We start from the raw sequence: 57,671 nt of genomic DNA, 5'->3' as shown, positions 1-57,671 counted from the left end.
CAGTTATTAATAATGTTATGACTAAATTACTATTTTCTAACATTACACAAGGAGATGCCTTAATTCAGTTACGCATACAGGTACTCGGTTTGAACCAAGAAAAATATGCAAAGTTAGTGAACGTTTCTCGTAAAAAGCTTTCTGATATAGAAAATAATAGAAGCAACCCAAGCGTTGTGGTTTTGAATAAAGTGTTTAAGCCTTTTGGTTTAAACGTAGGTTTGATCCCAATCTCACCCACGGTATTGCAAAATGTTCTAGATGATGGTGACTTTGTTAGGTATTTACCCGAGTAAGGTAAATTTTTGCTCCTAAAATAGGTTGATGATTTTTATTAAGCTTGTTAGATCTCCCAACTGGCTATTTTATGCACTTCGTTTGGGGTTTCATTCTAAATCAGTGAGGCAGAGTAAACTTTCTGCCCCACGATATTGTCTATGCCATTTCCACGACGAAATTCTGCTATTACTTCCGCGTAATTTTATCCAGATATCCCATTGCGAAGGCCGATAATACAAAGGTGATGTGGATGAGCAAATACCACATGATTTTGTCATTCGCGATATTTTCGGCATTCATAAAGACTTTAAGTAGGTGAATAGACGAAATCGCCACAATAGACGCTGCTACTTTGTTTTTAAGCGAACCAGCATCCATCTTGCCAAGCCAGTTGAGTTTCTCGCTGTTTTCGCCCACATCAAGCTGTGATACGAAGTTTTCGTAACCTGAAAACATCACCATGATGAGTAGGCCACCGACTAAAGTGATGTCGATTAACGATAGGGTGATTAGCACTAAATCGACTTCTTTTATCGAGAAAATATTGGGGATAATATGAAAGATCTCTTGAAAGAACTTTATGCCTAAGGCGAATAAGATTAGGCTTAATCCCAAATAAATCGGCGCCATGATCCAGCGTGATGCATACATCAATCTTTCAAACACTTTTTCCATTAAAAATTAATCCTTCAGATAAAATAGGTAAAAATAACTCAAGTCACTCATTCTAAAACAATAACAAAATGAACGTTAACTGCGCCGACATGCACTGGCACACGTGATGATGTGTTGCCTGTACACTTTGCATAATGCACAGTGTATTGCATTATGTTCTTAGTGGTTGATATTTAGTGAAGGCAGAGTAAACGTTATTGCCGTCTAAATCACCTATTGTCTATTCATCCCAGACGTTTTTAATCTAAGCCTCAGGTTTATTGATTATACTGTTTTGCTTGGGTATGTATTTCAACACTTAAAAGAGAGATCTATCATTATGGATAAACCTGCCAACGCGCCTCGTAAAATGCCTTGGGTTGCGATAAGTGTCATAGCATCCATAGTATTGCTGTTTGGGCTGTTGTTAATGCTGATGCCCAAGGGGTTTACGTCTAATCTTGAACAAATTGGTACGGGCAAACCTGCGGTAGTATTTGTCTATGATCCTAACCTTGTTTCAAGTATCACCCAAACAGAGCAGATGAATGAAGCTCGGTCTCATCTTGGGGATAACGTGTACTTTCTGCTTGCTAGAACAGCAACGCCTGAGGGCGATGCGTTTATCGCCAAGCATAACGCACGAGTAACTGAACTATTCCTCTTTGACTCAGCAGGAAGCCTAATTAAAAGACAGCGTGCGGTGATAGATGCGAATGAGCTGATGCGATGGGTACGTTAGTCATTTTAGCGTGATCGCCATCTGTGATTAGCGAGAGATTAAGTGAGGGAGTCAGTGGAGAGAGTCAGTGGAGAGAGTCAGTGGGTCTGCTTAAACGTTTCATCTGACTTAAAGCCGCAATAACTGCGTTGCTTCAACACTATTTTATAAAGCCTCGATATTTAATTGTATTGAGGCTTTTTAATAGCTGAACTAATCAATAGTGTATGAAGCTACACTTTATGGCTAGTTGACGGCTTTGCGCCCTGGAAAGTGTATGTAAGTACACTTTTTTGGGGCATGCGAGATCCCAATAAACTATTTTCTAAACTGTTCAGTACAAGATTTTTATTCATTGATGATTACCCTAAATGCCCTGTTATTAAACGGCGTAGCGGCTTCTTTAAGTATTTTAGTGAGTGAAGGCTTGCTAGATTATAGCTGTTAGCGAATTTTCATTTCTGATTGCTTATTTCTCACTCTTTATTTCTCACTCTTTATTTCTCACTCCTTATTTCTCAATTGTGCGATTTGATATATGATGCGCCACCCTAAATTTGCCTATGTCGCCGATCCCTTTTTATGTCTACCAATGCCCTTTATACCGATTTGTCCGCTTATTACGATTTAATGTGTTGTGACATTAATTACCAGCAGCAAAGCAATAGCATAGTGCGCTTGCATCAGATTTTGGGTAACAGTGGTAAACAGCATTTAGATTTAGCCTGTGGAACGGGGCCTCATGTAAGGCATTTTATCGACTTAGGGTTTCAAAGTAGTGGCCTCGATATCAATCAGCCTATGCTCGATATTGCTATGCGTCGTTGCCCTGAAGCGCAGTTTAGTTTGCAAAATATGACTGAGTTTTATGTTGAAGAAAAACTCGATTTGATTACCTGCTTTTTGTACTCCATTCACTATTCTCCAGGTATCGAGGCACTTAAAGCCTGTATTGCCAGTGTGCATAAGGCATTAAATACCGGCGGCTTGTTTTGTTTTAACACCGTTGATAAACATAAAATCAATAACAAGGCGTTAGTGAGACACAGTGCCGAATTTGAAGATAGTCAGTTTGTGTTTGAATCGGGTTGGCATTACAGCGGCGAAGGTGAGATGCAATCGCTCAATCTAAGCATTGGCAAAACCCAGTTTGATGCGACGCAGTTATGGCAAGATTCGCATGCGATGGTCGCCACTAGCTTTACTGAACTTGAAGCATTGTTAAGCCCGTATTTCGATATTCAAATATTTGAACACGATTACGACAAAATCATCCCTTGGGATTTAGCGTCTGGCAATGCCTTGTTTGTGTGTACGAAACGTGAGATTTAGTGGTTAAGTTTTTAGCTGCTATTTTCGGTAATGCTTATAAGCCTATATCCAGTTTTTTTAAGCCCTGATATTGCGTTTGATGGGTGAGAATCTTATGGTGTTTCGCCCCGTCATTTTTAGCATAACGTTGTTGTTAAAATGATGTGTTAGTGACAGATATACTGATAAATGTATTTATCATCAACCTGATTTTCGGACACAGAAAAGGCGCAATCGCTGTTGGCAAGTGTCCGGATATACGCTTCAAACTTATCTTTTTCACCCATATCAGCAAAATGAAAAACACCTGTCGCAGACTTGATTGTCATGGGTATTGAGTTGTTAAAACCATCTCGTCCACCTTGAATGAAAAACGAACTAGAGACAATATCAAGCGATACATTCAAGAAGTTATTTTGTGGTTGATTAAATTCCTCGGTTGAATTGAAATCAATCGTTAAGAACACACCCAAATCATTCATGCTAGGGATTTTTATTGCCTTTATTGCCTTTAATGCCATGGGATTTGCCGCTTTTAACGCTGGGATGTGCTCTTTGAAATAAACATCATGCAGATCATTTCGTAAATAGCTTGCTTGTAGGAAGTCATAAATACTGCCATTACCGTCAATATGACCGGCATAAACAAGGTGCTTGTCTGTATAAGCTATAGGCGTTTTAGCGATTGATGTAGGCAGAGTCCTAGCCGGTTGTAATTGATTTTTCTGTTCAGCTTTTTTGATGGTACTGACTAATTCATCTGTATATGAATAAAGTAAATTCACTTCGCGCTGTTCAATAGTCGACATGTCGATGGGATGCAAGATTGGTTTTGTATGATTATTTTGTTCAACTCGATATTTTTGAACTACCTTATTTTTAATATCAACCACGATGATGCAAGGCAGCGTAAACTCTACAGCCTCTTTTAGGGCAGTTTGACTCATAGATAATTCTGAACAATCGTTACAAACCAATGTCTTAACGCTTGCAAAAACATTTGTAGATAATCCACACGCGAGCAGCGCGATACAAAGCTTAAATAACATCCGTTTCATCTACAAAATCCTTATTTATCTAAAGTATAACTATAATAAAGCAAACAATGAGAGCTGTCGGTCAGAGTCAGTGGACAGATTAAGCTTTTTAATAATGATTTGGAATGAATAAAGAAGGGGGAATAAATTTTTACAACTCGTTCAAGATAAGAGAATTGCTATTTAGTTAACAATATTTGTGCTACTTAAAATGCTTCTTGAAGTGAATTTAGGATTAAATGCTGTAGTGTTTTATGGCAGCAAGCCTGTTCGCTAGCAAACTTCACCAGCTTTCAAATACCGATTTTTATAGGCTAGAATGTATAAAAATAAGTATTTGAATGTGGTCAGCCATCATCATTAACAATGGCTGTTGATGGAGTTTTACTGCGCGGTATCAGTAAATTCAGCTTGAACCTTGTCTAATTCTTGCTGATTTTTAAGCTCAACTTGTTGCTGTTTTTTAATGCTGACTTCTTCTACAAGTGCCGCTTGTCTTTCTTTAAGGCTGTGTTTCTCATCTTTGGTCAGAAACTTAAACGCTTTTTCATTGGCAAGTGCATACGCAACAACATCTTCGCCTTTTACTCTGCGTTCATCCACTCGTTTTGAAAAACGATCGTTATCTCGAGCTTTACGCTCTTCGGCATTTAACTTACTCATTGATGTATCCTCATTAGTTAATCACGGTAGGGGTCACTACGCTCAGTCAAACAAATGAGAATTGCACATTCATAAAGCTGATCGGCGCATTTTAGCATAAGTTGGCTTGTTAGCCTGTAATACATGGCGTCTGAGTAAACTTTATCATCTGTTGGTGGTTTCTAGAGTCGGTTTTGCTGTCAGTTACCTATAACGATCAATCATTAAAGCTATTTAATGCCATTGCGATGTTATGAGTGGCTTGTTTGGCGCGCGGGCTGAGTTTTGTGATTGAAATAAAGCCATGCATGCAATCATCATAATGTTGGTGTTGTGTATTGATGCCTGCCGCTTTTAGGCGCTGGGCATACGCAATGCCATCGTCCCTTAATGGATCGAACCCAAGGGTTAATATGTAGCTTTTTGGCGATTCGCTAATGTCTGCTGCTTGTAGTGGACTCACTAATGGCAGAGTGACTTCGTCGAGAGAGTGTAAATATTTTAACCTGAAATAATCCATTAAATCGCGGGTGAGTATTAATTGTTTATTGAAACGGCGATAAGACTCGGTTAAGCCTTGTAAATCTACCATTGGGTAGATCAAAAACTGAAATGCGGGTGTTACTTTTGCCTGTACTGGTAGTGATGTTTGCAGTGAATGTAAACCGATGATACACGCTAGATATCCGCCTGCGCTGTCACCACCCACGCCTATGTGTTGTGGATTAATATTAAGTTGTTGATGGTTGGCATTGATATAGTTCCACGCTTCGATAGCATCACAAATCGGGATGGGGAATTTATGTTCTGGAGCCAGTCGATACCCTACTGAGATAATGTTCATGTTGCCATGTTTAGCCAGATAGCGGCAAAAGTGATCGTGAGTGTTAATACTGCCAATAACGCCGCCGCCACCGTGAAAGTACACTAAGGTTTTTTGAGGTTTGGTGGCGCTAGGATGGTAGATGCGAAGCTTTATTGTGCTATTGCTTTTATTGCTGTCATTACCGTTATTGCTGTTATTACTAGTACTAGTAACGCTGGCGCTATGTTCGTTCAAAGGAATAGTGCCCATAAAAGGAGTGCCAGTACTCACCGGGACCGTTAAATTAATCACCTTATCCATTTCAATTTTAGTCAGCCCCAGTACTCGGTCCATCGCTAGAAATACATATCTGAATAATGTGACTGGCAACTTGTATAGCGGCGCTAATGATAACCACTTGGCGACCATTAATTGCTTCGCTTCAAGCTTGGGCGCTTGTAGACGTCTGCCTTGTAGCGGCTCGCCTTGCAGTGGTTCGTTTAGTGATGGCTTGTCAGTTGATGATTTGTCTTGTGACAATGGTGTTGGCTTATTAACGTTATCCATTTTTATGGCCTTTTATTATTGTTAACTGATTAGAACCGCATGTTTTATCGACTTAGCCACTTCATCGCTAGGCGATTGATAAATGCCGGTGATACGTTACTTAATCTATGTAATAGGCCATAAAAAACACTGACCGTTCTATGGGTTTTAGGGTGTTTCACTTGTTTATCTATCACTGCGACCACGTGTTCAGCGGTGATGTTCACGCCGAGTCGTTGCATGACTTTGGCGCTGTTTTTCTGTGCCTTCAGCATATTGGTTGCCACAAAGGGCGGCATAACATCGCATACGCTGATGCCATACTTTTTCCACTCAAGTTCCAGCGCCTCGGTCAGTGCTTTTACGGCAAACTTACTGGCCGAATAGCTGGCTAATTCTGGTACACCATAATCGCTGCTGGCTGATGACATATTGATAATAGTACTTGTGCCGGAATTTTTTAAATAGGGCCATGCAGCATGGCATAGGTTCATTACTCCAATGACATTGACACTTAATGTGCGCTGATGTTGTTCGATAGGGATTTCTTCAAAGGAGCCTATGTTCAATATGCCGGCATTATTAACTAATATGGCCAGGCAGTTATTATGTTCAGCACAAAATTTAGCCATAGCGTGTTGTACTTGTGAAAAATCACTGACATCCAGTTGAAACAACCTTATTCGAGTTCTATCCCATATATCGGTGGCTTGTGTTAATTGCGCCAAATTGATGTCGGCCATACCGACCCAGTAGCCCTTTTTGTGAAAGTGTTTTGCCGTCGCTAAGCCAATGCCGGAAGCTGCGCCGGTAATAAATATAGTATTTTTATTCATCATAAACCTGGTTGTTTCTAGTATGAGTCAATCAGCACGAGTGAATCAATACGGGTGGATATGTAAGGGTGAAAAGGTGGCTAAGCCAACTAAAATGATCGGGTATTAAGGTGTTCCATCTGCGGCTGTTTCATTTCATCAACCCATCGCTGCCAAGTGTAGGGCCATAAAATTGGGTCGCCATCGGCATCTAAATACCAACTTTGGCATCCTCCAACCCAGCTAGTGTCTTTTAACCCTTCCTTTACGTAGGCATTAAAGTCGTCAATGGCTTGTTGCTTGGCTTCAAACTCATCAAATTCATGCTCACGCCATTTATCGATCAGTTTAATAACGTAGTCAGTTTGAACCTCGCTCATGGCGATAACGGAGAAGTTACCAATAGGTGTGTTAGGGCCGAGCATTAAAAAAAAGTTAGGGTAATCGCTAAGTAACATTGATCGATATGCTTTGATTTTATGAGCCCAGGCTTTATCAATGTGCAAATTGTTACGCCCAATGAGATTCATGGGGCGCATAAAATTAAATGCATTAAAACCGGTCGATAATACCAATACATCGAGGTCGTGATGTTTACCGTCTTTAGTGATAATGCCTGTTTCAGTTATGCGCTCAATGCCTTCTGTTATTAACTCAGCATTGGGTTTTTGAATGCCTTTATAAAAGGTGGTGTTGATAATGACCCGTTTGCAGCCTACTTGATAATGAGGTCGCAGTTTTTCGCGTAAGGTTTGGTCTTTAATGCTTAATTGTAAGTTGGCTTTACACAAAAAATTTAACGCATGCTTTTGGATAAAGTGTCCCGTGACTGCTTTGGTAAAAAAATGTTCTAGAAAAAACTTGCCCATATTGCGATGAATTTTGGTGATGATGGGAAAGCGAGCCATTAACTTTCGGCTGGTTTTTGAAAAGGTAAAATCGGGCAGATGCATTAGCCATTGTGGTGTGCGCTGAAAAACTGAAACCTTAGCACCGGTTTTAATCAGTTCGGGTATGGCTTGTGCGGCCGTTGACCCAGTACCGATAACTCCAACCCGGGTTGAGGCGGATATGTCGACGTCATGATTCCATCGAGCAGTATGGAATGTTGTGCCTTTAAAATCTTTTAATCCAGGAATGTCTGGAAATTGTGGATGGTGCAAAATGCCCGTGGCGCACACAATAAAATCAGCGATGTAGGTTTGCTGTTGGCTGGTTTTTACCGTCCATTTACCATTGGCATATTGTGCATCGGTAACGGCTTCGTTAAAGCGTATGTCTCGTTTAACATCATATTTATCTGCCACGCGCTCAAAATATTGTTTAATCTCTGGTCCATGGGCAAAAAAACGGCTCCAATTTGGATTAGGTTCAAATGAATAGGTATACATGTGAGCGGGTACATCGCAGGCCGCTCCAGGGTAGGTATTTTCTCGCCACGTTCCGCCCACGCAGTCTTTTTTCTCCAGTACTACAATATCGGTGATGCCAGCTTGGCGCAGTTTAATGTCCATTAAGATGCCCGTCATACCTGCACCAATGATCACCACAGTAGGATTTCGTTTAACTTGGGTCATGATGCCCTCTATTCTTGTTATGGTTATTTATTAACGTGCTTGGTTGTTGTTAGCTTTTGTTATTCGTCATCGCTATTTTTACTTGTTACGTTGAGCATTCTTTCTGGATAACGGATCATTCAAACGTTGTTAATAAATTGTATTATCTATCCAGCATAGGAAACTATTGTTCATTGATCTACGCGCTAAAGGGACGTATATTTGTGATTTTAAGACATGGCAGCCTTAAGTTATGACATTTCGCAGCATTACCAGTGTGCAAATTATTGTGTCCTATGGCATTGAGCAGGGCATTGAGCAAGATAAACTGCTGCAAGGGTCTGGTTTGGTGGAGGCCCAATTAACCGATCACGAGCAACTGGTTGAAGGAAAACAAGAATTACAGGTGTTAAATAACCTCATGCTCAATACTTCATGCCCATTTAAGGTCGGAATGGAGCTGGGTTGCCGTTATCACCTGACCAGTTATGGCATCATGGGTTATGCTCTATTGGCGAGCAGTACTGCGAGAAAGGCGATTGAATTAGGCTTACGTTATCTAGATTTAACCTATGTTTTTTCACAGATAACATTAACTGAGCTTAAAGATGATTTATCTCTAAGGTTCTCATGCGACATTCCTGGTGAGTTAGGTGAACTGGTGTTAGTTAGAGACATGTTGGGCGCTGCGATGATCCAACGAGAAGTATTTGAAAGTAACGACTTACCGATAAAATTGCAGTTTACGTCGCCTCAGCCCGCAGGCTTGTCACTCGAAGGTATAAAGCAAAAACTGGGTGCTGAGATCCAATTCAATGCTAGTTATAACGGTTTTACTGGATTAGCACCGCTATTAGATCTGCCATTATTAAAAGCCAATGAAGCCACCGCCAGATTATGTGAGGCGCAATGCAACCAGCTACTGCAACAAAAGCAAAACTGGAAACCTGTTGCTAAATTGGTCAAAGACACCTTAGTACACTTAGGCTTAGCAGCATCAATGGAAGATATCGCCCAGCATTTGGCTCGAACGACTCGCACTTTACATCGTCAACTAACACTAGAACAAACCAGTTGGCGCCAGGTGCGTGACGATGTGCGTTTTGGCATAGCCGAAGCGTTATTATTAACGCCGATGCAACTTGATGAAATAGCCGAACGCCTTGGTTTTAGTGATGGGGCTAATTTTAGTCACAGCTTTAAACGCTGCAAAAATATGACCCCAAGCCAGTATCGAAAGCAGGCGAAAAAATAACGATAGTCACCTGTGACACATAGATAAAGACTAGCCAGAACCTTATATCTCAAGCCTAGAATCTAAAGACCCATACCTAGGGTCTAGGATTTAGCACTCTCGTGCCCAAGCAAGCGGCTGTTAGCCAGAACCTGCTTTCTATGACTTATTCCTTAATGTTTAATTACAGAACTGCCTTTCACATGGGACTCCGTCCCCATCACCATCCATTTCAGTTCCTGGACAGTTGCGGGTGTAAAAGGTTGCTTCTGCACATGAGCGCATTTGGCTGCAGTGTGTTTTACCGGCTTCGCATCTGAACTGTGGTTGTAGATTGATTGAGCTTGGTTTTGATACGGTTGGTGTCCACTCCATCTGTTCAACATTCTCATTGGTCAGCACTGGCGTAGCGGTCATTTTTTGATATTGTTTATAACCGAAAATACCAACCCCAAGCAGGATAATAAGCATGATTACGCGGCCAAGCACGGGGCTTGAACGGTAGTTTTCGTCTTGATGAGATGGGTTGTTTCGATGATGTTGACCAGTGTGAGAAGCTGGACGGGTTGTGTTAGACATAACAGCCACGCCTTCAATACTGGCTTTTACGGCTTTGACTTTGCCATCGGGTTGGTTCTCGCGATGAAATAGTATCTCATCGCCAACAATAGGCTTTCTGGCCATGTGCTTTAGGGTTGAGATGTGAATAAAGACATCTTGATTATCACCGGTATCTGGCTTGATAAAACCAAAGCCTTTTTCGGTGTTCCAACGAACTAACGTGCCTCTTTCCATGGCGATACCATATCCTTGATAGTCATTAAGTTAATAAAAATCATGATGTAGAATCATGCTTTTAAATCAGTAACATAATACCTATAACTACAGTGTTTTAGCCAGTAATTTGATTGAGTTTATAGATAGAGTCATAAAATATATCCGCTACGCTTACCTGCTAAGGTAAAAACTGAATTGATATCGACTTAGGCAAATTATCAACTGGCTACAACAAAAGCGTGGTGTTATTTAAGATTAAGTTTAACGTGTATATAGGCAGGATTATTTTTAATGAATTGACCAAAAGTGAAAATAGAGGGGCCACCGATGAATGATGAACAATACCAAAAAGGGCTTGAGGTACGTCGCCAGGTGATGGGGGACGCTTATGTCGATAAAGCGCTTAGTAATGTCAGTGATTTTACTCAACCATTGCAAGCGTTAGTCACTGCAAATTGTTGGGGTGAAGTCTGGGTGCGTGATGTTATTTCTAAGCAAACGCGCAGCCTAATCACTATTGCAACATTGGCAGCATTAAAGGCGCCAACTGAATTAAAGGGCCATGTTCGAGGGGCATTACGTAATGGATGTTCTATTGAAGAAATTCAGGAAGTATTGCTGCATTCAACCGTTTATTGCGGCATGCCGTCTGGTATTGAGGCTTTTCGGGCTGCTAAAGAAGCCATCGAGGAATGGCAGCTAGAGAATAGCTAGCTAATGAGATGCTTATGGTATTTTGCTTTGGGTAAAATGAGGGTACAGTAATCACATTAGCTTTTTAATGCTGTGAATTATTATTTGAATTTGGCAACAAGCAATCCTTTTGCCATTTGGCTGCGTATAAAAGAATCGGATATTTATAAACAAGGATTACAGATGCGTTTTTTAATGATTATTGCCGCTTTACTGCTGAGTGCTTGTAGCACCAGTTATCCCAATCAGTCTATTACAGGGCAAGATTTTCCATCGGTAACAGGTCAAACACTTGAAAACGAGTCGATGGCTTTACCTGAGGATTTACAAGGTAAATTGTCGCTGTTGTTGATTGGTTACAAGCAAGATTCACAGTTTGATATTGATCGCTGGTTGATTGGCTTAGACATGACTCAAACTCAAGTGTCGGTATATGAAGTTCCGACTATTCAGGGATTGTTTCCTAGAATGTTCAGCCCTCTGATTAATAATGGCATGCGTGCAGGCATACCCAAGCCATTATGGAAAGGCGTGGTCACCATCTATAAAGATGGCGACCAAGTACAAGCCTTTACCGGTAATGAAAATCCAAATAATACTCGAGTCGTGTTGCTCAATGCGCAAGGTAAAGTCATTTACTTTTATGACCAAGGCTTCTCTGTCGATGCGCTCAATCAGTTAAGAGCTCTGCTTTAGTTATTAGCTCAATGACTCGCCCATAGGCTCAGTTAATCGCTCGCGGTAGTACTGAGCTTTTTTGGGCGCAGTAGCTGAATTAATGTTGGCGCGATAGAGGCTAAAATCATCCCGCTCATTAATAAATATTGGTGTGGAGTGTATGATTCGCCTATTAATACTAGGCCACAGACGATGCCCGCTATCGGATTGGCAATGCCGCCAAATGTGAAGTCGACCACAGACATACGTTGCAGTAACCACACATACATACTGTAACCCAGTACGGTATTGAGCAAGATTATCCAGCTTATACCAAAGCCATTAGTCAGGCTAAACTGGCTGACCACATCGATATATTGCTGTGGCGTAAAGAGTGCCTGAATACCCGCAACAACCAATAGTAATGTGCCGCCGATAATCAATTGCCAGGTGAGTATCGTCCACCAATGAATGCGCGACCCTAACGCTTTGGTCATTGTGCTGCCGATAATAATGCAGCTGATTGCGGCAAACATTGCGACTAATCCTATGGGATTTAAGCTAATGGAGCTTGGGTCAAACAGCATCCAAGCTAAGCCAATTAACACCGCGCCAGACAGTGCTTGTAGTAAATTAGGACGTTTTTTACTGACTACCCAATGAAATAACATCGCAAATACCGGCACTGAAATCATCCCGATACCAGAAATAGCCGATGGCAGCGTCAGTGCCATGATAAAAATCAAACTGAAAAACACCGCAATGTTAATGGCACCGAGTTTAATTAAAATAGACCAGTCGGTTTTTTGCGGTAGGCTTGGTTTAATCGCCAGTAGAATCAGACCTGCAGGCAGCGCACGGAGGGCGCCGAGTAATAATGGTGGCCAGTCTGGCAAAGTAAGTTGGGTCATCGCATAGGTGGTACCCCAAAAAAATGCAGGGATCATGGCCAGTAAAATATTCATAAACTACCTTTATATTAAATATCTTCATGTAAAGATAAGTGCTAATTCTGGACTGATAAGTTATTTTTGTAAAGTACCTTTTTATGAAGTATCTTTACGTTAAGTTTTTAAGTTATGTTTTGAGTCCAAAATGATAAGGGTGAGGTATGGAGGATATTGATAGAGTCGTAGCGCAATGGGGCGAACAAAAGCCGCATTTAGATACCGAGCCAATGGCGATTCTTGGGCGTTTTTTGCGTTTGCAAAAACATATTGAGGCTGAAATATCAACTTGTCATAAGCAGTTTGACCTGACCATGGGTGAGTTTGATGTGCTGGCGACATTAAGACGTAATGGTAAACCTTACACCTTAACCCCTTCGAAATTATTATCGTCGATGATGTTAACGTCTGGCGCGATGACAAATCGTTTAGACAAGCTTGAATCTAAAGACTTAATTGCCCGTGTACACAGCACTGAAGACAGGCGCAGTGTATCGGTAGCTTTGACTAACAAAGGTCTTGCCACAATAGATGAAGCGATTGAGGAGCATGTAAAGGTTCAACACCAACTGGTGGCAAATCTTTCTGACATTGAACAGCCCGAGCTTAACCAATTATTCAAAACCTGGTTAGCAGGCTTTGAAGGTAATCAATAGCAGTCGTGATCGGATAAATCAAAAACGGCCAGCATCTTAAGATACTGGCCGTTGTTGTTTGTGCATTTTTAATGGCTTAGTACTTATGGTTGTAGCTGCGCTTTTGCTGCTTCAACTTTAGAAAAATCTAGTCCTAACTCTTCAACTGCTTCTTTGATTAAGGCTGGGTTTTGCATCACCATGCCCATCAACTGTTGTAGCTTTTCTGCAGGAATACCTAATTGACCAATAGTTGCCATTGCTGCGAATGGGTTTTCAGTTAACGTCTGGAACAACTCATTAATTTGTACGTCACTGATATTGTGTTCTTTGAAGATGGCAAGAATCGGGTTCATTGCTATACCTTGTAATGTTAATGGACTAAGTTGTGATTTTATCACGTTTTCACAACACTGGTGCAAGCCTCATTATCTATTCATGATAACTGTCGATATGATTGATGTAATGTTTAAGGCCTCTGAGCAGCCGCCACGATTAACGTCAGTCTAGTGATTCAGTCTCGTCTCTATGCTTCATGACTCTATCTTAATTGCTCTGTCTTATTACTCTACAAAATATCAACTACTTGAAATAACTACATGAATAAAGATCTGTAATAATTCATAGGCTTATTCATGCCTGCTTGGTGTTGAGTTGAGGGATTATAGTGATAGTTCATCATGCCTATATTAACGGCGATGAATTATTGATTGAGTTTACAATATTGGCGTTTATACTAAGCCCGGTATGGCATGGTGCTGTATGTTTTGTTTAACTACACGGATGTTTTATATGGATATTGTTACCCTTTGTATTGCCGTTGTTATTTCTCAACCGTTAATTGTGTATTTGGCATTTTATAAAGATACCGGTCTGACAACGAAAAAAAACGAGTTTTATCAATCTTTTTTAGTTATTCCCCCCAGCTTTGCTTTCTTCTATCTAGACCAATATTGGTATGCGTTAAGTTTACTGGCTGCAGTCACGTTATTCGGTCTGCTATTGGCCAAAATGGTTAACCATAAGGCAAGCCATCCTATTGTTCGTGATGATCTCATCTCATTCGGTATTGCGTGGTTGATAATATTCGGCATAGGTCATTTTATTGCAGGTTTGTTTACAGACTCAAGTCCAGACATCGCTGTAACACCAGACGTTACTGCGGTAACAATACAACAAGGAATGTACTCCGCATTATCAATTTCACTGCTTTATTTAGTGATTATGTTGGTGGTGTTTTTTGTCCGAGTCTTAGAGAAAAAATATATAACCAAAGAAAAATTTAGCGACTTTTTGCTACTCATTTGTAGTGTTATCGGTGGCGCGCTTCCCGTCATGGGCGACTATTTTATGTTGAGTATGATGCTAAACTTTTTTATCTTGCTTTATATCAGTGGAATGATTATTCGCTTAGATGGGACCGGTCCTTCTAGTGGCGCCGTTGGTTTTATTTTTGGCTATTTATTTATGATGGGTGCAGGACTTTGTCTGTTGGTTAAAGGTGGAGCTTGGTTGTTTGGTTAATACGATTTCCTTGGATTAATACCGAGCCATCAACGAGGTAGGATCCCTTAAGCTTTTAGCTAAATACTCACCGAAAATGTCAGCACAAGTTGACTTAATGACGAGTTTTACTGTCCTTTACAATCAGCCGCCAGTACTATGAAATCATCAAAAACATCAGTGAAGGAAGAGCATGCGAGCTTTATCAATCAATGGATCACCACCACTCAGTCTGCAACGTGGAGCCTCTGGAGCCAAACTGTTACTGATTATTGCAGCAACGATGCTTGTTACAGCAGGGCTGACATTTTTTATTATCCGCACTTATATCTTTCCGTCACCGCTTACCCCAGTCAGCTTAAACGCTAAAGAAGAGCAACAATTGGATCAAAAACTGACTCGGTTAGGTTGGCAAGTTGAACCTCGCTCAACGGTTACAGCATCAAGTGGTGATTCCCGTGCAGCTGATAGTGCTAGTGAAAATAGTGATGAGTTAACCCCTGAAGCGTATCGTGAGTTTGACGCTGATCGGCAAGTGACATTTAGTGAGAAAGAAGTGAATTCGATGATTGGCCGTAATCCTGATTTTGCTCGGCGTGTAGCGATTGATTTTTCTGATAACTTAGCCAGTGCCAAAATGCTGATCCCGATCCCAGACGACTTTCCGATTATGGCTGGGGAGATTTTACGCGTGAATACTGGGCTTGATATTCATCTTGATGCTAATCGTCGCCCAGTTGTGGCGCTAGTTGGCGTGAGCTTAATGGGCGTGCCTATTCCGAATGCGTGGCTAGGAAATATGAAAAACGTCAATTTGGTCGGTGAGTTTGGCGATCGTGGCTTTTGGAATGCTTTTGCTGATGGTGTAGATGATATTCAAATTCGTGATGGCGAGTTGTCGATCAAACTGCGCAAGTAAATATTGTAAGTCGTGGGTGTTTTGAAAAGTGGGCGTTGATATCAAGCCCACTTTCGCCTTGAAATATCACGGATGAAAACCGTTCACCTCTTATCTTATCGCTAGACTGCTCTGGACTCATTCATCTTATGTGTGATTGATTCTAAGCGCGACTATTGTCGACGCGCTATTCCTCAGACCGACTATTGCTAGGTGCGATAAAGTACCTTCACCACATGCCAGCCAAATTTAGTTTTGACGAGGTGCGGCGTAATGAGCTCGCCGTTGAAACAGACTTTATCGAATGGTGGCACCATTTGACCCTTTTTAAACTCGCCCAAATTACCGCCGCTTTTGGCCGAAGGACAGCTAGAGTGCTTTTTGGCTAATACATCAAATTTAGCACCATTATTAAGCTGCTTGATGATGTCTTCAGCCTGAGTCTGATGTTTAACTAATATATGTAATGCTGCTGCGGTTTTGGCCATGTTGGTGCCTGTATTTATTTGTTTGAATGGGTAGAACAATGTTTAGCGCGACATTATACCTGCTTAGTCGACCAAATTGGCATGATAATCTAGCAATAATTTGCTCTGTTATGGGGCTTGCCTGTTACAGTTTGCTCTCCTTATCGATTGAACATCTACATGGATCCTATAAAGTAGATGCATGCTAGTAAAATGCCGCAAGCAAATAACAAAAAGGAAATTTTTAATGCTTAAGCGAATCATACCCCTATGTATAGCGAGTGCGATGACAATGGCAACACCAGTTAATGCAGAAGAAGACAAATATATTTGGTTAGAAGATGTTGAAGGCGCCAAACCTATGGAGTGGGTTAAGCAGCAAAATGCCGTATCTGCAACTCACATTAAGGCTTACTCAGGCTTTGATAACTTGGTGTCAAACAGTCTAGAGATTTTAAACGATAAAGCGCGTATTCCTTATGCCACTCGTATTGGCGATTATTTGTATAATTTTTGGAAAGACGAAACCCACGAGCGTGGGATTTATCGTCGTACCACACTGGCGGAATATACTAAGGCTGAACCCAACTGGGAAACCGTGCTTGATATCGATGCCCTTGGCAAAGCCGAGGGGGTTAATTGGGTATTTAAGGGCATTGAATGCCAATATCCACAGAACGAGCGCTGCTTTGTGTCGTTGTCACGTGGGGGGGCAGATGCCGCTGAGGTGCGTGAATTTAATTTAACCGCAAAAGCGTTTGTTGACAGCACCCAAAAGCCATTCGTATTGGCTGAAGCTAAGTCAATGCTAAGCTGGATTGATAAAGATACCGTGTTTGTCGGAACTGATTTTGGTGATGCACAAAGCATGACGGATTCAGGCTATCCAAGCGTGGTTAAATTGTGGAAACGTGGCACACCGTTGTCTGCAGCCAAATTAGTGTTTAGAGGCGATAAAGCCTCCGTTGCCGTGTCGGGTTATGTGATGTTTGATGATAAAACACCGCTGAATATCGTCACCGAAAGTTTAACCTTCTACACCGCTAAACATTATGTTTATCAAGATAGTAAGTTAGTGTCGCTGCCTATTCCTGAAGATGCCGATTTAAAAGGTTACTTTAAAGGTCAGCTATATATCGAGCTAAAAAGCGATTTAGTTACCCCCAAAGGGACTTTCAAACAAGGCGCCATTGTTTATACACCTGTTGATAAACTCATTGCGCAAAAAACTGAGTTTAGTGAACTGGTATCGCCAACGAAGCATGCTTCTATTTCACAAGTCGCATTTAGCCAGAATGCCATTTTTGTCACTTGGCTGGATGATGTAAAAAGCAAACTTGTACGATACATGCAAAACGATAAAGGTGAGTGGCAAAGCAAATCTGTGCCATTTGAAGCCAATGGCACCTTAAGTGTGTTTGATGTTGAACGTGATAGTGATGATTTTTTTGTTAATTACACCAGCTTTTTAGAACCAGCCAGTTTATATCGCTTAAATGGTGCCAGCTTAAAAGCCGATAAAATTAAAGCAATGCCGCAACAATTTAGCGCCGATAAGTTTGTCACAAAACAGTACTTTGTGACGTCAAAAGACGGCACAAAAGTGCCTTATTTTGTAGTGATGGCTAAAGACATTAAACTCGATAGCAGTAACCCAACATTACTTTATGGTTATGGCGGTTTTGAAGTATCGCGCTTACCTGCCTATTCGGCCACTATTGGTAAAAACTGGTTAGAGCAGGGCGGTGTTTATGTACTGGCTAACATTCGCGGTGGTGGAGAATACGGCCCAGCCTGGCATCAAGCAGCGTTAAAGCAACATCGTCATAAAGCGTATGAAGACTTTGAAGCCATTGCTGAAGACTTAATTGCTCGTAAAATTACGTCAAGCAAGCATCTTGGTATTCAAGGTGGTAGTAATGGTGGTTTGTTAATGGGTGCTGCATTTACTCGTCGTCCTGAGCTGTATAACGCTGTAGTGTGCCAGGTGCCATTGTTGGACATGAAGCGATATAACAAGTTATTGGCTGGTGCCAGTTGGATGGGCGAATACGGTAATCCTGATATCGCAGAAGAGTGGGATTACATTAAAACCTATTCGCCATATCACAACTTAAAACAAGGGGTTAAATACCCTAAAGTGTTCTTTACTACGTCAACACGTGATGACCGTGTGCACCCAGCGCATGCGCGTAAAATGGTGGCGAAAATGGAAGACATGGGCATAGATGTGTTGTATTTTGAGAACATTGAAGGTGGCCATGCTGGCGCGGCAGACAATACTCAGGCTGCCGAGTTAAGTTCAATGGTTTACGCATACTTAATGCAACAGCTTCGTTAAATAAATCAGCAACAAGTATTGAATAAAAAAGGGTTTCAGCGCTGCTGAAACCCTTTTTTGTTTTCAATATTCACAGCTGTACAGCGTTAAACTGTTTATCTAAGCGGTGCATACCCAGTTTTGTATATTCAAGCCGTGCTGCGAAAATGATAAAAAGAGCCGCAGTGTAATACTGCGGCAAATAGCCTGAAGCTAATGAGCACAAGTGGTCTTCTCTCGCCATTAGCCGGGGGGAGGCTGAATGATGATTAATTGCTAGGGTCAATCAACTCAATTTCATTACTGGCAAGCGCGCCCTTAATTTGGACCGCAACCTTATAAATCATTTCAGCATTTGCCGATGCTTTACTTTGTAAGTCGAGATCACTCACATTAAAAGTATATTTTCCCGCAGTATCTGTCGCTTCTAATGTACCTGTACAGCTGTCGGTGGCTGTACTATCACATTGATAGTTTTGAGTGACATGCCAACGTTTCCAAGCCTTAGGCTTTATGGACGGTGAGGCTGGGTCAGGAAAACCAAAATACACAATATCGTAATCGGCTACGTTAATCAGCGCTTCACCTTCGCTATTGGCAACGGTGAATGATAGTGCGCCAGTGGTCGAGTCAAATGTGTCGAGTTTAACCACCACAGTGCTGGCATCATCAATACTCACGCCATCAATAACAGGCGGTACAACGACTACTGGTGGCACAACAACAGGGGGAATAACTACCACCGGTGGCTCAGTGACAACTTCGTCATCATTGTCGCTATTACAGCCAAAGATTAACAATGAACTCGCTAATATGGCGCTAAGATATTTAACCTTCATGATGCGCTCCTTAATTGTAATGCCCTGTGTGACAAGTGGTACATTCCATATCTGTTTTCACGCTGGCTGCAGAGCCCATCGTTTCGGTAACGCCATGACAAGACTGACATGCTTGCGCTTCTACAGACGGTTTTGCTTCTGCTAATACTGAAATATCTTCACCGCCATAGGCACGATTGAGTAAATCAACAATATAAAAAGCCATGCTGGCAGAGAGGCGTTTGCAACGTTCACCTTTTAATGCAAAAGGCTTTCCAGATGCCGCAGACCAATTACTAATAGATGAATGGCACAGTGGGCTGTTGGCAATAGAGGTTTTACCTACTTCGAGTGATTTATCAGCTGTAGAGCCAATCCCCGCAATGAACTCAGCAGAGGATAACGGTAAATCGTTGGTTTCGTAGTAACGGAACGATGCACCAATAATGGCGCTGTTTTGACCATTAATATCGTCAAGGAAATTAATCAACATACCGGCAGCATTAAGGTTGCCACACAATGTTCCTTGGCCAACTACGCCAGCCCAACCATAACCTGCTAATGCGGTAGGAATAGTGGCAAACTTACTGGCGTCTACGCTGCCAGATGCCGCTAGCATAGTCACAATGGCGTGAAATACTTGGTGCATACAACCGCCACCCGTTTCATAGGCAAGTTTTGCTGTTTGCATCGCATCAAGTGGCGCATATTTAAGTTTTTCACCAAGTTCTAAACGGTAGTTGCCATCTGCGTCTGTGGCAGCAAATGCAGATGTGCCTAATAACGTTGCCCCAGCTGCTGCAGTGCTTAAACCAATAATTTGTGTCAATGCTTGACGTCTGTTTATGCTCATAATAATCACCCTTTACTCATCGTTATTTTATTATTCCCAATCTCTAGTGTTGGGGGTTTTGAGTTGCTAGTAAAAATGGGTTAGCAACTTGATGTGGTAACAATAAGCAATGGAGTAATTAAAGATGTGATTCAAGACAGATAAAAATAGCGGCTTGAAATGAGGTTTTTTAGTGATTATGGCATCGATTTATTGAAGCTGAATGTGCTTAACGTCATAGGCTTTTGTGATGTGAGTCTCACTATTTTGCACATTTATGCATTTTTACAGCCGTTTAGTGTGTTTTTAAAATCATGAAATGACGTGATGTCGCTCGCAAATTTATCAGTTTGCACATTTAAAGACTTACTTTTACTAAGGAATAAAGCGCTTAGGTATAAGGATCACAGATTTCATAAGATTTTATGCATACACTTCAGTATGTCGAAGTTAGGTCAATTATTGAGGCGGTCTACATGCAATTGGGACATTGCAGGTTCAGTGTCGACAAAGGGGAGTTAATTAACCAGGAAACCGGAGTGGTGTGGCACCTTCCCAGAGCCGAGTTACATGTGCTGACATTATTGGTCGAGTATCAAGGGAAAGTTGTTGCTAAACCATTATTAGAGTCGGGTCATGAAGACGATTCACATTTGAGTTCAGCGTCAGTCGCCAGGGCTATTTTTACCTTACGCTCTTTTCTTGGACCACAATATGAAACGCTTATCGAAACAGTAAAAGGCCAAGGCTATTTGCTGAGGCATCATCGTGCCCGTAAAGAATCCAGCAATAAATTAGCCCGCGTAGTCATTCGGCCATTACAAGCTTTACTGGTGGTCATTGTAGTTGTTAGCGTGTCGCTGGTAAGCCTATGGTGGTTTAATCAATTTGGCCATTCTATCAATCCAACCATGCCGCTTAGCATTGAAACAGTGACTTTAGATTCGGGCCAGCAAGTCGATGTGATTCTGTATTCACCTTCAAACACCAATAATGAGTTACTGATTGGTCAAGGACAACTGCTCACACAAAGTTTATTAGGTTGTGCTGAAACGGTATGGAATAAAGCTTTTTTATCGTTATCTCATGACAAGCAAGTACTGAACATTACCCTCAGAGGTGATTATTTGGGCCAGTCTATTATTCGTAATTTAAAAATTAGCGACTTACGCCAACCTAAGCGATTTATCAATTCAGCATGGCTTGAACAAGTGAACATTTGCGACTCATTACCTGTTCGACTCGCTTCATCTCATCGATCTCAGGGGCATTAGTACAATGGCAAGAAAAGGATTATGGGTAATCAATATTGTCATTCTATTGTGTTTGCTGGCCAGTATTGGCGGCATTTACTCGTTAACATCCAAGACTCCGAGTTTTATGCTGAGCTGCAGTTCAGAACTGTTTAATCATGAAGTTGGCGCTGCAGATAGCGATCATTATTTATTAGTCGATCTCGTTTCTAAAGATGGTTTAGCCCAAATTAATTACCGCTATTATGACTTAGAGGGCAATTCAGCTGGCACATTAGCGATGACGGGTAGAGTGAATAGAATTGATGCTCAAAGGCAAATGTACGATATTTCAGTGACCACTAAACAAGAGTATTTAGGCGGGGGCAGTCTCGATATACCGGCACATTATGAATATTTGTCGTATGTTAGCGGAATAAATTTAAACAAGAATGGTATGCACTCATTAAGTCTTCAGGTATTGGAACGCGATGAAAATAAAGATTATGCAGTGGTATTATTTCAGCCGAGTAATACCGTCTGTGGCTGTCGTTTGGTGCATTAATTTATGCAAACAAAAAGGTCGATGCAATGCATCGACCTGTTAAGTATTTAACCCGAGCTCGGGTTATTTATGCTTTAACCGAGTGTAAGGTTACTTTTTCCGCTTCAGTTGCTTGGGGCTGAACCTGAGCTTTAGTCTGAGTTAACTCCCCAACAGGTAAAATAGTGCGACCATATTCAGCGTTAAGCACTTGGGCCATGGCAAAGTAAATAGCGCTTGCTCCGCAAAAAATACCTTCAAATCCTGCAATAGTGCCAAGCAGTGCATTATCGGTAAAGTCGCGTGCGGCCAATAAGAAAAACAGGATGGTTAATGAACCAAATATTACTTGTTTTGCCCGAGGGTAACGTAACGATCCCACAAACATAAAGGCAGTAAATGTGCCCCACAGAGTTAAATACCAACCCATAAAGTGTGCTGGACTGGCGGCTACGCCCATATTTGGCATTAAAATAATACCCACTAAGGTTAACCAAAATAAGCCGTATGAAGTAAATGCGGTGGTGCCGAAGGTGTCGCCACGCATAAAGCACATCATGCCGACAATCACTTGGCCAATGCCACCGTAGAAAATCCCCATTGCGAGGATCATCGAATCAATTGGAAAATAGCCAGCATTATGGATATTGAGCAGTATGGTTGTCATGCCAAAGCCCATTAATCCTAATGGTGCAGGATTCGCTAATTTTGTAGACATCATGTTCCCTTAATGGAAAGTTTTAACGCCGATATAACGTCGCTAAAGATTAATTTACACCCCGATTGGGCAAGGCGCGCATTTTAGAGAAAGCGTCTACGGGTAGCAATAAGCAGCAATAGGGATGAATAGCTAATCGTAAAGCAAGTTATTCATTATTAAAAACAATGACTTAATTTATATTTTGTATTTAACAGTGTAAAGCTAAACTTAATTTTTCAAATAAGTTATTTAAATTCAAACAGATACTGAAAGCACATGCGAGTGAGGTGATATTGTGCAAGTTGTTGCGGTTAGTGCGACAGGTATCAAAAATAGCATTGTTCTGCTATTCACTAGGGCGGTTAAGTGGTGACTGATGCGGAGTATTCTGTGATGTAAGCGATACAAATTCACTAAGTTTGGTGTGGCTTGCAAAAATAACATTTACAGCAAAAATCATCTCTATGGCCAATAATTTATGACTAACCCCGGCTCTCTTCTGCTATAACGTTGAGCATTATACCAACCATTTTCACCTGCTCGATGACATAATCTATCGCTATGTTTGGTCGCTGATGACAACTCATTTGTTTGATTTGTGTGCTAGACCACAGACGTGCTTTCGCGTGATAGCTAGTCTGTAGTTAGGCTTTAATTAAAACCACATTAAATATACCAACATCATTGTGGTTTATTGGTATCGGAGGTTATATGCAACATAGGTTTATCACTACTGTATTAGGGACTTTAAAGCCCAATCTTCTGCAATCACTTGCTCAAGTTAGCCGTGAAATAGGCGCAAGTTGGGAAACCAGTAAAGTCATTAAACTCGACGGACAATTTGTGGCCATGATGCGGGTAATGATAGATGTCGATAAAGAAGCGGCGTTAAAACAAGCATTAGAACAGCAGTTTTCACAATTAACGTTTGTCTACGCTGAGTACGATCATGAAGCTAAACATCTATCGCCAGAATGTAAACTCACTTTAGATTGCAATGATCGCTCAGGCTTAACCCATGACATGAATCAAATTTTAGCGGATCTTGAAGTCAGCGTAGACCACCAAGAATGTTACCGTGTACAAGTCACTAGTTTAGGTAAAACGGTGTACAGCGCTAAGCTGACATTAAGATTACCGGAGAATGTGACTATCGCACTGTTAATTTCCCAGCTTGAAACATTAAGCGATAATATTCGAATAGAAGTTAACTAACCTTCTCTTAATCTGGGCAATCGTTCATCGTTTTAGGCAGTGGCTTCGATTCACAAAGGGTTAGTTATCCTTTACGGAGGTTAGCTAAACACCACTTTGTTTCTGCCACTGCTTTTGGCTTGATATAACGCACTGTCGGCGAGATCGATAGCTTGCTCTATCGTTATGTCTTGGTTACTGAGTTCAACGACCCCAAAACTGGCGGTTACGCTAATTTGCTGGCCGCAATACACAATAGGTGTTTGGTTAATCATGGCTCTTAATCGCTCGGCAACATTGATAGACTCTTGATAATTGCTGCGCTCGATCAATATAACAAACTCTTCACCGCCCATGCGGCCGATTAAGTCGTCTTTTTTTATATGTTGTTTAATTAACTGGGTAATGCTGATTAATACTTGATCGCCGCCAGCATGGCCGAACTGATCGTTAATGGCTTTAAACTTATCAATGTCCCAGTAAATGAGGCATGCATGTTGCGGCTGCTTTTGTAGCTCAAGTAATTTTTGTTTCGCGTGGCTATAAAATCCCCGACGATTAAAGCAATCAGTCAATGAATCTGTCATCGCCAGCAACTTCATTTCTTCGGCCAAATCAGAAGCCAGCATATAAATCACAAATACTGACATACCAACATAAGCCGCAGGTAGGGCGGTAAAGTTAACAATGGCGTAGAGCTTGATAAGTTCCACATCCATCTCTTTACCTTGGAATAGCGCGATACTCGCTGCAACAAATATGCACATGGCAAATATGAAATGCATTAACGCCGCACCAATTTCGGCTGGCCGTGATTTGGTGCGATGCTTAATAATCACCACACTAGTGATCATCAACAACAACACATCAACGTATAAATACAACGACATTCTTAAGCCTAGATGTGGGCTAATATAAGTAAAGTAATAGGTTAGCGCCATCCCACATACGCCTAGGCCAAGCAATGTTGCAGGGTGGATTTTAGTGTTAGTGCGTAAACAATGTCCCCATGTCCCGAGCACCACCGACAACATGGATACACTGCAGCCGATCATCCAATACAGGTTATGAGAAAGAAATAGGCTTTTAAATAAACTATTAGCCCACAGCACAGTCGAGGCTAAAAAAGACAAAGAAAACATCAACGCATATTTTTGCTTACCCATGGTTTGCCAGGTCATGAAAAAGATTATCGACAGCAAAATGCTAGAAAAAAACAAGGTGATTAAAATATACGTAAACGGACTTTCCATATGGTGACTTCCTAGCTTATGGCTTTGTTTATACAAACCCAAAACGAAGCTATGTTTACTCGAATTAGACAGAGGATTGCAGTGTTTGTTGGTAATAAATAACCGATGGATGACAACAAATACTACAGTGTTTATCAACTGTAGACGGCAATAGCAGCCTTAGCCAATTGGGATAAGATAATAGCCTTTAGGTGGTTAATTAATCAGCAAAAATGAGCGTTAGGCTGTGGTGAGTTGTTTTATCGCTTGCTCGGTTAGCGCTTCGGTATATGGGTTGATTTTGAAATGCTCAACACTCCAACCTGTAATAAAACGCTGGAAATCAGCCCAGGCTAAACAATATAAAGGTCGCCATGCCTGTTGTACCTCAAGCGGATTGATTAGCGGATGACATTCGGCTAGGCCTTGGGTTAGCGCGGCAAAATAATGATTAAGATAGCTATTAATTAACGCTTCTGGTTCGTGATAGCTCAATACGCTGCTGAGTAACATGATCACGTCTTTCATACCGCAACCTTGGCCGATATATTGAAAATCGACTGCTGCAGCATGGTCATCCTGACTAAAACAAAAGTTAGCTAATTTGGCATCGCCATGCACCAAGGTTTGAAATGGACATTGTTTCAAGGCATCGTCGATGAGATGGGCTGCCGACTTAAGCGGGCTGTCGGCTAAAGCGGCTAACTCGTCTGGTCGTGTATCTAGATGCCAGTATGTGCCGACAGGCCAAAGCCCTTTTGGCTCTACGTGCATGTATTTAGCATGAAAATGCCCTAACCACGTTAAACAAGCGAGTACGGTTTCAGATGTGGTGGTTTTTCTTACTTGAGTAAATCCCAGGGTATGCAAGTCTTGTAACACTAACAGGGTTTCATTGGCTTGTTGGTCTACATACAAACAACGCGGCAGAGGACTGAATTGCTGCTGTGTATGAAGATTTGCATAGTGCTGATACCAATTCACTTCCACTTGGTACGACTGCAATTTACGCTGATGCGACAGTGGCGTATTCCAACCTCTAGGATGCGATTCCTGTTGAGGTAAACAGATATATTTCACAATCACTGACGAGTACGATTTACCCGTTACATAAGCCCTAAATAACTGACCATAACCACCCCAAAGCGGTTGAATCGCTTCAATATGAGTGATTCTATCTGCCGAAATCGCCTGACTAATTGTTTGTAAAATACTATTTGGAATTTTCAAAGCTATCTCGTTAAGGCTGTTTCTGGCTAATGTGAAGCAAATTGCTCATTATCCATCGTTTAGCATCCATCATTTATTCAACTTATAAAGTCGGGCGATGCAAATCAAAACGTAACTCGTCAGAAATACCATAATAAGCCGATGGTCCACCTGCGCGCAAAACAGGCTCAGCTAATGCTGTTTGATAAATTCCTTCTGGGCTCAGCAAGTGTTTTTCAATGTGTACAGCTACAACCTCACCAAGCACTAACCAAGTATCAATTTTGTCACCATTAGCTGCGGTTAACTGAATGCATTGCGACAGTTTGCATTCGAAGCTGACCGGGCTTTGTGCAATGCGGTCAGCCTTAACAATGTTGCCTGCTATTGGTGTCAATCCGGCAAATTCAAACTCATCAGTGCCACGGGGTAATGCTGCAGAGGTTTGATTCATTTGCGCGGCTAAACTGCGGGTAGTTAAGTTCCATACAAACTCGCCAGTTTCAACAATGTTGGCGACGCTGTCTTTCCAACCGGTACTGGCAAAGCCGATAATTGGCGGATCGTAATTAAAGCAGTTAAAGAAGCTATAAGGCGCTAGATTTCGCTGGCCTTGAGCATTGCGAGAGGCAATCCAACCAATGGGACGTGGGCCTATAATGGCATTAAGTGGGTTATGTGGCAGACCATGACCTTTGCTGGGTTCATAAAAATAGCGATTATCAGCACTCATATTTTACCTTATTTATATTGTTGGGCTTGTTATAGCGGTATCAAATATTACGATGATTTAAATTGGATGGCTCAATTTTATAGCTCAATTTTATAGCTCAATTTTATAGCTCAATTTTATAGCTCAATTTATGAATCAACGCGATAGGCAAATATTACCATATCAATTATGGTATCAGTGCCGTCCACAATAAGCGTAAACCTACCACGATCATTAAACTGAGGATGATTTTTTTAAACTGTTTTTCATCAAACTTATCTTGAATGCGCAGTCCAAGTTTTACCCCAATCCAAGCAATGGGCGCCAATGATGCAGAGACTAATAAGTTACTAAGGTTAATTTGCCCTAGCATGCTGTAGGGAATTAACTTTACTGCATTCACAACCGCAAAAAATACCACCGCAGTGCCTAAGTATTCTGTTTTGGGCAAACGCAGTGGGATTAAATAAGCATTTAATGGCGGCCCACCGGCATGAGCAACAAAGCTGGTAAAGCCAGCAATTGTGCCGCAAACTCGGCCGATAAAAGAGGATGGTTTTCGTTGTGACCATTCTCCTAATGTCAAACCATAAACACCAAATCCTAACGAAATAACCCCTAATAAGCCGCGTAAATACTGCTCGTTAAGTTGATCAAATAGCAGATAAGCCACCACAATACCGATAATGGCCGCAGGCAACAAAATCCACAGTTGGGTCGTATTTTGTTTTCCCCACCAAGAGCGCACACTTAAAAAATCCATGTAAACCAATAGCGGTAACATCACTGCCGCGGCTGCTGCAGGGCTAATGGCCAAGGCAAGTAAAGGCACGGTTAATCCGCCTGCACCGCCAGCAAAGCCTGATTTTGACATCCCGGTGATTAATACCGCTGGAATAGCGACTAACCAAAACAATGGATCTGTTAACACTGACGTTCCTCGCGATGTTAATCAGTTAATAACTATTGGGCTAATAGCTGATCATTAATATTTTATTCTTTAAAATAAAAAGCTTAACTTTATGTGTGGTTTAACTGAAGTCGAATAAGCTGGAATCATAGCACCAGCGCCCATTAATCAGACAATAAATTAATAGAACATTTAGCTTTATATTAGTAGGTGGTTAAGTGATTGTGATTAGATTAAGAATTAGCAGACCGCAACAAGAAGGGGGAGCGTTGCTCATCTGGATGGTGTAAAAGTTTTTGCTTTAACGCCTCAAACTCAAGTGGTTTATCAAATAAATAGCCTTGTAAATAATGAATACCTAAAGCTGTAAGTGTGTTGGCTTGTTGCTGGTTTTCAACACCTTCAGCAACAATGCGGTAGCCAAGGCCATGAGACATCATCATTACCGCTTTAACAATATCAATGCCATTAAGGTGCAGGTTATTGATAAAAGAACGGTCGATTTTAACGGTATTAACATGCAAATCTTGGATCACTGATAATGACGAATAACCGGTGCCAAAATCATCGATTGAAATCATAAAGCCAAGTAATTGTAATGCTTTAACCATGTTGATTAATTTAAGCTTATCTTGGGAAAAAACCGATTCAGTAATTTCTAAATGTACTTTACTTGGATTTACATGGTACTGGTTAATAATTTGATGAACTTTATTAACAAAATCAATATCTTCAAATTGAATCACAGACACATTAATGCATATTGCTAATTGCGGCTTTAACAAATGTAGCACTGCCAGTTGACGCACCGACTCTTCAAGTACCCAGTAGCCGATCTGTTTAATGGCGCCATTTTTTTCAGCTAACGGAATAAACACGTCAGGTTGAATATTATTGCCTTCAAATTCCCATCGGAGTAATGCTTCGACAGAGGCAATATCACCAGTAGTGGAATCAATAATGGGTTGAAACACTAAGCGTAATTGTTGCTCGGCAATTGCTTGGGCAATCCCTTTACTTAAATGCATTTCATGCTTTATTTTCTGCTCTAGCTCACCACTAAACATCACGTAGTCATCGGTACCACCACTTTTACGGCTATACATGGATAGATCGGCCAAACTGATTAAATCTGATATTGATTGACCATGTTCAGGATACATAGCAATGCCAATAGAACAGTCCATATTAATCACATGTTGCGTGGTTAAAATAGGCTGGTTGATATGCTTTTTTAACATGATCGCAAGTTCTTCAAAGCGATAAAGCGGCGTTTGATGAGCCATAATAATAAATTCGTCACCGCCCCAGCGACAAATAATTTCATCGTGCTGGCAAGCTTGTTTAATTCGCTTTACTACTTCAGTAAGTACTTCATCACCAACCCTATGCCCGAAATTATCGTTTACCTGTTTAAAACCATCTAAATCGAGGAAGAAAATAGCATATTGATTGTCGGTTTCTATTTGCGATAACTGTAGTTTGGCGGCAGCTAAAAATGAGCGTCGATTGAGTAATTGAGTCAGTGAGTCGTGTTGGCTTAGTTCAATAATTTTCTGGGTTCTTTGTTGAATCTTATGTTCCATGGTTTTTAATAACTGATTATGTTCGTTACGTAATAAAATAGAATTTTTAGTAAAATTAGCAGCAGCATTGGCTACCGATAACATAACTGCAGCATAAGCTAAGCCTAAACAGCCTAATAATAGATGGGCAGGATTATCACCAAGAATCATTTGCAACGAGAAGGGAGCTAATAGCATTAGGGTGTAAATTTGCGATAATAACTTGTTGCCAGATAATACCGTAGCGGCACCGCCAGCCATTGCAGATACAATGACCAAAGAAGAAAATAACTCATCAATACTCGATGTGTTATAAAAATAAACACAGTAAAAGGCCCAAAGAAACGCAGTTAATAATACACCTGCACCAAAACGATATAAGTCATTTTGGCAACTGAATAGACCTTTATTAGCACGCCGAAACCATAAAGCCGTATCGATAATGCGAAAACAAACAACCGCAGATAAACATAACCACCAGATGAATTTATAATGAACCGTCGAATGTTCCTCAAACCCAAAAGCTAGCCCAGCCGAAGCTGCAATAGTAATGGCAATGCCCGGAATCGCATTTTGGTATAACAACTTTAGGTGGTCGTTTAAAACATGTGGATCATTAACCTGCATTTGCATCAATAAGTTTACCGTCATTACGAGGGAATACTAATAAGTATACGTCCAATGCTTAAAAATACTACTTTCGTGATGATTTAAAGGAACGAAAAATGCTAGCTAATTTAAGTATCGATTTATCATTAACTTAAGTGTAATTAAGTTATTTTTTATGGATTAATTTCCATAAAAACAGACTAGCCAATATGGGGATGATGTGTGATTCTGTTATCTAAACTCATTATTTAGCGGAAAATATCGTCATGATCGAACTGTGCGAGTGGCAACAGCAGGGGCAATTTTTGTCTATTAACGATCAGCAGATCTTTACTCGTCAAGCGGGTGATAGAACGGCACCAGCGTTATTGCTAATTCATGGTTACCCTAGCGCAAGTTGGGATTGGGAAGGTATGTGGCATGAGTTAACTCAACACTATTTTGTGGTAACTCTTGATATGTTGGGTTTTGGATTTTCAGACAAACCCAAAAATGTTGATTATTTAATCAGTCAGCAAGCCGATATTTATGAAGCTGTTTTACAGCAGTTTGGCGTTAGCCATTATCATATTTTAGCCCATGACTACGGTGATACAGTCGCGCAAGAATTATTAGCAAGACAACTTGATGGCAGCAGTACATTGTGCATCAACAGTGTGTGTTTTCTTAATGGAGGTTTGTTCCCAGAAACCCACAAACCTTTGCTTATTCAAAGCTTGCTACTGTCTCCATTAGGGAGCGTGGTAGGCAAACTAATGAGTAAACAAAAATTTGCCGCGAGTTTACAAGGTATATTTGGGCCATCGACACCACCTACGCCACAGGTTATTGACACATTATGGCAATTGCTTAATCACAATAATGGTATCGCGGTAATGCATAAAGTCATTAGCTATATCACCCAACGTAAACAACATCGTGAACGTTGGGTAGGGGCTATTATCAATAGTGCAATACCGATCAAGTTGATCGCAGGAGCTAAAGATCCGATCTCTGGTCAACACATGATCGATCATTATCGTAAATTGATTCCTCATGCAGATGTAACCGAACTGTCTACGCTGGGACATTACCCACAAATCGAAGATGCCAATGGAATTACAGCTGCCTATATGCAATTTAGGTTAAGTCGTACAAAGTAGATGAGTGAAAGGGGGCAGTAAAATTAATGCCTGTTATATCATCGAATAAGGTGAAGTATTCAGTTAGCTCTAGACGGGGATGTAGCGAAATCTATCATTGGATAATAAGCACTTTGGGCTATTTTTAGGTGGTGGCTCCATTGTGATAATTTACAGTAATATATCTGTTTTTCTTTAAGAGCAATGAACAGGTACTAAGTGTGTAAAATGATGTCTTTAATGATAATTTCAGATGTTTTTTCAGTGCTTATTTTAGGTGTTTGGAATAAATAACCTTGTAAAAAAATAGGCTTAAATTGACGTAAATAATCTAGCTGCTCTTTGGTTTCAACCCCTTCAGCAACAACATCAATATCGAGTTTATGAGCAAGTGCGACAATGCTTTCATAAATCCCTGCGCTTTTTTTATCATTAACAGCATCATTTAAAAATTCACGATCAATTTTAATTTTGTCTACTTTTAGATGTTTTAGTCGGCTTAATGACGAATAACCTGTCCCAAAATCATCAATCATGACTTTAATGCCCATCGTATTAAGTGCGTCAATTCTGTTGGTTGTTTCTGTAAAATTTGCGATTAACGAGCTTTCTGTAATCTCAAACTCAATATTAATATGATCAAATGTAGAGATGATTTTTTGAGTGTTAACCAGAAAATTTACGTCTAAAAATTGTTTAACTGATACGTTTATCGCGATAAATTGATCTCGTTTTAAAAACCGACTTCCTTCTGCCAACGTTGTTTTTAGCAGCCATTTAAAAAAGTCTTCCGATAGACCAATGTCTTCAGCAAGGTTAATAACCAGTTCTGGATTAATATGTGTTCCTTGCAAATTCCAGCGTGTCAGTGTTTCATAACCCTCTATTGCTCCAGACACAGCGCAAGCGATAGGTTGATAGACTAAATATAGTTGTTCGTTTTGAATGGCCAGCTTAAGTTGCGAGGATAGTCGATAGCGTTCAGAGATTTTTTGGCCTATTTCATCGGTATAGTAACAAGCTGTATTCAGTTTATTACGTTTTGCTTCATACATTGCACAATCTGCTGCAATTAATAATTCTTGAACGGAGTTACCATGCTGTGGTGAAAGTGCGACACCCATGCTGAAGCTCATATCAATGCTGCGACTATTGATGCTAAATGGTTCGTTTTGACACTTAAAGAGCCGATTAATCAGTGACTCTATATTGGTTGTTCCTTGAGGAAAACCTGCAATTATTAAAAATTCATCGCCGCCAAGTCGAGCCACTATCTCATCATTTCTTATAATCGAAGCTAGCTTTTCACCCACCTTTTTAATGAGTATGTCGCCCGCTTCATGGCCGTATGAATCATTAACATCCTTGAAGCCGTCTAAGTCCAAAAAAATGACACCAATACTCGTTGATGTTCTATGAGAATTTTGCAGTAATTTATCTAATTGAGACAGCGCTAATGTTCGATTTGGAAGACCAGTTAGTGAATCGTAATACGCGTGATAGGTGATTTCTTTGTTAATTGATTTAATGTCAATGACTCGTCTTATGCCATAAATAGTTGCAGTTAATGCAATCCATAAAAAGCTAAAAATCAACTCATCCATTTCCCAACTTTCGTGGCTACGAGTAAATTCATAAACTGATTCAACAAATTCGACATTAAACGCGAAAGACAAAATGACCATGATTACCACGAATAATGTACCAACAATAAAATCAACTCTAGCTCGTTTTTTCATGAGCATGCTGGACTGAGTTTGTGATTTTAGAATGTCTAACTTCATCCAATCTCCAACACTGTGATGCCAATAACATATTGGTTATCTTATAACTATATATTAATATCGCCTGTTTCACGTCAGCCATTTACTCGTTAATAACAAATTATCTTTAATTCTTGCTGAGTGATGAAGGGAGAGGCTGTATGAAGGCGGATTAATTAAGTGTTGTTATAACCAGGTATTGCAAAATATATTGAATTAGACAAGGCAATGTTATTTAGTTTATTCGCATAAAATCAAAAACTTATTTCATTTCATTCGTTACTGCTTATTCACCGCTTTAGTAAGAATACGACATAGAGATATTGACAAAAAATGGCACTGGTAAAGCGGCCTAATATTGCTTAATGAGGAGTGTTTTCTTTTTTTGCTTACTCAACACTCAACAGCTGCTAAATATGCAGGGCTACTGCACTAAAGCACTGGATGATTTATTGGTCGTTATCACACAATAAATTCACTTCTATTTTGTCTAATCTGCTCATCGTTAAAATATGCACGCACTCGTCCTGAGCCTATTGAGAATGTCTTGGTTACGTGATCCACGCTTATCTTCTCGAATTAATAAGGTTGGGTGGCTAGGTTATTCGCCATGTGATTGATACGTTCTGCGGTGAATCCATTATTGTGGGTATATCTTCAATACTAATGCCACTGGAATGTCATTAGCATGGTTTATTTGTAGTGTAGACATCATATTGACAGCGCTTTATATATTGATAAATATAGAATCAAAATCAATAAATTTGTCATATTCATCTGATATCATTAATATTTATATATCATGGGGAATCATCATGCGTGTCATTGCTATTATATGTGGATTGCTTACTAGCTTATTGAGCTGTTATTTATCAGCTAACACTACAGCAGCAGTACCAGAAAAACCCTATGTATTACTCGTGTCTATTGACGGTTATCGATACGATTACAACAGCTTGCATAGCCCTAAGCACCTTACTGATTTTGCTAAACACGCTGCCACAATCACTCGTTTTAAGCCGTCGTTTCCGACAGTGACGTTTCCTAATCACATCACCTTAGTGACAGGCCTTTACCCCGCTCATCACGGCATAGTGTCAAATCGATTTTATAATCATGTTTTGCAACAGCCTTATGCCATGAATATTAAACAAGCGGTCACTGACGGCCGCTTTTACCATGGGGTGCCGTTATGGTCATTAGCGGGCCAGCAAGGATTAAAAAGTGCCACCTATTTTTGGCCCGGTTCAGAAGCTAAAATTGCTGGTCAGCGACCAAATTATTGGTTGCCTTATCGTGGCAATGCTCCCAATAATGAAAGAGTTGAGCAGGTTTTGCAGTGGTTTAATTTAGCCGAAGATCAGCGGCCACAATTTGTAACGTTATACTTTTCTGATGTAGACACCGCAGGCCACCTTTTCGGCCCAGAGTCTACAAACACCTATCAAGCGGTGCAGAAAGTAGACCAAGCTATAGGACAGCTTTTAGCGGGAATAAAAGCCTTACCTTTTAAGGTTAATGTGGTTATTACATCCGACCATGGTATGGCGAATGTTGCAGGATTTGAACGTCTGTATACCGATAAATTGTTTGCGGGTAATAAAGCGTTAAAAGCTAGATTTAGCTTTAATAACGATGCGGCTTTTTCATTAGTCACAGCCACTGGTGAGAATAAGCAACAAGATTTAGATGCCTTAAAAGCATTAACCCAAACAGTGCCTGGTTTGCAGTTTTATCGCCAACAAGATATTCCCACTGCTTTGCACTTTAACAATAATCCGTCAATTGGTGATGCGATATTAATCAGTAATCAACATTACATTACCAGCACCGATGCGAGGGCTGGTGTAGTAGGCAAGCACGGTTATGATGCCAATGTTATCAGCGACATGGACACAGTGTTGTACGCTCAAGGGCCGGCATTTAATCATGTGACAGTCGACTATGCTGAAAACATTCATTTGTATCCACTCATTGCTGATATTTTAGGGTTAACCATAACCGAACCCATTGATGGAAGATTGTCGGTATTATCGCCACTATTGGCCGACTCGAGATAATATTAGCGCGTGGCGTATTGATGTTGTCTAAACCCCGTGGTTAAACTCATTGGTTTGACTGAGCTAGAGGTAATATATTCTAAAAAGTGTTGCTGTTTCATATCCTCTTGCAAAATAACATGATATTTTACAATCAAATGGAGTTTAACCCGTAAGGTTTATGGAGGAGCCATGCAGGCTTTTTTAGTCGCTCAAGCAAATATACCCTTTTCAATTGCGCTTGTTATTGTGGTCATGCTGGGGATGTTCGAAATCATCGCCATGATTGCAGGGTTAAGTGTATTTAGTGCACTTGATAATTGGTTTTCTCTCGATGTCGATACAGATGTTGATACCACGGTATCGGTTACCGGGATGACCGGTATATTGGGTTGGCTGTGTCTTAATCGCTTACCGTTACTTATCTGGTTTGTATTAGCGTTAAGTAGTTTTGCGATAGCAGGGTATGTGATTAACTTTGGCTATTCACAACTTTTTGGCAGCTTCTTACCCCAAATCATCACCGTACCTGTTGCGATAGTCATAATGTTTTTTTCAAGCCACTTTATTGGTAATGGTATTGCCAATATTCTCCCTAAAAACGAAACCTCAGCAATATCAATTGATGCGCTTGGCGGTTGTGTCGGCAAGATCACCCAAGGTCGTGCAATAAAAGGCATGCCGACAGAAGCGGTGGTTCGGGACACATTTGGGCAGAAACACTACGTGTTAGTTGAACCAGAACACGACGATGTCGAATTTTTGCCTGGCGTCGATGTTGTACTCATCGCTCATCAAGGCAAAGTCTGGACAGCAACCAGATTCAGTTAACCTAAAAATATCTTATTGAGATATACCCTAAAAATAAAAATGTCATTCCAATGACACTTTTTGATAAAACACAGTTGTATTTAAAAGGAAATTAAATGGAAACGTTAACAAACTTTGATTCAGGAAGCGGCTTTGTCCTCCTTATTGCTGGCATAGCAGTATTAGGATTGATTATTATTGGACTTATTTTTGCCAAACTGTACAAACGAGCCAGTAAAGAAATGGCTTTTGTTCGTACCGGGTTCGGCGGTGAGAAAATCATTAAAGATGGTGGCGCAATTGTGCTGCCAGTGCTGCACGAAACGATTTCGGTCAATATGAATACCTTGCGTATTGAAGTCGAAAAAAATCAAAAAGATGCCCTGATCACCAAAGACAGAATGCGCGTGGATGTAAAAGCCGACTTCTATTTACGTGTTGCGCCAAATGCCGAAGGGATTTCAATGGCAGCGCAAACGTTAGGCACTCGCACTAATCGTGTTGAAGAACTAAAAAAATTAATGGAATCAAAGTTTGTCGACGTATTGCGTACCGTTGCAGCCGAAATGACCATGACCGAAATGCACGAGCAGCGCGCAGACTTTGTCCAGCGAGTGCAGAATAATGTCGCCAACGACCTTGAGAAAAACGGCCTAGAATTAGAATCTGTGTCGCTCACGGGTTTTGATCAAACTGACTTGCAATTTTTTAATGAAAATAACGCATTTGATGCCGAAGGTCGTGCTCGTTTAGCAAAAATCATTGAAGAAAAACGTAAAGAAACCAACGATATTCAACAAGAAAACCGCATCAAAATTGAACAGCGTAATCTTGAAGCAGAAAAAGAATCATTAGAAATCGAAAAGTCGGAAGAAGAAGCTCGCCTCGCGCAGCAACAGTCGCTTGAATTTAAACGTGCCGATCAAAAAGCTGAAATCATTAAACAAAAAGAAAACAAAGCCCGCGAAGAACGTGAAGCAGAAATTGCCAAAGAGCGCGCAATTGAAACGGCTGAAATTGAAAAAACCAAAGACATCGAAACCCGTGAAATTGAAAAGTATAAGTCTATTGAACAGTCACGTATTCAGCAACAACGCGATATTGAAGTATCTGAACAAGACAAACGCATTGCGGTGGCCGCTAAGTCAGAAGAAGAGTCAGCCGCTCGCGCTCGCGCTGCAGAAGCTGAAAAAACCAAGGTAGAAAAAGAAGAAGCGGTTATTACTGCGCGCCAAACTGCTGAAGCTAATCGTCGTAAAGACATTGAAGTTATTGATGCCCGAAAAGAAGCTGAGCGTGAGGCCGTGGGTGTTACGGTTCGAGCTGAATCAGAAAAAGTTGCCGCGGAAGATAGAGCTAGCGCAATTTTAATTGAAGCGCGTGCCAGTGCAGACGCTAAGATGCTAAAAGCCTCAGCCGATGAGAAAATCTATGCAGTCGAAGCTGCGGGTAAGCGGGCACAGTACGAAGCTGAAAACGTACTGAGCAACGAACAAATTGCACTGCAAAGATCATTAGCCATATTAAAAGCCTTACCAGACATTATTGCTCAAGCCGTTAAACCGCTTGAAAAAATTGAAGGTATTAAGATTTTACAAGGCTATGGTACGGGCAATCAAATGAGTAACGGCGAGGGTAACCAATCCCAGGGTGGTATTGCAGAGCAAGTAACCACTGCTGCATTAAACTATCGTGCTAATGCCCCTGTGGTTGACGCTATGCTACGAGAGTTAGGCTTAGTTAATTCAGAGTCTGGTAATTTAAATGACCTACTGACAGGCAATAATGCACTGACATCTGAAGCGATTAATGTCATTCAATCGGCCAAAACAGGCTTTGGTGTGGATGAAGTTATCCCTGGCATTAATCCAGCGCAATAAATGCTAAGTTGCTAAAGAGGTCTCTTTCCTCTTTAAAATACAAAAAGTGCCTTTTGGCACTTTTTGTATTTATCAGCATCACTCTATAACAGCGTTATGCCGACTATGTTCAATCTCAGTCACTTAGCGGGAGTGTGAAACACTTTTTAAGCTAAAGAGTGAGTTACAACAATTGATCCTGTAAAAGATTCTGTGTTGTTCTGCCTTATGACATTATGGTCTTAATCGTTGAGAGACTTAATATTCTTTAAGGTTTATTGTGAGATTATCATAGACTTGATATTAACTTTCTCAGTGGCCAGAAGGCAGACTTTCAGCCATAGTACTTGGAATTTAACTGTTAGTTATGATTGTATTATGGTCGTTACCCGTTATCTATTAGCAGTTAATGCTAGGTATAAGCTAAATACACGTGTGTGATGACTCAGCCTCTCAAATAAGCCCAAAAAGGTAATGTGAACCATGACAACAGCAATAGATTATTATTTTACGAGTCTTTCTCCTTATGCCTATTTAGGCCATAACACCTTTATCTCGTTGGCTGAACAGCACAAAGCTGCTATCAACTATAAGCCGATTAAACTGGCAAAATTATTTGCAGTATTAGGTGTGTTACCGGTAAAACAACGCCTGCAAGCTCGACAAGACTATCGCTTAATTGAGTTAGCTCGTTGGTCAACAAAGCGCAAATTGACCCTTAATCTACAGCCTGCTTTTTTCCCTGCAGACCCAAGTTTGGCCGACAGATGCACAATTGTGTTACAACAAGCTGGACAAGATGTCGGTGAATTTGTTGGTAATGTACTGGCAGCATGTTGGGCAAAAGATCAAAACATTGCTGATGAAGCGGTGATTAAGCAAATATTAACCTCACTCAATGTCGACGCCGACAGTGTTGTGCAGCAAGCATTGTCAGCCGAAATCGAAGTAATATACGAATCTAATACTGTAGATGCTATTGAAAAAGGCTTGTTGGGTGTGCCGACTTATGTGTATCAAAATGAGCCATTTTGGGGACAAGATAGACTCGATTTACTTAACGACAAGCTGGCTGGATAACGTTATTTAGGTGAGGTCTAAAATAAGGTTGCAGTGGTTATTTACTGCAACCTTTACCGGTGCCAATAGTAATGAACGTTCAAAAGTAAAAACCAATAATCAATTGCTGTTTACACGTATTAATTTGGTTTTTGTAGTCAATAACTTTACTTATAGATAGTCATCAGTTGGCAGCCATTATGGTTGAATGTTTTTACATCAACGTTCAATCACAATCCATTATTTCAACTTTGTAATACCTATTAGAACCGCAATAATACCACCAGCCATTCCAGCCCAGGCTTCAATAGGTGTATCACCACTTATGGCGCGGGTAAGTTGGGAGCTCGCTGCATCATAAATATTGTAGCCCCACAACGCTAAAAAAATACCCGCAATAACAAGCACAATCCCAATAATTTTATTATTCATGCTAACTCCAGACTTTGATGAGCTGATAGTTGATAGTTGATAGCTAATAGTTGATGATATCACCGTTGATGACGTTTAGTTGACCATGTCGCAGTAGATAACCTGAAACTAACCAAACACATAACGGCTCTGTATACGAACGCCTCAGACCAACCTCTGGGTATGATCGCTTCCATCTATTTCATTTTTAGCCAAATGAAATAGACACAAGCAAACCTGTTATTTACCTGGCAGTCACTATAGTTTGACGTTATTTCTAATCTGTTCTATTCGCTCGCGGTTAACCCCAAAGTCAGACTCTCCGATACGAGAAGCGGATCTAACATGGATAGTTATTTTATCGGATGCTGTTGACGGAAAGTAAAACTCAACATCATCGACAAAACGCATTATCTGCGAGGTAAATTCTACTCGGATATAATCATCCTCAACCACGACGATATTCGCTCGTTCAGCAGTCTTTAATACGTGCAACAGTTTTGCCTGCGCCTGCTGGCGTGTGCCGACGAACTCAATCGGTTGTATCGCATGCTCTTCATCTGCAGCTGATTGTTGGCTACTGACACAATTTGGCGATTCAGGACATGGCATTAACTGGCCATCATTAATGCCTAAAGTAGGCACTGTGCCAGAACAACCCATTAACAGCGTCATGCTGAGTGTAATAATTGAAATCTGCTTGTACATTATTAATATCCTTTTATTTATTTTCACGGTGACCATAACTCAATACTCGGGTTATTTGCCATTTGTCGTCTACTTTACGCCAAACCATGACAAAGTCAGCTTTACCTTCACATTGGTTGGTTTTATTTTGACAAAAGATATGCACCCCTTCGGTAATCGCACCAAAATCTTTAATCGAGTGGACGTTAAAAGTTCCTTCAACCAGCTTTCGGGTGTAATGACCACATGCATTGTTTTTAGTATTGGCAATCATGCTGTCACGGTCCCACGTTACCCCACCATTATCATGATAAAACTCGACATCAGCAGTAAAAAAGCTCGCATGCTTATCTAGCTCTTGCAGATTTTGGCAATGATTAAATGAGTCAAACACCGCAGTATCAAGCGCTTTCATTGTGTCAGCTAACATCACGTCATCAGCCAATGCAGGTATTGAGAAAAAAGCTAATAAAACCAAGCAGATTTGTTTCATCGTTTCGATTCCTTATGTGCCAGTGACAAAGTTAGTGAAAGTGCCGGATTTAGTGCCCCACTTCACAGCCATCATTGGCAGTTTGAAAGCCTTACCGTCGTTTTCTTTCTAAATTTTGGTAATTCGGTGGTGATTTTTAATCCGTTTTCTGTGGGGATATACAGTCTATTCAAAATATTGATTTGGCAATGTTCGTTAGCCAATAAATCAGACAATAACTCAACATTGAACCTAAAGAAAGTGCTTAAAAAATGACAATTAAAATCATGAGTATTTTACAGTGGGGGCGTAATAAAAAATTCACAGAAAATCAAACCATGAAGATAATAAAAACCGTTAATAAAGTCTAAAATATGTAGCACGTAGACTCCAATTTTTATCTAACAAGTTTGTGGTTCAATTTGTTTCGATGGTAATGTCACTTGTTACTAAAAATTGTGGGCAGATTTTGAATTGCTGCTCTATTCTTTAATTATCTTTTAATAGGTGGTAAATGATGTTTAAACCAAGACGAATTATTGATCATTTGGGAAATATTGCCACTTTTCATTACATCTCATCTTTGCTGTACAGAGCAATATCCTGCAAAGTTGATGATATGACGAGAGAAAATCTATTACATCGACAGAAGTGGCTTACTTTAAATTTTTTTCAGTTGGCTCTTAACTTTATTTATACAATATGTATTTCTGCATACTTGTTTATTGGTAGAAATCTACATTCAATAATATTTGTCCCGATGACTTTTATTGTATTAGGTTGTGGAAGTTCTAATGCTAATACGAGTTCAATACAAGCCCCTGTGGTGTTATCAGACAGTTATTATAGTGACTTATATTCTTGGAATATAAGTGGTGGCCTAAAACAAACACGATTAGGCAGAGGGATCAACGTTGGCAATTACTTAGAGGCTCCTTTTGAGGGAGACTGGACTGGTGGTAAGGTCTTAATTGAAGATGACTTTAAAATAATTGCCAAAGCAGGTTTTAAAAATGTACGTATTCCAATTCGCTGGACTGCGCATGCAGATAAAACCTTTCCCTATACCATAGATTCTGTATTTATGAATCGTGTTAAAGAAGTTGTAGGTTGGGCGAATAACGCCGGTCTTAAAGCTATTATAAATGTACATCACTATAACGAATTGATGCGTGCTACTGACAATGACAAAATGTCGCATATTTTACGTTTAGAAGGTATTTGGAAACAAATTAATGAGCAATTTCCACTTTCTAAGTATTCTCGAACGGATCTAATTTTTGAACTATTAAACGAGCCGCAAGACAGTATTCACTACAATGATTGGAACGACATTATCGAACGTTTATTGACTGTCATTTGGGGCGATACAGATATTCCACAAAAAAATAATACCCAACGTATTGTTATGGTAGGTACTGCTTATTGGAATGTACCTGATACCTTACCTAAACTGTCATTGCCACACTATGCAAATCAATATAATACAATTATTACAGTGCACAATTACAAACCCTTTCATTTTACTCACCAAGGAGCTAAATGGGTTAATGGTTCAAAAAAGTGGATAGGAACGACTTGGTTAGGTACTGAGAGCGAAACCGCACCTTTAATCACTTTACTGGATAATATGACTCGTTGGAATTCTAAAGCTAATCGTAATTTTGAAATTTATTTGGGGGAGTTTGGCGTATATTCACGCTATGCGGATCCCAAGCAGCAAAAAGCTTGGACGGCTTTTATTGCTCGTGAAGCAGAAAAACGGAATATTAGCTGGGCATATTGGGAATACTCATCGAGTTTTGGTGTATACGATAATAAAGCTCAGCAGTGGCGACCACATTTAATAGAAGCATTAGTTCCAGTAAAATAATCTAGGCTGACCTAGAATATCGACTGGCGCAGTGGTAAATATTTCATTTGGGACTCAGCTAGAATTTTTGCTAGGACCGTTGATAAGTATAAGTGCAGTACAACCGCTTATAGCGGTATATGAGTCGCATCTAAGGCTATGATAATAGTGAGCTATTAAATAGAAAAGTAAGGCATAAAGCCTGCGATGAGCAGACTATTGTCTTAACTTGTCATGAATGTCTATATGAGCATACTATTAAGTCATATCTGTATTCAGTTTTGATATTCACTCGGGCATTGAGCTGATTGTTTAAAATCAATAGTGCTATTAACAAATAAAATACCTATTTCATCGATAAGCCAACGGTCATGCTCATAAATATATTTAATGTTAAATGACATTGGCATACTCTCATTGTCTAATCCATTAATTGATAAGCATCCAACTAATCCATCTATTTTTTCAAAGTGTGCAATCTGCTTAGACATATATTTTTTAAATAGTAATTGCTCAGATACGTGAGTCTCATTTATATTTAATTTTGTGAGTAAATTCTGACTAAAAATGTCAGGGCTTATCTGCAATAGATTGTCTTTATGGACACTATTTTTATAATGAAAGTAGTTCAAATACAATTGCTCTTCATTAGTCTTTATTGAACATGAAGACACTAAAAAAACTAAGCAAAAAATAATCAACTTCATATTATCTTCCCATTATACTCTGTAGTTCAGCCTCATAGGCTTTATGTCGGTCTTTAAGAGCTTTAGCTGCAGTACATAGTAAACCTGAACAAGAAGTGATTTGTGTCGTGTAGAAAGTTAATGATACACGTTTACTCGGTAATATGACGTATCCTCACAAAAATTTAGAAGCATTCATGGTATTTGAAGAATTAATCGTGGTTCCATTATTAATCTGCAATGCCTGATGGTACTTTTTCGTATTTATCTTGGATCTGGAGGATGGATAGCTTGCTTGTAATAAAGAGGAACCCAGACTATTGAGTTAAACAGTTAAACAGTTAAACAGTTAAACAGTTAAACAGTTAAACAGTTAAACAGTTAAACAGTTAAACAGTTAAATAGTTAAATAGTTAAATAGTTAAATAGTCTTTTAAACTCATTTATTTGCAGAACTTTGCACCTTCAAAGTCTGCAATTGCTAACTAAGATTGACTTTATTCCTGAAGTTGAAAAAGTCAATAGTTATGAGCCTTTAAACTTTTTATATATACTTTTCAGCTGAATACTTTATGGGTTATTCCTAATCTAATTGTAAAATATCCGAACTGCTTGTTTTCCAAGCTGATAACTCAACAATAAACGCATTCAAAGACAACTGCTCACATTGGCTTCCACTCAAGCTATTGAAATAGTTTATCCCAATACTTGTTCTTACCAAAATATCCTTTTGCAAATAAAAAGAATGATATAATTCACCGTCAGAATTCAACTTTAAAGGAGTAATAGCTATTGGCCCTTTATCACCATAAATACCAAGATCTACTTTATTTAATTTTAAACAATGAAATTTTGTTGGAATACTTCCTATCTTTACATTAATTTGGTACATGCCGTATATTTCACTTGCTTTAACTTGTATTTCTACATCGTAGCTTGCTGCATTTACTCTTGTTATATAAGTAGACTTATAATGACTTGGCCAAATGCAGAAGCTAATTACGGCCAGAATAATAATCAAATACTTGATTGATATCATTTTAAATTTCCCCTGTAACTTTCAACGTAAAATCATGCCCATTATTTGAACCAGCAGATTATTATCTTGACTCACCGAGATCGTCCATATGTGGCCATGTGAACAAATAAAACCGAGCCACCCATTATTTGAACAAGTAACATAGCTCGTTTTCATTGATTTGGCGATAGTTACGCTCGATGAACTCAACTCACAAACTTCAATCAACATGGTTAAGTATTGTATTTAAGTTATTTATTTATATGGTTTAAATAAATTCTGGAAGAATTAATCGTGACACCCATAATTAATTTGCAATGCCTAGTGTACTTTTTCGTATTGGTCTTGGATCTTGTGGAGGGATAGCTTGCTTGTAATAAATAGGAACCCGTGGGTTCAAAGTCCTATCTTTCGCCTAAACGAAAAAAGGCTCATCATTTCTGATGAGCCTTTTGTCTTAAATCTTGCGGAGGGATAGCTTGCTTGTAATAAAGAGGAACCCGGGGTTTAAATCTCTATCTTTCGCCCAAACAAAAAGGCCTTATCTTTCGATAAGGCCTTTTTGTTTTTAATGTGGCGGAGGGATAGGGATTTGAACCCTAGAACGGGATAAACCGTTGCCGGTTTTCAAGACCGGTGCATTCGACCACTCTGCCATCCCTCCGAACGCGGTGAATAATAAGGGTATTAGAAAAAATGTAAAGCCTTGATGTGTTCGATGGCACAACAAATGTGCAAAATGACACAAAAAGGCTCACGTTTGCACAATATTTACCCTTTTTAATCTTTAAAGCGCTTTCATTGCAAGCTTGCCTCTCTTGTTGGCGAGTTGCCAATAAGAGAGGCTTATATCAACAATAATACTTAGTGTACTAAACCACGACGCTTTAATAGGGCGTCGGTTGATGGTTTTTTACCGGCAAAGTCGATGTAGCTTTGCATTAGATCTTGGCTATTACCTTTTGACAATACTGCGTCACGGTATTTTTGGCCGTTCTCCAACGTTAATCCACCGTGAGCCATCATGTAAGCAAACGAGTCAGCAGCAAACACTTCAGTCCATAGGTACGCATAGTAACCCGCTGAGTAACCGCCGCCGAAGCTGTGGCTAAAGTAAGTGGTTTTGTAGCGTGGTGCAATTGGGCCGTAGTCTAGGCCGTGTTTGGCTAGAGCTTGTTTCTCAAAGGCGGCAACATCGGTAATTTCGGTGCCAGCTGGAATTGAATGCCATTCCATATCAAGCAACGCTGCAGCTAAGTATTCAACTGTGCCAAAACCTTGGTTAAAGGTGTGTGCTTTTAACACTTTAGCTAATAACTCTGCAGGAATTGGCTCACCAGTTTGGTAGTGTTTCGCATAGTTGGCTAGCACTTGTGGATCAATACTCCAGTCTTCGTTAGCTTGTGATGGAAACTCAACAAAGTCACGTGCAGTTTTGGTACCGGCTAAGCTTGGATAGTTAACTTGTGAATATAAACCGTGAATGGCATGACCAAATTCGTGGAATAACGTGCTCACTTCATCAAACGTTAACAGAGTAGGTTGACCTTCTGCTGGTTTAGGTACGTTAAGTGCGTTGTACACCACTGGCTTAGTATTTTGTAAGAATGACTGACTAACGTACTCATCCATCCATGCGCCGCCACGCTTACCAGGGCGGGCGTACATATCGAGATAGAACAAACCTAGTGAGCTGCCGTCTTTGTTAAAGATTTCATAACCAGTGACGTCTTTGTGCCACACAGGTAAGTCAGTACGAGGTTTTACGGTAATGCCGTACAGTTTTTCCATTGCGAAAAACAAGCCGTCGTTTAATACGGTATTCATTTCAAAATAAGGTTTAACCTGGCCGTCGTCTAAGTCATATTTGGCTTTACGCACTTTTTCTGCGTAGTAAGCCCAGTCCCATGGTTCTAAAGTAAAGTCTTTACCGTCTTTAACGATTTCGGCTTGAATGTCTGCCGCTTCTACTTTGGCTTTAACCAGTGCTTTCGGGGCTAAGTCGTCAAGAATGCCATAAACCGCTTCTGGGTTTTTGGCCATTTGGTCGCCTAGCGAGTATGCCGCCCATGTTGGGTAACCTAATAGTTTGGCTTTTTGTGCACGCAGTTGAGCAATTTTGATGTTTAACGGCGCGTTGGTGTCCATGGCGCGATATGCTGAGGTTTCCCATAGCTGTTTACGGATATCGCGGTTTTTAAGGCTAGAAAGCAATGGTTGAGTGGTGGTGTTCACTAAAGTGATCATGTAACCCGTTTTACCAGCAGCTTTAGCGGCAGCAGCTAATGATGCAATGTCGTTGTCTGATAAGCCGTCAAGTAGGGCTTTATCTTCAATTACGATCACGTCGTCATTAAATGACTTTAATACGTTTTGTGAGAAGCTGGTTTCAAATTTGGCTAGTTCACCGTTTAGCTCACGCATTGTTGTTTTGTCTGCGACTGATAATTCAGCACCTGCACGGACAAAACGGTCGTAATACACTTCAACTAAACGTAAGTCTTCGCCTGTTAATGTGGCTTTATTTTTATAAATCGCTTGGATACGAGCAAACAACTTTTCATCAAGATAGATGTTGTCTTGATGTGCCGTTAGCTTAGGCACAATTTGTTCTTCAACACTGATGAAGTTGTCGTCTGAGATAAGCCCTGACAGGTTGAAAAACACTCGTTGAGTACGGTCTAGAATAGCCCCGGTGTTTTCTAGTGCGACAATGGTATTGTCAAATGTGGCTGCTTCGCTGTTATTGGTGATAGCGGCGATTTCAGCTTTGTGATCTTTCATGCCTTGCTCAAATGCTGGCAAGTAGTCGCTGGCTGTTATTTTGTCGAACTGTGGTGCCATGTATTGTAAAGGGCTTGGTGTTAACAGTACGTTTTCGGCAGTGGCAGGCGCTTTAGTCATAGTTGTTGATGCATCTGTTGTCGTTTTGGCTGCCATGGCGGTGTCTGCTGATTGCTCTGAACACGCGCTGAGCATCAGTGCAGCACTAACTGCAGTCGTGATAAGTGTTTTACGCATTGAAATATCCTTGGGTCTTGGCCCTTTTAGGTGTTTTTATGCCTATTCAAAGTGTGTGGTGCGGCTGAATAGTGACAATAAAAACATAAAGTAATAACCCCAGTACAATACCAAGCCTGCGGCTTGCAGCAAAGGTTAATGGTATTAACTAAGATTAATTATTGTAACTAAAGTTGCCAATAGTGATGTTTGTTAGATTTTGCGGCATTCTGGCCGTAATTGTAGTGGTAATTTGTGGATATTCGCGTAGCTTAATAGCAATAGATAGCACGATGAGGGTGATAGATGAAAGCGGGTAAACACGATACAAAACTGCTCAAGCTCGCGATGGAGATTGGCATGGGATACGCGCAAAAGCGTGGTTTTGAAGATTTTGGCAAAGGCATTTCGCCAAAAGATAAAGTGGAATGTATTTATCGATTATTAGTGCAAGACAATTTAATCCAACCATTAGCCGAAGATAAAGATGATGGTCCGAATCGTAAACATAAATTGATATTGTGGATTAGTAAGCAACTGCCTAAAGAACATGAGTTATTGAACTAAGGTTACCAACCTACACCATAAATTAAGCCCAAATGAAATGGTATTTCATTTGGGCTTTTTGTTATTGATTTTAAAATGTATTTCTCGTATTGGGTCTAGTGCTGACGCTTACATCCGTACCTATTTTAGTACCTATTTCCGTGTCTAGGTTCAGGATTAGATATTGAATTAGCGTGATTCAATTTCAACAATTTTTAAGCTTATCAACTGCTTTTGCCATTGCTGCTTATTCACACCCTCTACCCAAATAGTATCACTTTGGCGATGTTGACCATTACGCAGGTAAGTTTCTGGCATACGGAATATCGCTTCCCAGGCTTCAAGCTTTTCTGTTTTGAGTAATGCACCGTTTTCATTGTAAAAACTCACTTCAACTTCAACAACCGTGACATGTTCGTTACTGGTGCTGTCAAAATCGAACACTAAGCCGAGTTTATCGCCTTTCCATTTTGTGTCTGCAAGGGTGATTTTAATGCCGTCTTTAGCCGTACTGCCCAATAATTCTGGTTGTGCTAACGCCGCTGCAGTTAAGCGTGTGGTTGATATTTGAGTATTCATTGCTGGTGCAGTTGGCATGGCAACCGTTGGTGTTGCAACAGGTGTTGTTACTGCTGCTATTGACGCTGCAGATGCAATGGTCGGCTGTGTTACTACGTTTGCTTGCTTTGCGATGTCGGCTTTAGCGGCTTGCACTGGTTGGGTTACTGTTTCGGTAATGATGTATTCCCAAGTGAAGTCGTCTTTTAGACGAACATTGGCGCCATTTTCTAAGGTGATAACAGCAACATTGGCGGCCATAGCGGCTGGAGCAAGTAATAAAAATAGGGCTGATGCGATCGCATTAAGTTTGGTTTTCATCTATTCATCCTGATTGAAAGTCTTTAACACTTTGGCTCATTCTACGGACTTTTATAGTAGAAATGGAAATAAACTGTGGTTCGATATTCATATTTTGCCCCTGTATGTGATGGGGCAATATTTTATGCGTGTGTCGCTATTGTTAGGTGATGCATGAATTCATTTTAGAATGTTAATTTCAGGTTAATAATCATACTCATTTAAACGCTGTTTGTTGATGTCGATCAAATGCTGATACCTCTTTGTGAGTAACACTGAGCATGTTTCGAATACATAGAGGACGTGTGATGAAAATTTATTATTCAGTATTGATGTTATCTTCGGTTTTATTGCTGAGCGCTTGTGGCGGCAGTGATAGTACAACCGATGAAGTTAACCCTTTAGGACAATTCTCTTTAGGGGTGTCTGATGCCCCTATGGCGGGAGTGTCCCGGTTAGGGCTAGTGATGAATGAACTTGTTATGACGGACGCTGCGGGGGAAATACACCGTTATAGTTTACAACATATGGAGTTTAATTTGCTCGATTATCAGGGCATGAATAGGCATCTTGCCATTGATAATATCGATCTACCTGTTGGCCAATATCATAATGTCCACGTGACAATTGATCAGGGTGATGGCAATCAGGGTTGTTACGTTGAAGATGGCCAAGGCCGTCATAGTTTGCAAGTTGAAAATGGTTATTTGCCAATAGAAGATGTTGAGATTATAGCTAATCAACACCGTGTAATGACATTGGAAATTAACTTGTACCAAGGTCTGCTAATGGATCAAGAACAATACCAATTACGTCATCGTGCAATGTGGTCAGTCGATAATAGTCAAATGGGCCATTTAATTGGAGAAGTTGATCCGCAATGGATTGCCAATTGCGAAACTGAGTATTCGGCTCTCACTCCTGTTGGCGGGGAATTTTATCATTTAGCTTATTTATATCCTGACAGTGTCACTTCTATTGATCAAATGGCCGATATGGGAACAACACCTCCTGCAGGGCTAACGGCTCCACTGTCGGTGAGCCGATTGTTACAAACTACGGATGGAGATTGGTATTTTGCAATGGGCTATTTACCCGAAGGGAACTACCGCGTTGGTTATAGCTGTTTAGGTCATTTAGATGATCCAATCCTTGATGACATTAGCACCGGACCATTTGTTATGTATGAAGATGCAGGCTCTATAGCGATTAAACCTGGCCCTCTTGGTGGACAACAAACGGTACATGAGTGTGGCAACGGCAATGGTGGGCATCATGAAGGCCATGGTGGACATGGTGGCTAGTACTGAGGTCAATTGAATTTATCCACCATTTGATTTGGTCAATCAACTGGGTCAGTAAGACATACAATCAATGATGTCTTACTGACTCTAGCCACCTTATTTTCCCTGTATCCATGTTTATTATGTCGCGATAGATAATGATTTTAGCGCGCCATAACCTCCGTTTTCTCTCTCGATATTATCCAATAAAAAACCAATCAATATTAGCAATTGCTGAAGGTGATGTAGCTCATAAAATCTAACATTGGTGTCAAAAACGGGTTTTGATTTACAGAGTAAAGAGTAAACTCATCCTTAACATGTAAAATTTATACATGAATAATATTTGAGGAGTAGAGTTATGTTTTGTGTGCAATGTGAGCAAACCATTAGAACACCAGAAGGCAATGGCTGTAGTTACTCGCAAGGTATGTGCGGCAAGTTAGCGTCGACGTCTGATATTCAAGATTTATTAATCTATATGCTGCAAGGCGTGTCGGCTTATGCAGTTAAAGCGCGTGAGTTTGGCATTGTAGACAGCGACATTGACACTTTTGTGCCTAAAGCCTTTTTTGCCACGTTAACTAACGTAAACTTCGACGATGAACGCTTAATTGATTATGCCTACCAGGCACAAACCTATCGCGACCAATTAAAAGCGGCTTACATTGCTGCTTGTAAAGGCCAAGGTGTCGAGCCAGAAATGGTCAGCGGTCAAGGTGAGTTATTACTTGCTACATCAAAACCTGAGATTTTAGCCCAGGCGCCAATTGCACTGCTTAACGGCGGAGACGTAAATGAAGACATTTTAGGCTTACGTTTATTATGCCTATATGGCTTAAAAGGCGCAGCGGCTTATATGGAGCATGCTCGCGTATTAGATCAAACTGACGTTGATGTGGCTGCTGAGTTCCATAAAATCATGGCATTTTTAGGTGAAGATTCTGTTGATGCAGACAAGCTGTTTGCTACTGCAATGGAAATCGGCCAATTAAACTACCGCATCATGGCTATGTTAGATTTAGGCGAAACCACCTCTTTTGGCCATCCTGAGCCAACACAAGTGAATACCAAATCTGTTAAAGGTAAAGCGATTTTAGTGTCTGGTCACGACATGAAAGATCTAGAGCTTATTCTTGAGCAAACCGCAGGCAAGGGCATTAATGTCTTTACTCACGGCGAAATGTTACCAGCACTTGCTTACCCAGCATTTAAAAAATACGCGCATTTAGTCGGTAACTATGGCGGCGCTTGGCAAAATCAGCAAAAAGAATTTGCCACTTTCCCTGGTGCAGTAGTGATGACCTCAAACTGTATTATCGACCCTACCGTTGGTGAGTACTCTGACCGTATTTATACCCGCAGTATCGTAGGTTGGCCTGGTGTCACTCACGTTGAAGGTGATGATTTCAGCGAAGTGATTAACAAAGCCCTTGAACTTGAAGGTTTTGCTTATGATGAAATTCCCCACATGATCACCATCGGTTTTGCCCGTAACGCCTTAATGGCAGCAGCACCCACCGTAGTTGAAAACGTTAAAAATGGTTCTATTAAGCACTTCTTCTTAATTGGTGGTTGTGATGGCGACAAATTAGAGCGCAATTACTTTACTGACTTAGCTAAGTCTGTGCCTGATGATTCAATTATTTTGACCTTAGGTTGCGGTAAGTACAAGTTCAATAAATTAGACTTTGGTGACATCAATGGTGTGCCACGTTTACTTGATGTGGGCCAATGTAACGATGCCTATTCAGCTATTCAGTTAGCGTTAGCGTTAAAAGATATTTTTGAGTGTGACCTTAATGATTTGCCGCTGAGCCTAGTGTTGTCGTGGTTTGAGCAAAAAGCGATTGTAGTGTTGTTAACCTTGTTATCACTTGGGGTGAAAAACATCCGTACAGGACCTACTGCGCCAGCATTTTTATCTGAAAATCTAATGAATATTTTAGAGCAACAGTTTGGTTTGCGTGGCACTACCGATGTTGAGTCAGACTTAAAAGCAATGATGAACGTGGCGTAATTAACCATAAAAATCGTGCATTTATGTTACACGTATTTGCACGATAACGATTAAAGGCGATATGAGATTTTCATATCGCTAACTGTATTTTTTACTGCGTTAAGGTATCAAAATGAGTAGTGCTCCCTCAGTCGGTTTTTCATTTTCACAAGCGCTTTCTGCCCAAGTGGCTAAAAAGGTGACTCCTGTTAGCGAGGCCCCCGTTATCGAGACCACGCCAACGGTTGAACCCGCTGCACTGGCAACCCCGAAAGCACTTTTGGCAGCTGATAACTGGCAACGAGGCGAGGTACAGCTTTGCTGTGTTGAAAAATGGAATGAAACCCATGATGTGGTCAGTTTCCGCTTTCAGGGACTCACACCGGTTAAATTTAATTTTAAACCGGGGCAGTTTATTACCTTTAAACTAAATATTAATGGCGACAAGGTTTACCGCAGTTACACTATTTCATCGTCACCTTCACGACCATTTTCATTAGTGGTCACGATTAAAAAAATCGCTGGTGGCGTGGTGTCTAATTACTTAACTGAGTCGCTCAATGTTGGCGATGAAGTGACGGTTACTGGCCCTGATGGGATATTTAACTTGGTCGACATTGAGGCCGATAAGTACTTATTCTTAAGCGCGGGTTGCGGCGTAACACCAATGCATTCTATGTCGCGCTGGCTTTGCGATACCACTACCGACAGCGATATTGCCTTCGTACACAGTGCCAAAACTGTCGATGACATTATGTTTGCTAATTCAATGGCATCGATGGCATCACGAAGCCAACATTTTAATCTCAATTATGTATTAGAGTCTGACGGCAATAAGCAAAATTTGACTGATAAGCATGCCTCTACAGGTTGTGAAAGTGGTCGCTTAAGTTTAGAAACCTTAGTTAAGTTAGTGCCAGATTATCAACAGCGTACCGTATTTGTGTGTGGACCTGAGCCATACATGGCGGCGGTAAAGTTAATGCTTGAAGCTGCCGAATTTGATATGAGTCAGTTCAATCAAGAAAGCTTTGGTGCGAGTAGTGCCATGGGGTTGAAAGCTGCGCTAGAAAGTAATCCATCAACCGAGCAGTTTATGCTGAGTATTGGTGATAATCAGGTGCAGCTAACTGGCGATCAAAGCCTACTTGATGGCATAGAGTCAGCAAAATTACCGATTATTGCCGCATGTCGTTCAGGCGTATGCGGTGCGTGTAAATGTCAGGTTGTTTCAGGCACCACTGTGTCGTCTAGCAAAATGGCGTTAACGGCTGACGAAATTGCAGCAGGCTTTGTATTGGCGTGTTCAACCAAAATGACCTCAGATGTGCGCTTACAAATGTGATATGTCTTACCGTAGTACATATAAGCCGACTTTGTAACGGTCGGCTTATAAGGTACTCGTTGAGTGCGAAACTATTGCGACACATGCAGTAGATTAAAATAGTGGTGTCATTGAGGGGATTAAGTATTGCTGGGCAAACTCATTGGCATTTACCGGTTTTCCCAGATGATAACCCTGCCATATGTCAGCCCCTTGCTTAGCCACAAAATCGGCTTGAAATTGATTTTCCACCCCTTCAGCCACTAACGACAACTGTAAGTTATTTGCCATGGCGATAATGGTGTTAACTAACTGTCGGCTCTGTTCTGAAGTATCAAGATTACGAATAAAGCTGCGATCAATTTTGACTGAGTTAAACGGATAGTATTGCAAGTAACTGAGTGACGAATAACCGGTACCAAAATCATCTAACGACAAACGGATCCCATGCTGATTTAACTTGCTCAATACTTCCTGGGCATATGCTGCATCGTGGATTAACGCATTTTCAGTTAGCTCAATCTCAAGCAAATGGCCGGGTATGTTGTATAACTCAAGCAAGCTAACAATCTTATCGACTAAGTAACTGTCTTTTAGTTGTATGGGTGACATATTGATTGCCAGATAAAAATCGCGATTATATAGCTCACGCCAGTAAGCTAATTGTTTCAGAGCGCTTCTTAATACAAAATAACCTATTTCAATGATTTTGCCTGAATGTTCTGCAATTTCAATAAATTCAGCCGGCGAAACTTGGCCTAAAGTTGGGTTGTTCCATCTTATAAGCACTTCAGCGCCAACAACACTTTTGCTTTGAGTGCTTACAAATGGCTGGTAATGCAATGACAATTCATCGCGTTTAAGTGCGCCTCTTAATAATGATTCCATTTGTATACGACTAGACAGTTCGGATTCCATTTTTTGGTTAAAGAACTTATAGCTATTGTTATTACCCATTTCACAATGTGATAGCGCGGCGCTGGATTTTCTTGATAGGTCCATAAATCCACTACCATCGTTGGGGTAAAATGCGACTCCCATAGCAGTGGTAATGGATAACGGTAATTCATCGACATAAATATCTTGGCTAAAGTGCTGACATAAGCGACTGCAAAAAGTCGCCATCTTATCGCCATATAGTTGTTTCTTGGTGGAGATGACGATACAGAAGGTCGTATCACTGACAATGGCAAGATAAGTATTATTGGGTATAAAATGTTGTAGTTTTTGCGCGACCACATTACGTACTTTTTCAGTGATGTCATAACCTAAACCGTCTTGAATGACTTTTAAGTTGGTGATGCTGAAATGGGTTACCGAAATACAGGTTAAGGCGTCGCTTTTCGTCAGGTTGTTAAACACTGTTTCGAGTTGACTAAATTTAGGCAAGCCAGTGACGCTGTCGAAACGTTGTTGAATATCCAATAGTTTTTCCGCGGCGATGCGTGAATCGATTTCTTGCATTAAATTGCTGTTAAGCTGCTCTAAGTCTGATGTGCGCTGCGCAATACGAGTTTCTAACTGTAAATTGGCTTGAGCCAGCTTTTCTTTTTGGTAGAGTATTTCTAGATTACTTTCAACATTTTGACGAAAACAATCTAACAGCAAAATAAGATCATCGGAGTAGCTATTTGCTTTTTGGTCTAGTATGCAAATGGTGCCAAAGGGCTCTCCATCAGGCCAGTTGAGTGGTACGCCATAATAAGAAACCATACCAAATTCAAGCTCAGGATTTTGACTCCAGCGAGGATCTTCTAGGGCATTTTTTACATGTAATTCTGTTTGCTGCTCAATCACTGATTCGCAATATAAACTATGTCCCAGCATGTCTTTCATCCCGGGGGCATATGGGCTGTTGGCATTATGATTGGCGACAAACACTTCCATTTCATCAGTGTGAAGTTTCATAATTAACGATGCAGGCACTTGAGCGACTTTGGCAATCAGATCAACTGTTTTTTGCCAAGACTTCAGCATTTCAGGGGTTATCGCAATCGTATTATTTTTCAAAAGTGTAATTACCTCTTATTTTATTGTGTTGTTACTCAATAAACAGGCTGTTTGTATGTGAAGAAATACGGTAACAGGCCACCAGTCTGTAATGGGTGAGTTCGAGATAATTAACATCTAAACTTTATGGCATCTAAATTTATTGTATATAACTAAGTGATATTATTATTCTTTATAAATCAGTTCGTTATATTGGCACGGCGTCATGGTGCACTGATGTAACCTGAAGTCTTGAATGAAGGAAAAATACTGGTTGGGTAATTTCAGAGAGTCCATTGTGATACTACATACCGGCTTAAGTGTTGTAGCTGCTCTTTCATCCATGAATATCGTATCGATTTCTTGCAATACACTAATACAACCTAACACATATGCAGTCTCTATGTTGGTCATTAATATTGTTTTGTTATTTACTCGGCTATAGGCGAGTGATATGGCTTAGTGTGAGCTTTATGGTATTTAACTTTTTATGTAAGCTTTTGATTAAAAATAATTTATATTTTATTGCTAAAAACGTTTAATACTATTCTCAGCGGTACTAATTTTATAAGGTTAATTTGATTTCGGTACATGAAACGAAGCTAATGTTAAGCCAGCACGATAGAGCCAGCTTTAATGAAAAAGCAGCATGTTAGTTTTTGGCTTGCTGTTTTTTTAGATTTAGATGTTGAGATAGATTTAGATGTTGAGATAGATTTAGAGCTTAGCGTTAGTACTTATATAAGTGCTCGTTAGTTGCCGTTCAATAACATGACATAACGATTAAAAGTAAATTCATCTCGTTGGAATTGAGAATGAAATGTCATGCCTAACTTTGTGGCCACGTTGATCGAGCCGCTATTGGCATCGACAACATCGGCATAGACGATGTCTAAATCCATGTGTTGTTTGGCATACTCGATACAGGCTAGGTTGGCTTCTGTCGCTAAACCAATGCCCCAGTAATCCGGGTGTAAGCGATAGCCAATATCGACGGCATTAATACGAGTTTCATTTTTAAAACCGCAAAACCCAATCACAGTATTGGTCTCTTTAAGTACCACAGCCCAACGGCCAAAACCGTATTGCTGATATTCAGCTAACCAAATATTGGTAATGATGTTTTCTGCGTCGGTTAGTCTTGTGCACATTCCTGCGTCACCGGTATAGAGGCTGACTTGTTCTGGAGCATTAAAATGCAATACTGCAGGTGCATCTTCAAGGGTAAATTCTCTTATAATTAACCTTGGTGTTTCAGTAATGACTGTCATTGATTTCCTTTATTATTATTTCTCTGACCACAATGACTTAATCACTATGCCACAATTAACCTTATCCCTTAACTTGCGGTTACCTAAAACCCATTACAAAGTGGCTTAAGCTTATGGTAGGTTAACATACTCAAATCCCGACAATTAAGAATAATAATATGACCTGCTTACGTGTTGCGTACCCCTTATTGGCGTTAGTGTTTTCAGCTTCGTCGTTGTCTGTTACTGCTAGTGCGAGCGATCTTGATCTCTCTGTGAGTAAAGCGTTACCAAAGCTTGAACAACTATATCTACATCTTCATCAACACCCTGAATTGTCATATCAAGAAAAAGCCACTAGCCAACGTATGGCGCAAGAACTAAAGCAATTAGGCTTTGAGGTTACTGCTAATTTTGGCGGTTATGGTGTGGTCGGTATTGTCAAAAACGGTAAAGGCCCCGTGGTGATGATCCGTGCTGATATTGATGGCTTGCCAATTATTGAACAAACGGGAAAAGAGTACGCATCGACCGTGACAACCCTTAATGCGGACAACAGTACTGTTGGGATTATGCATGGTTGTGGCCACGATATTCACATGACCAGTTTAATTGGTACTGCACAGCAACTGATGCTTCACAAAGCCGACTGGCAAGGTACTTTGATGATGGTGGCTCAACCCGCAGAAGAAGTCGGTGGCGGCGCCAAAGCCATGCTAAAACAGGGGTTGTTTAGCCAGTTCCCAACACCAGACAGCATTATTGGTTTGCATGTGAGTGCGTCAATTCCTGCAGGCAAAGTCGGCACCGTAAGTGGTTATGCCTTGGCGAATGTTGATTCGGTTGATATTACCATTAAGGGCAAAGGTGGCCATGGTGCTTATCCGCACGTCACTATCGATCCAGTGGTACTTGCTGCGCGCACAGTACTTGCACTGCAAACCATTGTTAGCCGCGAAGTCTCGCCGTTAGAGCCTAATGTGGTTACTGTTGGCGCTATTCATGGTGGCTCAAAACACAATATTATTTCAGATGAAGTGAAGCTTCAGCTGACCTTACGCTCGTATAATCCTAAGGTTCGCGAGCAGCAAATCGCGGCGATTAAACGTATTACTACCGGTATCGCGATTAGTGCAGGCTTGCCAGATGACCTCATGCCTGTGGTGTATGTGCATGATGATGAAACCATTCCGTCAACCTATAACGATCCCACGTTAGCCGCTAAGGTTAAAGCCAGTATTGAAGCCGAATTAGGCAGCGATAATGTGCTGGTGGTACCACCGGTAATGGCTGGCGAAGATTTTGGTTTATATGGGCTCACTGCAGAGAAACGTCCGATTACTTTATTTTGGCTGGGCGGGGTAGAACCTAGCCAGTATCAAGCGAGTGTTGAGTCTGGCGATACCTTGCCGTCTTTGCATTCTAGTCAGTTTGCGCCAGATTATTCGTTAACTATCCGCACTGGGGTTAGGGCTATGACAAAATCCGCGATGGATTTATTTAATCAGCCAGCCCAATAAACTTGAACGTTTACATTCAAGTCAGTTTGCACCCGGTTATCTATGCCGTTAACCATTCGCACTGGGGTTAG

General features: G+C 40.6%; 52 protein-coding genes and 1 tRNA gene (1 of these 53 running past the window's edge). 24 read left to right on the top strand and 29 right to left on the bottom strand.

Annotation, left to right across the window (positions count from 1 at the left end):
- A protein-coding gene (locus AAEY98_RS07480; protein WP_351016088.1) for a helix-turn-helix transcriptional regulator crosses the window boundary here: on the top strand, positions 1-296 show its 3' end. Its footprint begins 322 nt before the window's first position; the window shows 296 of its 618 coding nt (coding positions 323-618); its start codon lies beyond the left edge, outside the window; the stop codon is at positions 294-296.
- A gap of 169 nt (positions 297-465) precedes the next feature.
- Here AAEY98_RS07480 and AAEY98_RS07475 read toward each other — a convergent pair whose 3' ends face one another.
- Complete coding sequence (locus AAEY98_RS07475) at positions 466-954, bottom strand: TIGR00645 family protein (protein WP_011639070.1); 489 nt, start codon at positions 952-954, stop codon at positions 466-468.
- 319 nt (positions 955-1,273) lie between these two features.
- On the opposite strand from AAEY98_RS07475, the gene AAEY98_RS07470 reads away from it, so the two are divergent.
- Complete coding sequence (locus tag AAEY98_RS07470) at positions 1,274-1,675, top strand: hypothetical protein (RefSeq protein ID WP_182743812.1); 402 nt, start codon at positions 1,274-1,276, stop codon at positions 1,673-1,675.
- 561 nt (positions 1,676-2,236) lie between these two features.
- A complete protein-coding gene (locus AAEY98_RS07465; RefSeq protein ID WP_351016083.1) occupies positions 2,237-2,986 on the top strand; it encodes a class I SAM-dependent DNA methyltransferase in 750 nt (249 codons plus the stop codon).
- A 146-nt stretch (positions 2,987-3,132) separates the two neighbouring features.
- Here the strand turns inward: AAEY98_RS07465 and AAEY98_RS07460 are convergent, their stop codons facing one another.
- The 5 genes from AAEY98_RS07460 to AAEY98_RS07440 form a co-directional block, all read right to left on the bottom strand.
- Positions 3,133-4,023 (bottom strand): hypothetical protein, encoded by an 891-nt coding sequence (locus AAEY98_RS07460; RefSeq protein ID WP_351016080.1) that lies wholly within the window; start codon positions 4,021-4,023, stop codon positions 3,133-3,135.
- 363 nt (positions 4,024-4,386) lie between these two features.
- Positions 4,387-4,665, bottom strand: a complete 279-nt coding sequence (locus AAEY98_RS07455) for a hypothetical protein (protein ID WP_011639067.1) — start codon at positions 4,663-4,665, stop codon at positions 4,387-4,389.
- 196 nt (positions 4,666-4,861) lie between these two features.
- A complete protein-coding gene (locus AAEY98_RS07450) occupies positions 4,862-6,016 on the bottom strand; it encodes an alpha/beta hydrolase (RefSeq protein WP_351016077.1) in 1,155 nt (384 codons plus the stop codon).
- A gap of 44 nt (positions 6,017-6,060) precedes the next feature.
- Positions 6,061-6,834 carry an SDR family oxidoreductase gene (locus AAEY98_RS07445; protein ID WP_351016074.1) on the bottom strand — a complete coding sequence of 258 codons (774 nt, stop codon included), beginning with the start codon at positions 6,832-6,834 and terminating at the stop codon, positions 6,061-6,063.
- 86 nt (positions 6,835-6,920) lie between these two features.
- Positions 6,921-8,387: a flavin-containing monooxygenase gene (locus AAEY98_RS07440; RefSeq protein WP_351016071.1), complete on the bottom strand. Its 1,467-nt coding sequence runs from the start codon at positions 8,385-8,387 to the stop codon at positions 6,921-6,923.
- Between the two features lie 232 nt (positions 8,388-8,619).
- Here AAEY98_RS07440 and AAEY98_RS07435 point away from each other — a divergent pair, with 232 nt between their 5' ends.
- Positions 8,620-9,621 carry an AraC family transcriptional regulator gene (locus tag AAEY98_RS07435; RefSeq protein WP_351016068.1) on the top strand — a complete coding sequence of 334 codons (1,002 nt, stop codon included), beginning with the start codon at positions 8,620-8,622 and terminating at the stop codon, positions 9,619-9,621.
- 159 nt (positions 9,622-9,780) lie between these two features.
- Here AAEY98_RS07435 and AAEY98_RS07430 read toward each other — a convergent pair whose 3' ends face one another.
- Entirely contained in the window at positions 9,781-10,395 is a 615-nt protein-coding gene (locus AAEY98_RS07430) for an excalibur calcium-binding domain-containing protein (protein WP_351008442.1), read from the bottom strand.
- Between the two features lie 309 nt (positions 10,396-10,704).
- Between AAEY98_RS07430 and AAEY98_RS07425 the strand changes: the two genes are divergently transcribed.
- Both AAEY98_RS07425 and AAEY98_RS07420 read left to right on the top strand, forming a co-directional pair.
- A complete protein-coding gene (locus AAEY98_RS07425; protein ID WP_350997449.1) occupies positions 10,705-11,091 on the top strand; it encodes a carboxymuconolactone decarboxylase family protein in 387 nt (128 codons plus the stop codon).
- Between the two features lie 162 nt (positions 11,092-11,253).
- Positions 11,254-11,766, top strand: a complete 513-nt coding sequence (locus AAEY98_RS07420) for a hypothetical protein (RefSeq protein ID WP_351016065.1) — start codon at positions 11,254-11,256, stop codon at positions 11,764-11,766.
- Positions 11,767-11,798: 32 nt separating this feature from the next.
- Here the strand turns inward: AAEY98_RS07420 and AAEY98_RS07415 are convergent, their stop codons facing one another.
- Complete coding sequence (locus AAEY98_RS07415; protein WP_351016062.1) at positions 11,799-12,692, bottom strand: DMT family transporter; 894 nt, start codon at positions 12,690-12,692, stop codon at positions 11,799-11,801.
- 146 nt (positions 12,693-12,838) lie between these two features.
- Between AAEY98_RS07415 and AAEY98_RS07410 the strand changes: the two genes are divergently transcribed.
- Positions 12,839-13,330 carry a MarR family winged helix-turn-helix transcriptional regulator gene (locus tag AAEY98_RS07410; protein WP_351008434.1) on the top strand — a complete coding sequence of 164 codons (492 nt, stop codon included), beginning with the start codon at positions 12,839-12,841 and terminating at the stop codon, positions 13,328-13,330.
- Between the two features lie 83 nt (positions 13,331-13,413).
- Here AAEY98_RS07410 and AAEY98_RS07405 read toward each other — a convergent pair whose 3' ends face one another.
- A complete protein-coding gene (locus tag AAEY98_RS07405; RefSeq protein WP_101085033.1) occupies positions 13,414-13,665 on the bottom strand; it encodes a DUF2999 family protein in 252 nt (83 codons plus the stop codon).
- 436 nt (positions 13,666-14,101) lie between these two features.
- Here AAEY98_RS07405 and AAEY98_RS07400 point away from each other — a divergent pair, with 436 nt between their 5' ends.
- Positions 14,102-14,833, top strand: a complete 732-nt coding sequence (locus AAEY98_RS07400) for a hypothetical protein (protein ID WP_351016059.1) — start codon at positions 14,102-14,104, stop codon at positions 14,831-14,833.
- Positions 14,834-15,005: 172 nt separating this feature from the next.
- Complete coding sequence (locus AAEY98_RS07395; RefSeq protein WP_351016056.1) at positions 15,006-15,731, top strand: arginine N-succinyltransferase; 726 nt, start codon at positions 15,006-15,008, stop codon at positions 15,729-15,731.
- 188 nt (positions 15,732-15,919) lie between these two features.
- Here AAEY98_RS07395 and AAEY98_RS07390 read toward each other — a convergent pair whose 3' ends face one another.
- A complete protein-coding gene (locus AAEY98_RS07390; protein ID WP_011639051.1) occupies positions 15,920-16,198 on the bottom strand; it encodes a peptidylprolyl isomerase in 279 nt (92 codons plus the stop codon).
- 226 nt (positions 16,199-16,424) lie between these two features.
- Here AAEY98_RS07390 and AAEY98_RS07385 point away from each other — a divergent pair, with 226 nt between their 5' ends.
- Positions 16,425-18,518, top strand: a complete 2,094-nt coding sequence (locus tag AAEY98_RS07385; protein ID WP_351016053.1) for a prolyl oligopeptidase family serine peptidase — start codon at positions 16,425-16,427, stop codon at positions 18,516-18,518.
- Positions 18,519-18,766: 248 nt separating this feature from the next.
- Here AAEY98_RS07385 and AAEY98_RS07380 read toward each other — a convergent pair whose 3' ends face one another.
- Positions 18,767-19,336 (bottom strand): hypothetical protein, encoded by a 570-nt coding sequence (locus AAEY98_RS07380; RefSeq protein WP_351016050.1) that lies wholly within the window; start codon positions 19,334-19,336, stop codon positions 18,767-18,769.
- Between the two features lie 10 nt (positions 19,337-19,346).
- Positions 19,347-20,168: a cytochrome c3 family protein gene (locus AAEY98_RS07375; RefSeq protein WP_162023987.1), complete on the bottom strand. Its 822-nt coding sequence runs from the start codon at positions 20,166-20,168 to the stop codon at positions 19,347-19,349.
- A 455-nt stretch (positions 20,169-20,623) separates the two neighbouring features.
- On the opposite strand from AAEY98_RS07375, the gene AAEY98_RS07370 reads away from it, so the two are divergent.
- Complete coding sequence (locus tag AAEY98_RS07370) at positions 20,624-21,421, top strand: winged helix-turn-helix domain-containing protein (protein WP_351016047.1); 798 nt, start codon at positions 20,624-20,626, stop codon at positions 21,419-21,421.
- A 4-nt stretch (positions 21,422-21,425) separates the two neighbouring features.
- On the top strand, positions 21,426-21,944 hold the full coding sequence (locus AAEY98_RS07365; protein ID WP_351016044.1) for a hypothetical protein: 519 nt from the start codon (positions 21,426-21,428) through the stop codon (positions 21,942-21,944).
- Positions 21,945-22,011: 67 nt separating this feature from the next.
- On the opposite strand, the gene AAEY98_RS07360 is transcribed toward AAEY98_RS07365, so the two are convergent.
- Complete coding sequence (locus AAEY98_RS07360; protein WP_101085041.1) at positions 22,012-22,641, bottom strand: acetate uptake transporter; 630 nt, start codon at positions 22,639-22,641, stop codon at positions 22,012-22,014.
- A 693-nt stretch (positions 22,642-23,334) separates the two neighbouring features.
- Between AAEY98_RS07360 and AAEY98_RS07355 the strand changes: the two genes are divergently transcribed.
- A complete protein-coding gene (locus AAEY98_RS07355) occupies positions 23,335-23,838 on the top strand; it encodes a glycine cleavage system transcriptional repressor (protein WP_182743826.1) in 504 nt (167 codons plus the stop codon).
- Between the two features lie 80 nt (positions 23,839-23,918).
- Here the strand turns inward: AAEY98_RS07355 and AAEY98_RS07350 are convergent, their stop codons facing one another.
- The 5 genes from AAEY98_RS07350 to AAEY98_RS07330 form a co-directional block, all read right to left on the bottom strand.
- Positions 23,919-25,070 (bottom strand): GGDEF domain-containing protein, encoded by a 1,152-nt coding sequence (locus AAEY98_RS07350; RefSeq protein WP_351016040.1) that lies wholly within the window; start codon positions 25,068-25,070, stop codon positions 23,919-23,921.
- Between the two features lie 219 nt (positions 25,071-25,289).
- Entirely contained in the window at positions 25,290-26,279 is a 990-nt protein-coding gene (locus AAEY98_RS07345; protein ID WP_351016037.1) for a phosphotransferase, read from the bottom strand.
- 82 nt (positions 26,280-26,361) lie between these two features.
- Positions 26,362-26,991: a flavin reductase family protein gene (locus AAEY98_RS07340; protein ID WP_162023983.1), complete on the bottom strand. Its 630-nt coding sequence runs from the start codon at positions 26,989-26,991 to the stop codon at positions 26,362-26,364.
- A gap of 166 nt (positions 26,992-27,157) precedes the next feature.
- Positions 27,158-27,901 (bottom strand): sulfite exporter TauE/SafE family protein, encoded by a 744-nt coding sequence (locus AAEY98_RS07335; RefSeq protein ID WP_101085048.1) that lies wholly within the window; start codon positions 27,899-27,901, stop codon positions 27,158-27,160.
- A 212-nt stretch (positions 27,902-28,113) separates the two neighbouring features.
- Positions 28,114-30,096, bottom strand: a complete 1,983-nt coding sequence (locus tag AAEY98_RS07330; RefSeq protein ID WP_351016034.1) for a putative bifunctional diguanylate cyclase/phosphodiesterase — start codon at positions 30,094-30,096, stop codon at positions 28,114-28,116.
- Between the two features lie 224 nt (positions 30,097-30,320).
- On the opposite strand from AAEY98_RS07330, the gene AAEY98_RS07325 reads away from it, so the two are divergent.
- Positions 30,321-31,196, top strand: a complete 876-nt coding sequence (locus AAEY98_RS07325) for an alpha/beta fold hydrolase (RefSeq protein WP_351016031.1) — start codon at positions 30,321-30,323, stop codon at positions 31,194-31,196.
- A gap of 194 nt (positions 31,197-31,390) precedes the next feature.
- On the opposite strand, the gene AAEY98_RS07320 is transcribed toward AAEY98_RS07325, so the two are convergent.
- Positions 31,391-32,959: a putative bifunctional diguanylate cyclase/phosphodiesterase gene (locus tag AAEY98_RS07320; RefSeq protein WP_351016028.1), complete on the bottom strand. Its 1,569-nt coding sequence runs from the start codon at positions 32,957-32,959 to the stop codon at positions 31,391-31,393.
- A 794-nt stretch (positions 32,960-33,753) separates the two neighbouring features.
- On the opposite strand from AAEY98_RS07320, the gene AAEY98_RS07315 reads away from it, so the two are divergent.
- From AAEY98_RS07315 to AAEY98_RS07300, 4 genes are all read left to right on the top strand, one after another.
- Positions 33,754-34,998, top strand: a complete 1,245-nt coding sequence (locus AAEY98_RS07315; protein WP_351016025.1) for an alkaline phosphatase family protein — start codon at positions 33,754-33,756, stop codon at positions 34,996-34,998.
- A gap of 171 nt (positions 34,999-35,169) precedes the next feature.
- On the top strand, positions 35,170-35,808 hold the full coding sequence (locus AAEY98_RS07310) for an OB-fold-containig protein (RefSeq protein WP_351016022.1): 639 nt from the start codon (positions 35,170-35,172) through the stop codon (positions 35,806-35,808).
- A gap of 95 nt (positions 35,809-35,903) precedes the next feature.
- Positions 35,904-37,667: a flotillin family protein gene (locus AAEY98_RS07305; RefSeq protein ID WP_162023979.1), complete on the top strand. Its 1,764-nt coding sequence runs from the start codon at positions 35,904-35,906 to the stop codon at positions 37,665-37,667.
- Positions 37,668-38,129: 462 nt separating this feature from the next.
- Complete coding sequence (locus AAEY98_RS07300) at positions 38,130-38,726, top strand: 2-hydroxychromene-2-carboxylate isomerase (protein WP_351016019.1); 597 nt, start codon at positions 38,130-38,132, stop codon at positions 38,724-38,726.
- Positions 38,727-38,945: 219 nt separating this feature from the next.
- Here AAEY98_RS07300 and AAEY98_RS07295 read toward each other — a convergent pair whose 3' ends face one another.
- From AAEY98_RS07295 to AAEY98_RS07285, 3 genes are all read right to left on the bottom strand, one after another.
- Positions 38,946-39,137, bottom strand: a complete 192-nt coding sequence (locus AAEY98_RS07295) for a DUF3185 family protein (protein ID WP_101085056.1) — start codon at positions 39,135-39,137, stop codon at positions 38,946-38,948.
- 237 nt (positions 39,138-39,374) lie between these two features.
- Positions 39,375-39,824: a DUF1499 domain-containing protein gene (locus AAEY98_RS07290; RefSeq protein WP_162023977.1), complete on the bottom strand. Its 450-nt coding sequence runs from the start codon at positions 39,822-39,824 to the stop codon at positions 39,375-39,377.
- A gap of 13 nt (positions 39,825-39,837) precedes the next feature.
- Entirely contained in the window at positions 39,838-40,296 is a 459-nt protein-coding gene (locus AAEY98_RS07285) for a nuclear transport factor 2 family protein (RefSeq protein WP_351016016.1), read from the bottom strand.
- Between the two features lie 493 nt (positions 40,297-40,789).
- Here AAEY98_RS07285 and AAEY98_RS07280 point away from each other — a divergent pair, with 493 nt between their 5' ends.
- Complete coding sequence (locus AAEY98_RS07280) at positions 40,790-42,148, top strand: glycoside hydrolase family 5 protein (protein WP_351016013.1); 1,359 nt, start codon at positions 40,790-40,792, stop codon at positions 42,146-42,148.
- Positions 42,149-42,402: 254 nt separating this feature from the next.
- Here the strand turns inward: AAEY98_RS07280 and AAEY98_RS07275 are convergent, their stop codons facing one another.
- The 4 genes from AAEY98_RS07275 to AAEY98_RS07260 all read right to left on the bottom strand — a co-directional run bounded on the left by AAEY98_RS07275 (position 42,403) and on the right by AAEY98_RS07260 (position 46,852).
- Complete coding sequence (locus AAEY98_RS07275) at positions 42,403-42,834, bottom strand: hypothetical protein (protein WP_192114115.1); 432 nt, start codon at positions 42,832-42,834, stop codon at positions 42,403-42,405.
- Between the two features lie 562 nt (positions 42,835-43,396).
- A complete protein-coding gene (locus AAEY98_RS07270) occupies positions 43,397-43,852 on the bottom strand; it encodes a hypothetical protein (protein WP_351016009.1) in 456 nt (151 codons plus the stop codon).
- A gap of 553 nt (positions 43,853-44,405) precedes the next feature.
- Positions 44,406-44,495 (bottom strand) — tRNA-Ser (locus AAEY98_RS07265).
- Positions 44,496-44,695: 200 nt separating this feature from the next.
- A complete protein-coding gene (locus AAEY98_RS07260) occupies positions 44,696-46,852 on the bottom strand; it encodes a M3 family metallopeptidase (RefSeq protein ID WP_335691285.1) in 2,157 nt (718 codons plus the stop codon).
- A 285-nt stretch (positions 46,853-47,137) separates the two neighbouring features.
- Between AAEY98_RS07260 and AAEY98_RS07255 the strand changes: the two genes are divergently transcribed.
- Complete coding sequence (locus tag AAEY98_RS07255; protein WP_011639029.1) at positions 47,138-47,398, top strand: DUF5062 family protein; 261 nt, start codon at positions 47,138-47,140, stop codon at positions 47,396-47,398.
- 168 nt (positions 47,399-47,566) lie between these two features.
- Here AAEY98_RS07255 and AAEY98_RS07250 read toward each other — a convergent pair whose 3' ends face one another.
- Complete coding sequence (locus AAEY98_RS07250; protein WP_192114117.1) at positions 47,567-48,256, bottom strand: DUF3157 family protein; 690 nt, start codon at positions 48,254-48,256, stop codon at positions 47,567-47,569.
- Between the two features lie 287 nt (positions 48,257-48,543).
- Between AAEY98_RS07250 and AAEY98_RS07245 the strand changes: the two genes are divergently transcribed.
- The 3 genes from AAEY98_RS07245 to AAEY98_RS07235 all read left to right on the top strand — a co-directional run bounded on the left by AAEY98_RS07245 (position 48,544) and on the right by AAEY98_RS07235 (position 52,862).
- Positions 48,544-49,539 carry a DUF4382 domain-containing protein gene (locus AAEY98_RS07245; protein ID WP_351016004.1) on the top strand — a complete coding sequence of 332 codons (996 nt, stop codon included), beginning with the start codon at positions 48,544-48,546 and terminating at the stop codon, positions 49,537-49,539.
- Positions 49,540-49,879: 340 nt separating this feature from the next.
- Complete coding sequence (gene hcp / locus AAEY98_RS07240) at positions 49,880-51,538, top strand: hydroxylamine reductase (RefSeq protein WP_162023969.1); 1,659 nt, start codon at positions 49,880-49,882, stop codon at positions 51,536-51,538.
- Positions 51,539-51,650: 112 nt separating this feature from the next.
- Positions 51,651-52,862: an FAD-binding oxidoreductase gene (locus AAEY98_RS07235; protein ID WP_351016000.1), complete on the top strand. Its 1,212-nt coding sequence runs from the start codon at positions 51,651-51,653 to the stop codon at positions 52,860-52,862.
- Positions 52,863-52,955: 93 nt separating this feature from the next.
- Here AAEY98_RS07235 and AAEY98_RS07230 read toward each other — a convergent pair whose 3' ends face one another.
- The gene (locus AAEY98_RS07230) at positions 52,956-54,851 is read right to left on the bottom strand and encodes a sensor domain-containing phosphodiesterase (protein WP_350997515.1); all 1,896 of its coding nucleotides are present in this window, start codon (positions 54,849-54,851) and stop codon (positions 52,956-52,958) included.
- 731 nt (positions 54,852-55,582) lie between these two features.
- Positions 55,583-56,101 carry a GNAT family N-acetyltransferase gene (locus AAEY98_RS07225; RefSeq protein ID WP_351015997.1) on the bottom strand — a complete coding sequence of 173 codons (519 nt, stop codon included), beginning with the start codon at positions 56,099-56,101 and terminating at the stop codon, positions 55,583-55,585.
- Between the two features lie 158 nt (positions 56,102-56,259).
- Between AAEY98_RS07225 and AAEY98_RS07220 the strand changes: the two genes are divergently transcribed.
- The gene (locus AAEY98_RS07220) at positions 56,260-57,600 is read left to right on the top strand and encodes a M20 metallopeptidase family protein (protein WP_351015994.1); all 1,341 of its coding nucleotides are present in this window, start codon (positions 56,260-56,262) and stop codon (positions 57,598-57,600) included.
- Positions 57,601-57,671: the final 71 nt, after the last annotated feature.

It is taken from the genome of Shewanella sp. AC91-MNA-CIBAN-0169 (assembly GCF_040310165.1).
Taxonomy (GTDB): Bacteria; Pseudomonadota; Gammaproteobacteria; order Enterobacterales; family Shewanellaceae; genus Shewanella.
This window is presented reverse-complemented; position numbering and strand designations above follow the sequence as displayed.

What these genes read in the sequence shown, in the direction of transcription:
- AAEY98_RS07250 (WP_192114117.1), bottom strand. Translation starts at nt 48,256, where the DNA reads ATGAAAACCAAACTTAATGCGATCGCATCAGCCCTATTTTTATTACTT.
- AAEY98_RS07385 (WP_351016053.1), top strand. Translation starts at nt 16,425, where the DNA reads ATGCTTAAGCGAATCATACCCCTATGTATAGCGAGTGCGATGACAATG.
- AAEY98_RS07390 (WP_011639051.1), bottom strand. Translation starts at nt 16,198, where the DNA reads ATGGCCAAAACCGCAGCAGCATTACATATATTAGTTAAACATCAGACT.
- AAEY98_RS07405 (WP_101085033.1), bottom strand. Translation starts at nt 13,665, where the DNA reads ATGAACCCGATTCTTGCCATCTTCAAAGAACACAATATCAGTGACGTA.
- AAEY98_RS07340 (WP_162023983.1), bottom strand. Translation starts at nt 26,991, where the DNA reads ATGAGTGCTGATAATCGCTATTTTTATGAACCCAGCAAAGGTCATGGT.
- AAEY98_RS07350 (WP_351016040.1), bottom strand. Translation starts at nt 25,070, where the DNA reads ATGGAAAGTCCGTTTACGTATATTTTAATCACCTTGTTTTTTTCTAGC.
- AAEY98_RS07440 (WP_351016071.1), bottom strand. Translation starts at nt 8,387, where the DNA reads ATGACCCAAGTTAAACGAAATCCTACTGTGGTGATCATTGGTGCAGGT.
- AAEY98_RS07370 (WP_351016047.1), top strand. Translation starts at nt 20,624, where the DNA reads ATGCAATTGGGACATTGCAGGTTCAGTGTCGACAAAGGGGAGTTAATT.
- AAEY98_RS07460 (WP_351016080.1), bottom strand. Translation starts at nt 4,023, where the DNA reads ATGAAACGGATGTTATTTAAGCTTTGTATCGCGCTGCTCGCGTGTGGA.
- AAEY98_RS07365 (WP_351016044.1), top strand. Translation starts at nt 21,426, where the DNA reads ATGGCAAGAAAAGGATTATGGGTAATCAATATTGTCATTCTATTGTGT.
- AAEY98_RS07255 (WP_011639029.1), top strand. Translation starts at nt 47,138, where the DNA reads ATGAAAGCGGGTAAACACGATACAAAACTGCTCAAGCTCGCGATGGAG.
- AAEY98_RS07470 (WP_182743812.1), top strand. Translation starts at nt 1,274, where the DNA reads ATGGATAAACCTGCCAACGCGCCTCGTAAAATGCCTTGGGTTGCGATA.
- AAEY98_RS07285 (WP_351016016.1), bottom strand. Translation starts at nt 40,296, where the DNA reads ATGAAACAAATCTGCTTGGTTTTATTAGCTTTTTTCTCAATACCTGCA.
- AAEY98_RS07410 (WP_351008434.1), top strand. Translation starts at nt 12,839, where the DNA reads ATGGAGGATATTGATAGAGTCGTAGCGCAATGGGGCGAACAAAAGCCG.
- AAEY98_RS07225 (WP_351015997.1), bottom strand. Translation starts at nt 56,101, where the DNA reads ATGACAGTCATTACTGAAACACCAAGGTTAATTATAAGAGAATTTACC.
- AAEY98_RS07425 (WP_350997449.1), top strand. Translation starts at nt 10,705, where the DNA reads ATGAATGATGAACAATACCAAAAAGGGCTTGAGGTACGTCGCCAGGTG.
- AAEY98_RS07305 (WP_162023979.1), top strand. Translation starts at nt 35,904, where the DNA reads ATGGAAACGTTAACAAACTTTGATTCAGGAAGCGGCTTTGTCCTCCTT.
- AAEY98_RS07400 (WP_351016059.1), top strand. Translation starts at nt 14,102, where the DNA reads ATGGATATTGTTACCCTTTGTATTGCCGTTGTTATTTCTCAACCGTTA.
- AAEY98_RS07290 (WP_162023977.1), bottom strand. Translation starts at nt 39,824, where the DNA reads ATGTACAAGCAGATTTCAATTATTACACTCAGCATGACGCTGTTAATG.
- AAEY98_RS07465 (WP_351016083.1), top strand. Translation starts at nt 2,237, where the DNA reads ATGTCTACCAATGCCCTTTATACCGATTTGTCCGCTTATTACGATTTA.
- AAEY98_RS07475 (WP_011639070.1), bottom strand. Translation starts at nt 954, where the DNA reads ATGGAAAAAGTGTTTGAAAGATTGATGTATGCATCACGCTGGATCATG.
- AAEY98_RS07415 (WP_351016062.1), bottom strand. Translation starts at nt 12,692, where the DNA reads ATGAATATTTTACTGGCCATGATCCCTGCATTTTTTTGGGGTACCACC.
- AAEY98_RS07330 (WP_351016034.1), bottom strand. Translation starts at nt 30,096, where the DNA reads ATGACGGTAAACTTATTGATGCAAATGCAGGTTAATGATCCACATGTT.
- AAEY98_RS07420 (WP_351016065.1), top strand. Translation starts at nt 11,254, where the DNA reads ATGCGTTTTTTAATGATTATTGCCGCTTTACTGCTGAGTGCTTGTAGC.
- AAEY98_RS07295 (WP_101085056.1), bottom strand. Translation starts at nt 39,137, where the DNA reads ATGAATAATAAAATTATTGGGATTGTGCTTGTTATTGCGGGTATTTTT.
- AAEY98_RS07320 (WP_351016028.1), bottom strand. Translation starts at nt 32,959, where the DNA reads ATGAAGTTAGACATTCTAAAATCACAAACTCAGTCCAGCATGCTCATG.
- AAEY98_RS07260 (WP_335691285.1), bottom strand. Translation starts at nt 46,852, where the DNA reads ATGCGTAAAACACTTATCACGACTGCAGTTAGTGCTGCACTGATGCTC.
- AAEY98_RS07310 (WP_351016022.1), top strand. Translation starts at nt 35,170, where the DNA reads ATGCAGGCTTTTTTAGTCGCTCAAGCAAATATACCCTTTTCAATTGCG.
- AAEY98_RS07325 (WP_351016031.1), top strand. Translation starts at nt 30,321, where the DNA reads ATGATCGAACTGTGCGAGTGGCAACAGCAGGGGCAATTTTTGTCTATT.
- AAEY98_RS07355 (WP_182743826.1), top strand. Translation starts at nt 23,335, where the DNA reads ATGCAACATAGGTTTATCACTACTGTATTAGGGACTTTAAAGCCCAAT.
- AAEY98_RS07395 (WP_351016056.1), top strand. Translation starts at nt 15,006, where the DNA reads ATGCGAGCTTTATCAATCAATGGATCACCACCACTCAGTCTGCAACGT.
- AAEY98_RS07435 (WP_351016068.1), top strand. Translation starts at nt 8,620, where the DNA reads ATGACATTTCGCAGCATTACCAGTGTGCAAATTATTGTGTCCTATGGC.
- AAEY98_RS07445 (WP_351016074.1), bottom strand. Translation starts at nt 6,834, where the DNA reads ATGATGAATAAAAATACTATATTTATTACCGGCGCAGCTTCCGGCATT.
- AAEY98_RS07235 (WP_351016000.1), top strand. Translation starts at nt 51,651, where the DNA reads ATGAGTAGTGCTCCCTCAGTCGGTTTTTCATTTTCACAAGCGCTTTCT.
- AAEY98_RS07220 (WP_351015994.1), top strand. Translation starts at nt 56,260, where the DNA reads ATGACCTGCTTACGTGTTGCGTACCCCTTATTGGCGTTAGTGTTTTCA.
- AAEY98_RS07270 (WP_351016009.1), bottom strand. Translation starts at nt 43,852, where the DNA reads ATGATATCAATCAAGTATTTGATTATTATTCTGGCCGTAATTAGCTTC.
- AAEY98_RS07455 (WP_011639067.1), bottom strand. Translation starts at nt 4,665, where the DNA reads ATGAGTAAGTTAAATGCCGAAGAGCGTAAAGCTCGAGATAACGATCGT.
- AAEY98_RS07380 (WP_351016050.1), bottom strand. Translation starts at nt 19,336, where the DNA reads ATGAAGGTTAAATATCTTAGCGCCATATTAGCGAGTTCATTGTTAATC.
- AAEY98_RS07300 (WP_351016019.1), top strand. Translation starts at nt 38,130, where the DNA reads ATGACAACAGCAATAGATTATTATTTTACGAGTCTTTCTCCTTATGCC.
- AAEY98_RS07450 (WP_351016077.1), bottom strand. Translation starts at nt 6,016, where the DNA reads ATGGATAACGTTAATAAGCCAACACCATTGTCACAAGACAAATCATCA.
- AAEY98_RS07315 (WP_351016025.1), top strand. Translation starts at nt 33,754, where the DNA reads ATGCGTGTCATTGCTATTATATGTGGATTGCTTACTAGCTTATTGAGC.
- AAEY98_RS07375 (WP_162023987.1), bottom strand. Translation starts at nt 20,168, where the DNA reads ATGAGCATAAACAGACGTCAAGCATTGACACAAATTATTGGTTTAAGC.
- AAEY98_RS07275 (WP_192114115.1), bottom strand. Translation starts at nt 42,834, where the DNA reads ATGAAGTTGATTATTTTTTGCTTAGTTTTTTTAGTGTCTTCATGTTCA.
- AAEY98_RS07430 (WP_351008442.1), bottom strand. Translation starts at nt 10,395, where the DNA reads ATGGAAAGAGGCACGTTAGTTCGTTGGAACACCGAAAAAGGCTTTGGT.
- AAEY98_RS07280 (WP_351016013.1), top strand. Translation starts at nt 40,790, where the DNA reads ATGATGTTTAAACCAAGACGAATTATTGATCATTTGGGAAATATTGCC.
- hcp (WP_162023969.1), top strand. Translation starts at nt 49,880, where the DNA reads ATGTTTTGTGTGCAATGTGAGCAAACCATTAGAACACCAGAAGGCAAT.
- AAEY98_RS07360 (WP_101085041.1), bottom strand. Translation starts at nt 22,641, where the DNA reads ATGTCTACAAAATTAGCGAATCCTGCACCATTAGGATTAATGGGCTTT.
- AAEY98_RS07245 (WP_351016004.1), top strand. Translation starts at nt 48,544, where the DNA reads ATGAAAATTTATTATTCAGTATTGATGTTATCTTCGGTTTTATTGCTG.